This is a genomic window from Collinsella sp. CLA-ER-H9, from assembly GCF_040092295.1.
In the GTDB taxonomy this organism is placed as follows: Bacteria; Actinomycetota; Coriobacteriia; order Coriobacteriales; family Coriobacteriaceae; genus Collinsella.
On record NZ_JBBNLV010000013.1, the window covers coordinates 1 to 51,463 of the forward strand.

40 protein-coding genes and 2 pseudogenes are annotated in these 51,463 nt (G+C 55.5%); 36 read left to right on the forward strand and 6 right to left on the reverse strand.

Going from position 1 to position 51,463, the window contains the following annotated elements:
* The first annotated feature begins 277 nt into the window (after positions 1-277).
* The 14 genes from AAAX73_RS07595 to AAAX73_RS07660 all read left to right on the forward strand — a co-directional run bounded on the left by AAAX73_RS07595 (position 278) and on the right by AAAX73_RS07660 (position 15,452).
* Complete coding sequence (locus AAAX73_RS07595; protein WP_118288964.1) at positions 278-868, forward strand: hypothetical protein; 591 nt, start codon at positions 278-280, stop codon at positions 866-868.
* Positions 869-940: 72 nt separating this feature from the next.
* Entirely contained in the window at positions 941-1,702 is a 762-nt protein-coding gene (locus tag AAAX73_RS07600) for a sugar transferase (protein WP_233502591.1), read from the forward strand.
* Between the two features lie 87 nt (positions 1,703-1,789).
* Positions 1,790-3,454 carry a phospho-sugar mutase gene (locus AAAX73_RS07605; protein WP_349125567.1) on the forward strand — a complete coding sequence of 555 codons (1,665 nt, stop codon included), beginning with the start codon at positions 1,790-1,792 and terminating at the stop codon, positions 3,452-3,454.
* On the forward strand, positions 3,454-4,803 hold the full coding sequence (locus AAAX73_RS07610; protein WP_117655082.1) for a sugar phosphate nucleotidyltransferase: 1,350 nt from the start codon (positions 3,454-3,456) through the stop codon (positions 4,801-4,803). The genes AAAX73_RS07605 and AAAX73_RS07610 overlap by 1 nt, the downstream gene beginning before the upstream one ends.
* Positions 4,804-4,827: 24 nt before the next feature.
* On the forward strand, positions 4,828-5,868 hold the full coding sequence (gmd, locus tag AAAX73_RS07615) for a GDP-mannose 4,6-dehydratase (protein ID WP_117655081.1): 1,041 nt from the start codon (positions 4,828-4,830) through the stop codon (positions 5,866-5,868).
* Positions 5,868-6,797, forward strand: a complete 930-nt coding sequence (locus AAAX73_RS07620; protein WP_117655080.1) for a GDP-mannose 4,6-dehydratase — start codon at positions 5,868-5,870, stop codon at positions 6,795-6,797. Before gmd ends, AAAX73_RS07620 begins: the two co-directional genes overlap by 1 nt.
* A gap of 22 nt (positions 6,798-6,819) precedes the next feature.
* Positions 6,820-8,139, forward strand: a complete 1,320-nt coding sequence (locus AAAX73_RS07625) for a glycosyltransferase family 4 protein (RefSeq protein WP_158571418.1) — start codon at positions 6,820-6,822, stop codon at positions 8,137-8,139.
* The gene (locus AAAX73_RS07630) at positions 8,129-9,220 is read left to right on the forward strand and encodes a glycosyltransferase family 1 protein (RefSeq protein WP_158551524.1); all 1,092 of its coding nucleotides are present in this window, start codon (positions 8,129-8,131) and stop codon (positions 9,218-9,220) included. The genes AAAX73_RS07625 and AAAX73_RS07630 overlap by 11 nt, the downstream gene beginning before the upstream one ends.
* A gap of 7 nt (positions 9,221-9,227) precedes the next feature.
* Positions 9,228-10,304, forward strand: a complete 1,077-nt coding sequence (locus AAAX73_RS07635; RefSeq protein ID WP_117655077.1) for an EpsG family protein — start codon at positions 9,228-9,230, stop codon at positions 10,302-10,304.
* Positions 10,301-11,497 (forward strand): glycosyltransferase, encoded by a 1,197-nt coding sequence (locus tag AAAX73_RS07640; RefSeq protein ID WP_117655076.1) that lies wholly within the window; start codon positions 10,301-10,303, stop codon positions 11,495-11,497. Before AAAX73_RS07635 ends, AAAX73_RS07640 begins: the two co-directional genes overlap by 4 nt.
* The gene (locus AAAX73_RS07645; protein WP_118288959.1) at positions 11,497-12,762 is read left to right on the forward strand and encodes an oligosaccharide flippase family protein; all 1,266 of its coding nucleotides are present in this window, start codon (positions 11,497-11,499) and stop codon (positions 12,760-12,762) included. Before AAAX73_RS07640 ends, AAAX73_RS07645 begins: the two co-directional genes overlap by 1 nt.
* A 248-nt stretch (positions 12,763-13,010) precedes the next feature.
* Positions 13,011-13,262: an acyltransferase gene (locus AAAX73_RS07650; RefSeq protein WP_349125552.1), complete on the forward strand. Its 252-nt coding sequence runs from the start codon at positions 13,011-13,013 to the stop codon at positions 13,260-13,262.
* Positions 13,263-13,275: 13 nt separating this feature from the next.
* Positions 13,276-14,391: a polysaccharide pyruvyl transferase family protein gene (locus AAAX73_RS07655; protein WP_158551520.1), complete on the forward strand. Its 1,116-nt coding sequence runs from the start codon at positions 13,276-13,278 to the stop codon at positions 14,389-14,391.
* Positions 14,388-15,452, forward strand: a complete 1,065-nt coding sequence (locus AAAX73_RS07660; RefSeq protein ID WP_117655072.1) for a Coenzyme F420 hydrogenase/dehydrogenase, beta subunit C-terminal domain — start codon at positions 14,388-14,390, stop codon at positions 15,450-15,452. The genes AAAX73_RS07655 and AAAX73_RS07660 overlap by 4 nt, the downstream gene beginning before the upstream one ends.
* A gap of 413 nt (positions 15,453-15,865) precedes the next feature.
* Here the strand turns inward: AAAX73_RS07660 and AAAX73_RS07665 are convergent, their stop codons facing one another.
* From AAAX73_RS07665 to AAAX73_RS07675, 3 genes and pseudogenes are all read right to left on the reverse strand, one after another.
* Positions 15,866-17,107, reverse strand: coding sequence for a transglutaminase domain-containing protein (locus AAAX73_RS07665; protein WP_349125553.1), 1,242 nt, complete (start codon positions 17,105-17,107; stop codon positions 15,866-15,868).
* Between the two features lie 292 nt (positions 17,108-17,399).
* Positions 17,400-17,603 (reverse strand): annotated as a pseudogene (locus AAAX73_RS07670) (transposase); the annotation flags it as partial.
* A pseudogene (locus AAAX73_RS07675) lies at positions 17,601-17,849 on the reverse strand (transposase); the annotation flags it as partial. The pseudogenes AAAX73_RS07675 and AAAX73_RS07670, both read right to left, overlap by 3 nt.
* A 236-nt stretch (positions 17,850-18,085) precedes the next feature.
* Here AAAX73_RS07675 and AAAX73_RS07680 point away from each other — a divergent pair.
* Positions 18,086-20,806, forward strand: coding sequence for an AAA family ATPase (locus AAAX73_RS07680; RefSeq protein WP_349125554.1), 2,721 nt, complete (start codon positions 18,086-18,088; stop codon positions 20,804-20,806).
* Positions 20,807-21,064: 258 nt separating this feature from the next.
* Here AAAX73_RS07680 and AAAX73_RS07685 read toward each other — a convergent pair whose 3' ends face one another.
* Positions 21,065-21,322, reverse strand: coding sequence for an ATP-binding cassette domain-containing protein (locus tag AAAX73_RS07685; protein WP_117786954.1), 258 nt, complete (start codon positions 21,320-21,322; stop codon positions 21,065-21,067).
* A 280-nt stretch (positions 21,323-21,602) separates the two neighbouring features.
* On the opposite strand from AAAX73_RS07685, the gene AAAX73_RS07690 reads away from it, so the two are divergent.
* From AAAX73_RS07690 to AAAX73_RS07740, 11 genes are all read left to right on the forward strand, one after another.
* Entirely contained in the window at positions 21,603-23,234 is a 1,632-nt protein-coding gene (locus AAAX73_RS07690) for a hypothetical protein (RefSeq protein WP_117786955.1), read from the forward strand.
* A gap of 150 nt (positions 23,235-23,384) precedes the next feature.
* Positions 23,385-26,048 carry a hypothetical protein gene (locus AAAX73_RS07695; RefSeq protein ID WP_349125555.1) on the forward strand — a complete coding sequence of 888 codons (2,664 nt, stop codon included), beginning with the start codon at positions 23,385-23,387 and terminating at the stop codon, positions 26,046-26,048.
* Positions 26,049-26,384: 336 nt separating this feature from the next.
* On the forward strand, positions 26,385-27,317 hold the full coding sequence (locus tag AAAX73_RS07700) for an Abi family protein (protein WP_117786885.1): 933 nt from the start codon (positions 26,385-26,387) through the stop codon (positions 27,315-27,317).
* A 357-nt stretch (positions 27,318-27,674) separates the two neighbouring features.
* A complete protein-coding gene (locus AAAX73_RS07705) occupies positions 27,675-28,238 on the forward strand; it encodes a hypothetical protein (protein WP_147349612.1) in 564 nt (187 codons plus the stop codon).
* Between the two features lie 116 nt (positions 28,239-28,354).
* The gene (locus tag AAAX73_RS07710; RefSeq protein WP_117786887.1) at positions 28,355-28,762 is read left to right on the forward strand and encodes a hypothetical protein; all 408 of its coding nucleotides are present in this window, start codon (positions 28,355-28,357) and stop codon (positions 28,760-28,762) included.
* 39 nt (positions 28,763-28,801) lie between these two features.
* Positions 28,802-29,194, forward strand: a complete 393-nt coding sequence (locus AAAX73_RS07715; protein WP_117786888.1) for a helix-turn-helix transcriptional regulator — start codon at positions 28,802-28,804, stop codon at positions 29,192-29,194.
* Complete coding sequence (locus tag AAAX73_RS07720) at positions 29,191-29,640, forward strand: hypothetical protein (protein WP_055251170.1); 450 nt, start codon at positions 29,191-29,193, stop codon at positions 29,638-29,640. Before AAAX73_RS07715 ends, AAAX73_RS07720 begins: the two co-directional genes overlap by 4 nt.
* Positions 29,641-29,870: 230 nt before the next feature.
* Positions 29,871-30,842, forward strand: coding sequence for a LacI family DNA-binding transcriptional regulator (locus AAAX73_RS07725; protein ID WP_233503806.1), 972 nt, complete (start codon positions 29,871-29,873; stop codon positions 30,840-30,842).
* 185 nt (positions 30,843-31,027) lie between these two features.
* A complete protein-coding gene (locus AAAX73_RS07730; RefSeq protein ID WP_349125556.1) occupies positions 31,028-32,428 on the forward strand; it encodes a PTS transporter subunit EIIC in 1,401 nt (466 codons plus the stop codon).
* Positions 32,429-32,550: 122 nt separating this feature from the next.
* Positions 32,551-34,089, forward strand: a complete 1,539-nt coding sequence (locus tag AAAX73_RS07735) for a glycoside hydrolase family 32 protein (protein WP_349125557.1) — start codon at positions 32,551-32,553, stop codon at positions 34,087-34,089.
* Positions 34,090-34,184: 95 nt separating this feature from the next.
* Positions 34,185-35,177, forward strand: coding sequence for a PLP-dependent transferase (locus AAAX73_RS07740; RefSeq protein ID WP_349125558.1), 993 nt, complete (start codon positions 34,185-34,187; stop codon positions 35,175-35,177).
* A gap of 133 nt (positions 35,178-35,310) precedes the next feature.
* On the opposite strand, the gene AAAX73_RS07745 is transcribed toward AAAX73_RS07740, so the two are convergent.
* The gene (locus AAAX73_RS07745; RefSeq protein ID WP_349125559.1) at positions 35,311-35,655 is read right to left on the reverse strand and encodes a LysR family transcriptional regulator; all 345 of its coding nucleotides are present in this window, start codon (positions 35,653-35,655) and stop codon (positions 35,311-35,313) included.
* A gap of 193 nt (positions 35,656-35,848) precedes the next feature.
* On the opposite strand from AAAX73_RS07745, the gene AAAX73_RS07750 reads away from it, so the two are divergent.
* Positions 35,849-37,360: an IMP dehydrogenase gene (locus tag AAAX73_RS07750; protein WP_055251158.1), complete on the forward strand. Its 1,512-nt coding sequence runs from the start codon at positions 35,849-35,851 to the stop codon at positions 37,358-37,360.
* 263 nt (positions 37,361-37,623) lie between these two features.
* On the forward strand, positions 37,624-40,200 hold the full coding sequence (leuS, locus tag AAAX73_RS07755) for a leucine--tRNA ligase (RefSeq protein ID WP_349125560.1): 2,577 nt from the start codon (positions 37,624-37,626) through the stop codon (positions 40,198-40,200).
* Between the two features lie 104 nt (positions 40,201-40,304).
* Here leuS and AAAX73_RS07760 read toward each other — a convergent pair whose 3' ends face one another.
* Positions 40,305-40,877, reverse strand: coding sequence for a hypothetical protein (locus AAAX73_RS07760; RefSeq protein WP_349125561.1), 573 nt, complete (start codon positions 40,875-40,877; stop codon positions 40,305-40,307).
* A gap of 369 nt (positions 40,878-41,246) precedes the next feature.
* Here AAAX73_RS07760 and rimP point away from each other — a divergent pair, with 369 nt between their 5' ends.
* The 8 genes from rimP to dnaG all read left to right on the forward strand — a co-directional run bounded on the left by rimP (position 41,247) and on the right by dnaG (position 51,310).
* Positions 41,247-41,741, forward strand: a complete 495-nt coding sequence (gene rimP, locus AAAX73_RS07765; RefSeq protein WP_055251153.1) for a ribosome maturation factor RimP — start codon at positions 41,247-41,249, stop codon at positions 41,739-41,741.
* 1 nt (position 41,742) lies between these two features.
* On the forward strand, positions 41,743-42,987 hold the full coding sequence (gene nusA / locus AAAX73_RS07770) for a transcription termination factor NusA (RefSeq protein ID WP_055251151.1): 1,245 nt from the start codon (positions 41,743-41,745) through the stop codon (positions 42,985-42,987).
* Between the two features lie 91 nt (positions 42,988-43,078).
* Positions 43,079-45,793: a translation initiation factor IF-2 gene (gene infB / locus AAAX73_RS07775; protein WP_349125562.1), complete on the forward strand. Its 2,715-nt coding sequence runs from the start codon at positions 43,079-43,081 to the stop codon at positions 45,791-45,793.
* A gap of 11 nt (positions 45,794-45,804) precedes the next feature.
* Positions 45,805-46,215 carry a 30S ribosome-binding factor RbfA gene (gene rbfA, locus AAAX73_RS07780; RefSeq protein ID WP_006234038.1) on the forward strand — a complete coding sequence of 137 codons (411 nt, stop codon included), beginning with the start codon at positions 45,805-45,807 and terminating at the stop codon, positions 46,213-46,215.
* A complete protein-coding gene (locus AAAX73_RS07785; RefSeq protein WP_349125563.1) occupies positions 46,208-47,251 on the forward strand; it encodes a DHH family phosphoesterase in 1,044 nt (347 codons plus the stop codon). Before rbfA ends, AAAX73_RS07785 begins: the two co-directional genes overlap by 8 nt.
* Before the next feature lie 15 nt (positions 47,252-47,266).
* Positions 47,267-48,199 (forward strand): tRNA pseudouridine(55) synthase TruB, encoded by a 933-nt coding sequence (gene truB, locus AAAX73_RS07790; protein ID WP_349125564.1) that lies wholly within the window; start codon positions 47,267-47,269, stop codon positions 48,197-48,199.
* Complete coding sequence (gene ribF, locus AAAX73_RS07795) at positions 48,196-49,203, forward strand: riboflavin biosynthesis protein RibF (RefSeq protein ID WP_349125565.1); 1,008 nt, start codon at positions 48,196-48,198, stop codon at positions 49,201-49,203. Before truB ends, ribF begins: the two co-directional genes overlap by 4 nt.
* The gene (gene dnaG, locus AAAX73_RS07800) at positions 49,196-51,310 is read left to right on the forward strand and encodes a DNA primase (protein ID WP_349125566.1); all 2,115 of its coding nucleotides are present in this window, start codon (positions 49,196-49,198) and stop codon (positions 51,308-51,310) included. Before ribF ends, dnaG begins: the two co-directional genes overlap by 8 nt.
* Positions 51,311-51,463: the final 153 nt, after the last annotated feature.

Here is a 51,463-nt window from a genome sequence, read left to right on the forward strand (position 1 = left end):
CGGACATGCCGTCCTCCGATCTCCCGGGGCCGGCCGATCCGGCCCTCAGGGTATCGGGTTCCCACATTCATCCGTACATGTACGGATGAATGTGGGAGGTGTTCGGATAAAGTCGATAATCAAGGGGGAAAACGTGAGCAGTTTGCTCGTATAATGAGCAACGTCGAAAGATACAAAAACCTGTACTTTTGCGACTGCGCCTAGCTGCGAGCGAGAAGCCTGTTCTAAACGCCCTTGCATTTGCGTGCATCGCAAATCCAAAAGAGGGGGCGAGAACATGGAACAGACGGCACGGCGCCAAGAGAGGCTGCCGGGCGCATTTAACGGCGCCACCACCAACAGCCAGCACGGCCGCGTCCGCTGGTATCTGGTCCACACCCCCAACGGCAAAGAGCGCGAGACCTGCGAAAAGGTGCGCCGTATTATCCCACACGAGCTGATGCAGAACGCTTTTGTGATGCAAAAGGAGTTCTGGTTTAAGCGGGACGGCGCATGGTCGCTCCAAACCAAACCCATGTACAAGGAATACTTCTTCGTCGCCACGCACGATGCCGCTGCGCTCGATAGGGCTTTGGCCCAGTTGAGTTTTGGCTGCCGCATTGCTGGCAGCAGGGAGCGGGCCTATGCGCCCATGCCGGACGATGCACAGGACTGGTACCGCAGCGTGCTCGACGACGACGACGTGGTGCGCAACAGCGTGGCGCGCATAGAAGACGGTGTGCTGCACATAGAACAGGGGCCCTTGGTGGGGCAAGAGGCCCGTGTGCACAAGATCGACCGTCGTAAACGCTGGTGCTTGGTGGACGTAGGCGAAGGCGATTCCAGCTTTAGGGAAGTGCTTCCGCTCGACGTTCCCATCAAAACGTAAGGGAGACGTTGCACCGGCAAATTACTTGGTTTTTGGATTCATAGATGGGGGGGGGTTCCTGGGGACAGGAACGTGAGTTTTATTGTGGCTGCTAAAGAAGTAACAGAGAATAATGCGCCTGCGGGGGCCGCGCTGATTGCGCAGGCCATGGACCGGCGCGAGGGCGCTGGTCGCTACAAGGCCATGCAATCCATCATGGACTGGGACCGCTCGCGCCTGGCCTACCGGGCCGTCAAGCGCACGTTCGACATCGCGTTCAGCGGCTGCGTGTTGGCCGTCATCGCCGTACCCAGCCTTGTGCTCGCCGCGGCCATCCGCCTGGAGAGCGAGGGCAATCCCTTTTACAGCCAGATTCGCGTTGGCCAGACCTACCCCGACGGCAGCCTGTCAACCTTCCGCATGTGGAAGTTCCGCTCCATGTACAAGGACGCCGACGAGCGCCTCGCCGAGCTCAAGGAGCAAAACGAGATCGCCGGCGCCATGTTCAAAATGAAGAATGACCCGCGCGTCACCAAGATCGGAAAGTTCATCCGCAAGCACTCCATCGACGAGTTCCCGCAGTTCCTGAACGTTTTCCTGGGCCAGATGTCCGTCGTGGGCCCCAGACCGCCGCTGCCGAATGAGGTGGCGGAGTACACCGAGTACGACCTGCAGCGCCTGGCCGTGAAGCCGGGTATCACCGGCTGGTGGCAGGTGACCGATCGCAATGACACTGATTTTGACGGGATGGTTCGCCGCGACCTTGAGTACATCGCCAAGCGCGGCGTCATTACCGATCTCAAGATCGTTCTTCTCACTGTTGTTGAGGTGTTTACCGGTGGCGGAGCGAGCTAGTCATTCTGCTGCCAATTGAATGTTCGGCTATTTTGAAAGTAGATTGTTTTGTTGAATACGGAAATCTTCGAAAAGTATCAGCGATGGATGGAATGCTGCAATCATTGTGAAGACTTGCAGGGTCTATCCGAAAACGACATTAAGGACTCTTTCTTTCGCGAGTTGTCTTTCGGCACCGGCGGCCTACGCGGCAAGCTCGGACTCGGTCCCAACCGGCTTAATGTCTATACCGTCGGTAAGGCCACGCAAGGTCTTGCCGATTACTTGAATAACTCTTTTGATAGGCCGTCTGTTGCGCTTTGCCGGGATACGCGTCACGGTTCCGAGGAGTTTGTGCGTCGGGTGGCTGAGGTGCTCGCAGGCAACGGCATTAAATCCTATCTGTTTGAGCGCGTCGAGCCCACGCCCGCATTGAGTTTCGCCGTCCGCGAGTTGAATTGCTCGGCCGGCGTCAACATCACCGCTTCGCACAACCCCGCGGCATACAACGGCTATAAGGTCTACGGCGCCGACGGCTGCCAGATTACCGTCGAGGCGGCGGAGGCCATCCAGGCGGCCATCGACCCCGTCGACTGCTTCGATGGCGTAAAAGCGATGGCGTTCGATAGAGCTCTGGATGAGGGGCTGGTGCAGTGGGTTCCCGAGAGAGTTCTTGACCGTTACATAGAGGAGACGCTCGAGGTCTCCACGGGCGAGGACTGCTCGGCGCTCCGCATCGTCTACACCCCGCTCCACGGCGTTGGCCTGGAGTGCGTGTCCCGAGTGCTCGAGGGAATCGGCGTGGCCGATGTTGTGACCGTCGACGAGCAGTGCGTGCACGACGGCGACTTCACGACCTGCTCGTATCCCAACCCCGAGGTGCGCGAGGCGCTGAAACTCGGGCTTGAGTACTGCGACAGGGTGAAGCCCGACCTGCTCCTGGCGACCGACCCGGATACCGACCGCGTCGGCATCGCCGTTCCGCATGCCGGGGAATACAGGCTGCTCACCGGCAACGAGGTGGGCTTGCTCCTGCTCGACTTCCTCGCCTCCAAGGCGGACGGGTCCGATGCGGACATGGGTCGCGAGGTCGCCTGCACCACCATCGTCTCCGCGCCCATGGCAGACGACGTCGCGCGTGCCCGCGGCCTCGAGCTGCGCCGCACGCTCACCGGCTTCAAGTTCATCGGCGAGCAGGTCGGCGTGCTGGAGTCCGAGGGGCGCGAGAACGACTTCCTCATGGGCTTCGAGGAGTCCTACGGTTATCTCGCGGGCACCTCCGTGCGCGATAAGGACGCCGTGGTCGCCTCCATGCTCATCTGCGAGCTCGCTGCCCACTGGAAGAAGAGGGGGATGGACCTCTACGAGGCCATGGAGCGCCTCTATGAGGAATACGGCTACTGGTCGAGCGCTCTGCTCGGTCAGGCATACGAGGGACCCGAGGGCGCGTCCGACATGTCCGCGATGATGTCCGGTCTTCGAGATCACGCTCCGGCGCAGATCGGCGCCACCGCCGTCGCGGAGCGCATCGACTACGCCCAGGGCGCGCCGATGCCCGTCGTCAACCCGTCCGACGAGCCCCAGCGCCTTCCCGAGGCGGACGTCCTCGAGTTCAGGCTCGCCGACGGCTCGCGCGTCCTGTTCCGTCCCAGCGGCACCGAGCCCAAGGCCAAGGCCTACGTGTTCGCGAAGGGCGCCGACCGCTCCGAGTCCGAGGCCAAGCTCGCCGCGCTGGTCGCGGACGCCAAGTCAATCTTGGGAGGAACCCGATAATGATCCACCTCGTCCTGCTCTCCGGCGGCTCGGGCACGCGCCTGTGGCCGCTCTCCAACAGCACCCGCTCCAAGCAGTTCCTCAAGGTTCTGCGCGATGCGGACGGCAACCACGTCTCCATGGTCCAGCGCGTCTTCGGACAGATCGGCGCCGTCGACGCCGACATCGATATAACCATCGCCACCTGCGCGAGCCAGGAGGAGTCCATCCGCCGCCAGGTGGAGGGCGGCTACGCGCTGGTGCTCGAGCCTGAGCGCCGCGACACCGCCCCGGCCATCATGCTCGCGTGTGCGCATCTCGCGCTCGAGCAGGGTGCCGGCGAGGGCGACACCGTCATCGTCATGCCCATCGACAGCTACGCGGACCAGGCGTACTACGACAGCGTCGTCAAGCTCGACGAGGCCGTCCAGTCGGATTTCGCCGAGCTCGTCCTCATGGGCGTGGAGCCCACCTACCCCAGCGGCAAGTACGGCTACATCGTGCCTGCGACGGGTGAGGGCTGGCCCCGCCGAGTCGAGCGCTTCACCGAGAAGCCCGACGAGGGGACCGCACGGGAACTCATCTCCCAAGGGGCCCTCTGGAACTGCGGCGTGTTCGCGTTCAGGCTCGGCTGGCTCACCGGCCTCACCGCCAGGTACCTGTCCTGCGGCATCTTCGATGAGTTCCGCTCCCGCTATGCGGAGCTGCCCAAGAACTCCTTCGACTACGAGGTCGTGGAGAGGGCGTCGTCCATCGGCGCGGTCTCCTACGCGGGCGAGTGGAAGGACCTGGGCACCTGGAACACGCTAACCGACGAGATGGCGGAGTACACCTCCGGCCGCGTCGTGGTCGATTCTAAGACGTGCAAGAACGTTCACGTTATCAATGAGACCGGTTTTCCGATGGTCGTCGCAGGCATCTCCGATTCGGTTGTCGTAGCGACGCCCGACGGCATTCTCGTCTCCGGCAAGGAGGCGTCGGCCAACATCAAGTCTGAGGTCAACGCCGTCGCGGAGAGCCGCCCCATGTACGAGCAGCGCTCCTGGGGCGAGTACCGCGTCATTGACAGCAGTGTCTTCCCCGACGGGGCCAAGGCACTGACCAAGGAGCTGATCATCCGTGAGGGTGGCCAGCTCGACTACCAGCGCCATATGAACCGCGGAGAGGTCTGGACAGTCATCTCCGGCACTGGCGAGGTTGTGTTGGACGGTCTGGTGCAGCAGGTGCGCGCGGGCTCCGTCGTTCAGATTCCCGCGACCACGCCGCATTCTGCGCGGGCACTTTGTGGGGACCTGCATGTAATCGAGGTCCAGCACGGCGAGACGCTTGTTAAAGAGGACATTGAGCGTTTAGGCGCTTTTTGGAATTAGTTCACAGTTGAAAGGGATTTTGAGATGAAGAAGGCACTTATCACTGGCATTACTGGTCAAGATGGCAGCTATCTTGCCGAGTTGCTTTTGGACAAGGGCTATGAGGTGCACGGAATTGTCCGTCGCTCCTCGGTTCACACCACGAACAGGATTGATCATCTGCTATCAGAAGGCTCCATCATCCTTCATGATGGTGACTTAACGGACTCTAGCTCCATTATTCGAATTGTGGGCGAAGTTCGTCCTGACGAGATTTATAACCTCGCCGCCCAGTCCCATGTTGGTGTTTCATTTGACGCGGCCGAGTACACCGGTGACTGCGACGCATTGGGCGTGCTGCGCATCCTTGAAGCTGTCCATATGCTGGGCATGGATCAGTCCTGCAGGATTTACCAAGCTTCGACGAGCGAGCTGTATGGTAAGGTCGAAGAGGTTCCCCAGAACGAGAACACCCCTTTCCATCCGTACAGCCCGTATGCGGTCGCCAAGCAGTACGGCTTTTGGATGATGAAGGAGTACCGCGAGGCCTACGGCATGTTTGCGGTCAACGGAATCCTCTTCAATCACGAGTCCGAGCGCCGTGGCGAGAACTTCGTAACACGCAAAATTACTCTAGCGGCCGCCCGTATCGCCAAGGGACTCCAGGACCATCTTGAGCTCGGCAACCTAGACTCCCTCCGCGATTGGGGATATGCGAAGGACTACGTGGAGTGCATGTGGCTCATCATGCAGCAGGATGAGCCCGATGACTACGTTATTGCCACGGGTGTGCAGCACTCCGTGCGCGAGTTCACGGAGTGGTCCTTTAAGCACGCCGGCATCGACCTCCGCTGGGAGGGCGAGGGCTTGGAGGAGAAGGGCTATGACAAGGCGAGCGGCAAGATGCTCGTCTGTGTCAATCCCGACTTCTATCGCCCGACCGATGTCGTCAACCTGTGGGGCGATCCTATTAAGGCAAAGACGGTCCTGGGTTGGGACCCCCAAAAGACCAGCTGCGAGGAGCTTTGTCGCATCATGGTAGAGCACGATCTTGAGATCGCCGAGCGAGAAGCGAAGCTGGCCTAATGGGGAGGCGCGTTCTCATCTTCGGCGTTAACGGGTTTGTGGGCACTTTTCTTGTTCACGAACTTGTTTCTGCGGGCTATAAGGTCATAGGCTCTGATTTGCATGAAAAATGTATAATTTCGGAAGTTTCTGCATATTATCCCTGTGACCTTTCGGATGCGAGAGGCGTTTTGTCCCTCGTATCCGAGTCTAACGCCGACTACATCGTAAACCTCGCTGCTATAAGTTCTGTGGGGCAGAGCTGGAGAGCCCCTGCGCTTACAATGCGTATAAACGTTGAAGGTGCTCTGAATATCATGGAGGCGGCGCGCGCTCAGGAAACTAGTGTGCGTGTGCTGCTTGTCGGATCATCGGAGGAGTACGCGCCCAAAGACGGACCACTTTGTGAGAGCGATTCTACGATTGCCAATAATCCTTACGGAATATCCAAAGCTACCCAGGAATGTTTTGCTGCACTCTATGCAAAAGAATTTGGTCTCGGGGTTTGTCTCACGCGTTCATTTAACCATACTGGCCCTGGGCAAAACCCGGCGTTTGTTCTCCCAAGCTGGTGTAGACAGGCTGCCGAAATCGAGAAATCAGCTAAACCCGGCAGGGTGACTGTGGGAAATATTAGCGTGGCGCGAGATTTTAGTGATGTCCGTGATGTTGTGCGCGCATATCGTCTGATTATGGAAAGCGGACGTGCTGGTGAGGTATATAACGTCGGAAGTGGGCGTGCGCTACCTCTGTGCGACTTGTTGGAAACCATCAAAAGCTTTTGTCGTCAACCTATTGAGGTTGAAATCGATACCGCTCTTATTCGACCGAATGACACAGCGAGCATTTGCTGTGATTATTCAAAAATCAATGAGGAGTTGGGCTGGAAACCAAAAAGGAAGATCGAGGATACGCTGCGAGAAATGTACGACGGTTTCGTTGTTGCCTAATGAGATAATTGGAAATAGGAAGATGACAAAAAGGAAAAAAGTCCTTTTCTTTACGGATCGATTTTTTTGGCCTGCCAACGATGGGCATAAGGTTGTTTTGACAAATTATTGTAAGGGGCTCGTTTCAGAGTACGATTGCGATGTCCATGTCCTCTCATTCTTGGAAGCAGGCCAAGACGAGCAGTCGGTTTTGTCGCGCCCCGATTTTATTTCAAGTGTTGCGCTTGCCAATAAACCTGACAAGAAAACGATTGTGAAAAATCTTACAACGGCTCTTGCAAAGGGTGTTTGCGGGGGGCCTATTCAGTGTGCCCTATTCAAGTCCAAAGCAGTAGCTAAACAACTTAGGGACCTTACGGTTAAGCTGAAGCCCTCTCACGTTTTCATTGATTTACCTCGACTTTCTCCATATATTGATGCCATTTCGGACCTACCTTGTAAAAAAGTGCTGTACATGGAGGATTCGTTTTCCGTACGTTACCAACGGCAACTTAATAGTCTGAACACACTTAATAAAACTGGCGGTGTTGCTGGCAAGTACACTGCCAACTTTAAGGGCGGGGTGGCGAAACTTGCGTCTAATTCCACGCTTCAGAAGTTTGTTCTTGGAACTGAATCTGCTCGCATGCGCAGGCTGGAACATGATGCTCCCAAACAATTTGATTACGTTGTTCTCGTCTCTCCAGTTGAGGCGGAGCGACTGACTGCTGAAACAGGTAATAGCAATATCATTGCAGTTCCTTTGGGCGTAGATTGCCCGTTCTACACGTCCGGCCCAGAGCCTTCTCCCCGACCTGGTGTTGTTTCGTTCCTTGGTGATATGCGCGCGGCTGCGAATGCGGATTCCCTTCGTTATATCGCAGATGAGGTGCTTCCGCTTATAGGGCCTGATGTGATGCTTGAGGTTGTCGGAACTGCCAGCGAAGACCTTATTGACGAGTTTAAGAGTAACAATCAGATCAGGTTTTTAGGTAGGGTTGAAGATACTCGTGCTGCCCTTCGATCTACAAGTGTCTTCTTGGCACCCATTGCATACGGAACCGGAATCAAGACAAAGATTCTTGAAGCAATGGCAATTGGCGTGCCCATAGTAACGAACGCTATCGGTAATGAAGGTATTGGCCTTATTGATTGCGTTGATGCTTTTGTTGTCGATGGCGCTACGGGACAAGCCTCTGCGGTACGAAGGCTTCTTGATGATAAGGACCTTGCTATACGTTTGGCCTCATCTGCTCGTCGGAAGGCGATTGAAATATTCGACTGGCAAAAGTCTCTTGAAAACTTCAGCTACTTGGGGTTTGAGAGTTCTGAAGATGCGAAGGGGGATGCAAATGTCGCTTAAGCTATTGATTGATGATGGAATGCAGATTTCCCTTGGGACTGGAATCGGGAAATACAGCCAGTATCTCTATGAGGCGCTTTCGAGGCGTGATGATATCGACGTCGATCTAATTTCGTGGAAGCCGGCGAGTTCCAGTCGTAAGTCAAATAGATTTGACTACCTTAAATACGTTAATTCCGGCGAGTTTTATCAGCTTGCCGGAAAGTATGATGCTGTCTTATTTACAAATTATGCCATACCGTATAGAAGGCTTCCCTGCAAGGTCGTTTGCTGCATTCCAGATATGGTCTCGTTCCTTCATCCCGATACTCTTCCCACGGCGTATCGTTATTACAATCGAGCGATGATACGCAATAGCGTGAAGAAATCCGATCTTGTTCTTACGATTTCCGAATCGGTAAAGAAGGAGATAGCTGATTTCTTTCCGGGCTACTCATCAAAGATTGCCTACACTTGGCTTGGTCTCTATGAAGGCATCCATAAAGATTTTTGTCCTGACCCCTATGAAAATGCAACTCTATCTTTGCTTACACCTCAGAAGTTCTTTCTGTTCGTAAGTACGATTGAAAAGCGGAAGAACGTCGGGCTTGTTCTCGATGCGTTCCTTAAGCTCAAAGAACATGAGCTTGCGAAAGACTACAAAATGGTTTTTGCTGGACGTCTCGGTTACGGCGGTGAAGAATTCATCGCCAAAGCGCGTGAGTCAAAATATGGCAACGATATCCTCTTCACCGGATACGTAAGTGATTCAGATTTGAATAGGCTTTATAACGAAGCTGCGGCTTTTGTTTTCCCGACTGTCTATGAGGGATTTGGATTTGCCCAGATTGAGTGCATGAGTGTTGGGCTTCCTATTATCTTGAGTGATATCCCGATCAATCGCGAGATCTCCAGAGATTATGGGCTGTTCTTTGATTTAAAAGATGAGGATTCGTTAATCGGGCGCATGATCGATGTCGTCAATGGCGACGTTGATCGAAATAAGCTCTCTGAGATTGCAGAAAGATATTTGCCTGACTTTAACTGGGATGCGATTGCCGAACAGTATATGAATCTTATTAACATTGATTCAGTTAGGTAGGTACTTTATGCCTGTTTACTGCGGGGCATTTGCTCTATCTATTTTTTTGTCTATGCTTTTTTGTCGTAATAGAAGATCTAGCAGCAACAATCTTCTTTTATGGCTACCCGTACTCCCTATATTACTTGTATCTGTGTTTCGCTATGGCATTGGTACGGACTACCTCTGGGTCTATGACTATGGTTATCAGTCAGTGCTTCATGGACGCTCATGGAATTATTCTAGATTCGAACCTGGCTATCTTGCAATCAATTTTCTCGTGGGCTTCTTTCACGGAAGCTCTTTCTGGGTTTTTGCAATCATGGCTTTGATTTTTCATTATTTTATGTATAAGTTTATACTTGAATGGACTAATAACGTTGCATTTTCGTTATTATTGCTTTTTTTAAGTCAGGTATGGCTCTTTTCGTTGAGTGGCATTCGACAAGCAGCTGCTCTTGCGATTGTTGCTTTTGCGATTCGTTTTGCTGCAAGTAGAGAACCAGCACGTTACTTTGTATTAATTTCACTTGCGGCCAGCTTGCACTTCACTGCGCTTGTTTATTTTCCACTATATTTCTTATTTAGAAGAAAGTATTCGCAAGTAACCGTTCTCTTTCTTTCCGTAATTTTATTTGCGCTTGGGTTTGTGGCGCCCTCTTTTCTTAAGACTGTTGCGAACGTATTCGGTCGCGGTGATTATTTCGCTAGCAGTTACTTTAAGAATCGTATTTATTACGTTGAATTTTTTGTTACGCTTCTCGTTGCATCGATAACTCTCTTTCTTCAGTGTAAGAGTCCTGATTTTGATTCAAGATATCGTGTTTTGATAAACGCCGCAATTTTTGCTCTTTTTTCAGCATCTTGTTCAGCTGCAATTCCCAATGCAGAGCGTTTTGATTTGTATTTCACCGTTGCTTATATCGTTTTAATTCCAATCCTGTGTATGTATTGCAAAACACAGTTGCTATCGCTGGGTCTTGCAGTCTTTTTGTCACTTATTCTTGGATCGCGCCTGGTTTATGACACTTATTTTAGCGGTGATAGTAATGGAGTCGCTGAGTATAGGTGTATTTTGATTGAAGATGGTGGTCGTCACTTATGAGGCTTCTTATCGCTAATGAGCTATATGAATGCGGTGGTGCCGAAAATGTCTTTAGGGATGAAGTCCAGCTTTGTTTGAATGCTGGTTTTGATGTAAGAACAATTACATTTGACCCTAATTTCATTAAGTCTGAATTCCCAGATCATCATAACTATCCCATTGACGGGGGGAGCGCTTGGAAACTGCGTATTCGCCTGTTTGGCGACAGCGCGCTTAGGAGTGATCTTCTACAACTCATTGAGGATTTTCAGCCTGAGGTTATCCATGTGCATAACGCGGTTAACAGTATGCTTTCTATTTGCAGTGCTATTAGTGCATATCGTGCTAGGCATCCATCAGTTACTAGCCTGCAGACTTTGCATGACTATGGTGTGGTCTGTCCAAGGTCGTGGTGCATTCACGATGATGGATCAGTATGCTCGGGTTATTGCGCTGAGAATTGTTTCGGCGATAAATGCTGTCTTAACTTTCAAGATAAGCTAAAGCGATTGTTAATGAATAGGATAAACTCTGCTCGACGCCATGCATTCGATAGGCTGGTGTCGCCCAGTGAGTTCTTGGTTACGACCTGTGCTGCGAACAACATCGCTGCGGACTGCGTTCGCAATCCCTTTAAAGCGCCACAGGTGTCGTGTCTGTCGTTTAGTGAACGCGATGATGTCATTGTTTATGTTGGCGCCGTTGCAGAACGAAAAGGCTGTACGAATCTTATCAAAGCATGGAAATCCTCTGACTTAGCTCGGGCAGGATGGCGCCTTCGGATTATTGGATCTGTTGAGAGGGATTACGAGGAGACATTTACCTCTCTACTGGAGGATGCGAACGGAATCAACGTTCTTGGCAAACTATCTCGCGAGGAAACTTTGGAGGAAATTGTCAAGGCAAAGTATCTTATTGCTCCTTCCCTCTGGATCGAGAACTATCCGACCACTGTTCTTGAGGCTCTTGCCTGCGGTACTGTTTGCTTGGGTTCTAATCGAGGAGGCATACCAGAGCTGATTGGAAAGGACGGGATCTTATTCAACCCCTTGTCCGTGCCAGCCATCACGAAAGTGCTAAACGAGTGTCTCATTATTAATCGGGTGATATGGGAATCCTGGTCCAAGAGCGGAGTTAAGCGCGTCAGACGAGAAAACGATCCTCAGGTTTACCTGGGCTCTTTATTTGGGACTGAATTCAAAGATGGAGAATAATGGTTAACGAGCATCGAAAAACCTTCTTGAAAAATTCCGCAGCGCAGTATGCCTTGCAACTTGCAAAGTACATCCTTCCTTTTGTAACTTTGCCCTATTTGACCAGAGTTCTCGGTGTTGAGGGATATGCTGTACGTGCCTATGTTTTGGCTGTGATGTCTTTTGCCCAGTTGCTTCTTGAGTTTGGCTTTAACCTTCATGGCGCTAAACTTGTTGCCGGATTTAAAGATGATGTGGAACGCGTTGAAAAGACAATTGGTAGCATTCTGGCTTCAAAGCTAGTGCTTCAGATCATCGGTTTCCCAATCATCTTCGGTATGTGTGTCGCAATTCCACTTATGGGCGAAAACATTCCGTTTACTTTTCTGTGCTATCTGAGCATCTGTTTTTCTGTTCTCATGCCGGATTTTATTTTTATGGCATATGAAAAACTTGGTATTTTGACTTCACGCTATGTCATTTCAAAGCTTCTTGCGACTGTACTCACGTTTGCTCTCGTTAAGGGCCCAAATGACCTTTGGCTTGTCGGTTTGCTTGATGTCATTTCCGCATTTGTTGCGCTTGTCCTATCTTTTGCCTCACTTTCACGAGATTTCGGACTGGTCATCGGAATGCCAAGCCTGCAGTCTATTTGGGCTTCCATTAAAGGATCTGCTCTTTATTTCTTGTCAAATGTTTCAGGGACCATTATGTCTTCTGCGACGACAATCGCTGTGGGGCTTTGGATTTCCGATTCTGCGGTAGTTTCTTATTGGAGCCTTGGTATGACTGTTGCAAATGCCGTAAACGCGCTCTATACGCCTCTGACCAACGCTCTTTACCCACATATGATTAATGAATATGACCAAAAGCTCGCGAGAAGGATGTTGATGCTGGCGACCCCAGTCGCACTGCTTATCGCTGCAGTGGTCTTCTTCCTTTCTGACCAGATCATGCTTCTTCTGGGAGGCATTGATTATGTGGCGGGTTCATACGTTATTGCTTGTCTTGCCCCTCTATTCTTCTTTGGTTTTCCTGTCATTCTTCTTGGTTGGCCTCTGCTTGGTGCAGCAGGCTATGTTGAAGAGATGACTCGAACTTCATTGACTGCAACCGTATTGCTTCTTCTTGGCCTCGGGGCTCTTTATATAATTGGAGCCTTCGGCATTGTCGCGGTTGCAACGCTTCGTTGTTTCTGTGAGTTTGTTTTACTTGCATTTAGGGCCATTTATGTCTGTAAATACAATCTGCTTGGAAGCGATCCCATTAAAAGGGGGTCTAAATGAATATATTAATTAGACTTAGAAATCTAAAGAATTCACTCCAGACAAAGATTCGAATTGCTATTTGGAGTCTTGAGTATCCTGGGCGAGTTGAGTTCGGGGACTGTGTTTCCTCACGTGACGTTATGAGGCTGAGGCTGGGCCCCGAAGGTTCGTTGGTTGTTGGTGACGGCACCTTTTTTAATAACGGTTGTTCTCTCAACTGTATGAAAAGGATAGAGATTGGCAGAAACTGTTTATTTGGCGAAAACGTGACTGTCTACGATCATAATCACCGTTTTTCTGGTTTTTCTCGGCTGGCAGAACAGGGATACAAAAGTGCTTCTATCAAAATTGGGGATAACTGCTGGCTGGGCACCAACGTTGTTGTGCTCAAGGGAGTGACGATTGGAGATGGCTGCGTTGTGGGGGCAAATGTTGTCGTTGCAAGAGATATTCCCCCTGACAGTATCGTGACGCAGAGTCGTGACCTGAACATCGCTCCGATAATCCGTACAAATTGAAGGGACGCGTATTGTGCCTAAAATTGATGTTATTACATTACATGCTGTAAAAAACTACGGTTCAGTACTTCAGACATTTGCTACTCAGGAAAAGCTGAGGCAGCTTGGGTGTGAGGTCGAAGTCATCGATTATTGGCGAGCCGACAATCTTGATGAGAATCTATTGTCGCTACATGCTAACAATCATTCTTTCCCACTAAATATTATTGCGCGACCCATACTGTATCCGACGGTCAAAAGATGGGAAACAGTGTTCAACGGCTTTCTTGACCGTCGTATCAGTCTGACACACAAGAGATATCTTTCTAATGATGAGCTGCTTGAGGATCTTCCTGTTGCGGATGCTTATTGCACCGGTAGCGATCAAACTTGGAATTCTACGCTCAATGGGGGTATTCTGCCAGCCTACTATCTCGACTTCGTTCCGAACGATAAGCCTAAGTTTTCTTATGCGGCAAGCATCGGGAATACGAGCGTTGATGATAGTGAAGCGAGTTATTTAGCTGACAAGCTCAGTCGCTATGACATGATTTCTGTTCGCGAGCAGAGCGCCGTTGACTTGCTCGCGAGCCTTGGGATTAAAGCGCAGCGCGTTCTCGATCCAACACTTGCAATGGGGAAAGAATTCTGGTCCGATTTCGCCGATGAAAAACTTGTCGGTGAAGAAGGCTACGTACTTCTTTATCGCTTGCATCCTGACCGTGTGATCGACGGCTTTGCTTCTGAATTTGCGAGGAGCCGTGGACTTAAGTTGAGGCGCGTTTGCCTTCGCTATGATCAGGTACGCGAGGGCGGTTCCCCTGTTTTTATTCCAGAAGTCGAGGAGCTTGTCGGTCTTATTAAGGGTGCCAGCATGGTCATTACTGACTCTTTTCATGTGACTGCATTCTCTACGATGTTGGAACGTAACTTTGCGGTTTATTGCAGAGGCAATTTTAATACTCGAATTGACAATCTTTTGGGTATATGCGGCCTTCGAGATAGGTGGCTTTCTGTGGAATCGAGAGACCGTCTGCTTTTAGAAGACGTTGTTTATGATGGCGTAGCGGAAAAGCTGGCTGCCGCGAGATGTGATACTGACAAGTTTCTTAAGAAGGCCGTTTCATTGACGGGGGTTGGTGGCCGATGAATACCCGTTCCGAATCCTCCTCGTTCGCTTCATTGCTTAATGCGCCATTACGAGTTATCGCGCTTCGTAATACTGATGACGCGAGTATTGCCTCTTCCGCCTCTGGCGGCGCTTTTGTCGTTCTTGCGCATGCAATGCTCAACAGGGGGGGAGTTGTGTTTGGTGCGGCTCTTCTTAAATCTGGTAGGGTTGAGCACGTCTGTGCAAAGAACGTTTCAGAATTGCGCGCTTTGCAAGGTTCGAAATACGTTCGCAGCGATGTAGCGGATACCTATGGAGAATGCTATGACTACCTGAGCAGAGGCGTGGATGTCCTGTATTCCGGCACGCCCTGTCAGATTGCGGCGCTGAGGTCCTATTTGAAAAAAAGAAATGTAACCAATCTGCCGGGCTCCCTTGTCTGTGTCGACTTGATTTGTCACGGCACCCCTGGACAAGAGATTTTCAAAGCGTACATCAGCTGGCTTTCAGCAATTGAGCGGACGGATGACGGCATCCACGGCTATGAGTTTAGAAATAAGCTAATGGGATGGGGGCTCTACTACTACTACTACTACTACCGATCTGGTAAACGGCATGAGAAGCTTGGGCAGGCAAGCGATGACCCCTACTACTCTGCGTTTGCAAAGGGCATTATATATCGTAAATGTTGCTATAGTTGCCCCTTTGCTCGAATAGAGCGTGCCGGAGACTTTACAGTCGGTGACTTTTGGGGAATTGAGGATTGCCATCCGGATTTCTACGATGAGCGCGGAGTCTCAGCAGTGCTTATTAATTCGATAGAGGCGAATGAGTTTTTCAATGATTATTGCATTGATAAATGTGAATGGATTGATTCAACTGTTGAGAATGTGATTGCGCGGAATGGCAATCTGGCTGGACCGACCAAGCGATCTGAAGAGCAAGAACAACTTGCCAAAGAAGTAGAGAAAGCAGTTGCCGAAGGAGATTACGATAAGGCATTTGGGGTGCTTCTTAAGCCGCGGTTGAGTGTTACGGCGAGGATTCGTCGTCTTCTTCCGTGGAAGGCTGTACGCTTTCTATACACGCTAAGGCGATAATATGTATACGGTCACTTTGGGATGGCTGGATATCCTGTGAGTATTTCTTCGTTTGCGCGCTGCTGAATAGCACGAAACGATACCGTTAATTTGACGCTTAGGCACTGAGACCGCCATGGACTCGGTGCCTTTTGCTGATGGCAGGATTGTGGTGTTGCCGTATGATTGCCTCGTCCGTATCGACCTTGCCTGCAATCCCGTCTATGGCCGAATCCGTTTAATCTTCGCCACCAAGCCTCGGGTACTAGTCCTTTATGGTGTGCGCGTTGAAGACGGTCTAGGCTGTGTCGTGTCTGCGCCCATTGTCTCAGCTGGCTTCGGCCTGAACATTGTGTCTGGCCTTCCTATCAACTAACTATCTGTCTCTGTGGCCTCCTATGCGGTTGTTAGTGACTTCAGCACAAGGCTGTCCTTCACCTCCGTGAAATCGCAGCAGTACGATGCGTGACGATGATGACGGTACGGCCGAGATTTCGCATGCGATCCAGCATTTCTCGCTCGGTCTTGGGGTCGAGGGCCGCTGTACATTTATCGAGCAGAAGCACGGGGGAGCCGGAGTAGACCGCACGCGCAACGGTAAGGCGTTGCTCCGGGTCTCTGTACCAGTTGTCGCTGGTGTCGTCCCAGGTTAGGTCCATCTGGCACCATTTGCCGTCGATTTTTACAGCGTTCCAGGTGTGGCCGTTGCCGGTGATGCGGCCGTTGGCGATGCCCGCGGCGTCAAGGAGCTTGGAGTAGATGCGCTGATAGCTCTCGCAGATGCCCTGGTGGCGCGTGAGGCCGCTTTCTGCTGAGCACCAGTTGAGGCTGTGGTCGTACTCCAGCTGGTCGAGCGTCCAGTCGTGGAGCCACAGAGCCATGTCGTATTCCGAGCCGGAGGTTTCCTGGCGGCACTGGGCTACGGCATTGTTGACGATCTGCGTGACGCTTGGGCGGGCAGCGTCGTTTACGGTCACCTCCGCCGTGGTGCGCAGGTAGTAGATCCCCTTGTCGTTTTGGGGGTCGTTTCTGTCGTTGTCCATAAAGTAGAAGTGGATGCGGTACGTGCCCGACGCCGTGAAGTCAAAGGTAAAGTCGTGGCCCGCGGTGCCCAGGCTGTAGTAGCTGGCCCATGCAGGGCGCGACGGGTCGCAGACGCTTTCCTGGCTGCCGCCGTCCCAGTAGGTGGGCACGTCCATGCGCGCCTTGGCCTGGGACGAGCCGTTGGTCTGGGTTACGTGGAAGGTCGTCGCGGTGCCCGCGGGGGCGTCGTTCCACGAGACGGTGAAGGTGACGCCGTTTTGGCTTGCGGTGGCGGAGTGGGCGTAGGTGGTTTGTGACGTGGTGGAGATGGCCTCAGGCGTGGGGTTGGCTTGGGCTCGGAGGGATGGGGCGGGGGTGCCGGTTGCGGCGGCGGTGCCGTCGGCGCTTTCCGTGTTGACGGCGCTGGTGCCGGTGGATGTTGCGGTGCTGTCCTCTGCGGTATCTGCTGTCGTATTTGTGTTGGTGCCGTCTTCGGCCTTGCCTGTGTCGCTGCTCGTGGCGTCAGCTTGCGCTTGCTGCTCGGCGGCTGCCTGAGGCTGGATGGCTTCCGCGACGGCTGCCATGAGCATCGTCGAGCTGACCATGGACGTGCACGCGATCGCGCAGAGCAGGTAGTAAAGGGGTCGTTTCATAGCGGAGCCTCTCGGTGAGCAGCCAATAGGGTTCGAAGGCAGCTCCAGGCCAGCACTCCGCACATATTTTACTGGGTTTATTTTACGGGAACCCCAGTCAACATCAGGGAACTTTCTGGGGAATGTTGGGGAGGGGTACCGTCAAGATTCTTTTGCAAATTGATTTTGCTGTCCTCGGCCCCGTCCTCTTCTAGCCCTCCGCCTTTCCCTTCAGTTCGTCCATCTCCTCCAGCTTCGACATATTCAGGCACCTCCTCTTGCCCCACTCGCGCTCCGCCACGTACTTCAGCCTCGCCGTCACCAGCATGAGGGCCGAGCTGCCGTCCGGGAAGGTCCCGACGGCCCTCGTCCTCCTCCTGATCTCGCGGTTGATTCGCTCGATCCCGTCGTTCGTCCTGATCTGGCGCCAGCGCTCAGGCGGGAATCCCGTGCTGGCCAGCGTCTCGGCGAACCCGCCGCGCACCGCCCTCGCGGCCGCCCCGCGGAGCTTCGGCACGCTGAGCTCGATTTCTCCGACGCCCGTGACGAGCCTCCTCGTGTAGTGGCCGCTGCGGTGGGTCTCCCGGCCCGCCGCCCTCTCGTAGCGCCAGGCCCCGAAGAGCTCGGACGCCTCCTCGTCGAGCAGCGCGTTGGGCGTCTCCTCGACGGTCTTCCTCACCAGATCCTCCATGTCGTTGCGCAGCGACTCCTCGTCGACTGATACGATGTTCGCAGACGTGGTCCGTGCCCCTTCGTCGGTGATTTGTTGTTTGGTCGCTAGAAATCATATGACGGGGCGTGGGCCGTGTTCCGCTATACGGTTGTCAATTTGCGAAAGAAATTATGCGTTACCCAGCTTCGTCGTTTGGCTCGGAAGTGTTGTTTTGGTGCGGCTATCATTATTGATGGACATCGGATTGATATCTTAATCGATGTAAAGATTTCTTGGCCGTTAAGCCATATTGCGGGGTCGAAAATTACGATGGAGGACCGAGGCTTATGAGAAACCCTCTTAAAGAGCTTTGCAATGCAAACAGCGCTGTGGAGCATTCGATTGATCGACTTGAATTTGAGGGCAGGTCCGCTGTTTCAAGAGACGTTGTGGGTTACCTACGTCATCTTGTTGAGCATATTGCAATGTATGCAACTTACGGCAATAAGCCCATCGAAGGCGATTATTTTAAATTATGTTCAGCTGTTATTAAAGATATGAACAGAAGCAGCGAGACCCGGTTTATTGCTAAGTTCCATCATTATTTACAGAAGGTCGTTTCGCACTATGTTCCAAGCGAAGATTCTGCAGAGCGCCTTTTGTTGAAGTATTACGAGAATTTGCTGTGCTTAAAACGTTACGCATTCGATAAGCTTGGTCTTACAATTCTTGCCAACTTGAGTAAGATTCCCCTAGACACCGATCCCGGTTTGACTAAATACCATGAAGAGATAGCTCATAAAATCAATGATTTCATGAACGCCAATGCTGTTGAAATTGAGAAGGACCGTTTTTACGTTAGAGCTGCTAAGCCTTTCTTTGTTGGGGATTCTGTCTATTATGAGACGACACTTGTCCCCGCATTCGATTCTTGTAGCAAATTTGATCGTATACTTGTTTATTCATCTTTCAGAATGCCCACTAATTATTCAGTGGTGGTTTCGACTAAGCGCACGAGTATCGACGGTCTTGGCTTTACTCTTCCTGTTACGATTGTTGATGCATATGCGGTTTCAGTACGCCCCTGTGAGTTGAATAATCTTATAAAGATACTTAGAGGCCCTGATGCAGTGTGGCTTACTGGCCAATACACTAGCTATAGATCACTTATGAACCTAATGACCCATACCGGGATGACGCTTTGCGACATTGCTCTACTCCCTGATGACGAGTTTATTTCTGTGATGGGGGAGATAGCATCTTCGGGAAATGCCTGTCCGGTACACACCTTGCTTAGCTCTGCGCATGAGTTTTTGAGTGCTGGCTCAAATGGATCTAATGTTCTAAAGTATCTTTTGTCTAAACCTCGTAACAGGGTTATAGAGGAACAATTGACTGTAAGTCCGAATAGCCGTCTCGGTAACCTTTATTTGAAAAACGGCTGTGCCCCCTTTGATCGGCAGCCGTATTGCACGAGTCTTATTGGGCATGTAGTCGCTGTCGAGGATTTGTATCAATGTATTGATCCAGATCCGTATGAAGATAACTTTCTTGCTCGTAGGGTGACCGCGGAGACAATCGATTCTAATGCTCTGTATCTTAGGGATACCGAAATTACAACCTTCTCGGATGTTGATGAACTGATTGCTTCATTTAATAGCGCTTTGTATTTTAGACATCATTCAAGGGATCTCGTGCATGAGAACGGGCATCTATTTGTTAAGGGAGTCGAAGACGAACTCACTTGTATTATACGCGGGCTTTTAAAACTGTCTGGTGCCGGGGTCAAAGGCTATACTGCTTTATGTGAATCATGGCTTAAAGATCCAAGCTGCAAGTTGGATGATTCAGAAAAAATAGATGCTCTAAAGTCCATGTTTGCCGAAACGAGCGTCGCGTTCATCTACGGTTCGGCTGGTACCGGAAAAACAACCATGGTCAACATCGTTTGCGCTTTTCTGCAAAATGAAAGCAAACTTGCTATCGCTAATACAAATCCTGCCGTAGATAGTCTTAGAAGAAAAATAAATGATAAGAATTGCGAATTTATGACCGTCGCGAAGTATTTGAATCGTGTGCCAGATTGCGACATCTTAATCGTTGACGAATGCAGCACTGTCTGCAATAGCGATATGAGATCTATTATTGATTCTAATCGGTTTAAACTGCTATTGCTTGTTGGCGATGTGAGACAGATTGAGTCCATTAAGTTTGGAAACTGGTTTTCATTGGCTCGAGACTTCTTGCCTGATAAGTGCATCCATGAATTTGATAAACCATGGCGCACGAAGAATGATGATTTGCTAAAACTATGGCATGCTGTCAGGAATGTGAGTCCTGATATCGCTGAAATTCTTATTTCTTGCGATTTTACGTCGAATCTTGATGACTCTGTAATTAGCAGAATGAATGATGATGAGATTGTCTTATGTCTCAACTATGATGGCCTCTATGGCATTAATAATATGAACAAAATCTTGCAGTCGGGAAATAAGAACGAGGCCGTTGTCTGGAATTATCATACGTATAAAGTCGGCGACCCAATTTTGTTCAATGAGTCTGAGCGGTTTTATCCGTTGTTATATAACAATCTAAAAGGGCGTCTTGTGGGAATGGAAGCAATTTCCAAAGACGAGATGCAATTTACGGTTGCTGTTCCCATTATCGCCTCCGAGCTTTCCGTTCTTCATTACGACGGGTTGGAGTATTTAGATTTTCGTGATGGAGAGACGTATCTGCGCTTTTCAGTTAAGAAAGCCAAGGATCGAGACGGTGAGGATGTTGGCGAGGACTGTATCGTGCCGTTTCAGGTGGCGTATGCGGTGTCTGTCCATAAAGCGCAAGGACTAGAGTACTCATCCGTAAAGCTGATTATTACGAAGGACGTTGAGGAGCGCATTACTCACAGTGTGTTTTATACGGCAATAACGAGGGCGCGAGAAAGACTTCATATTTATTGGTCGCCTGAATCTCAGAATAAGATTCTCTCAAGCTTCGAAATCTCTAAGGAGCATAAAGATGCTTACCTCCTTAGTAATCGGAGGGGCCTTAAGATTCAGCGGAAATAACGGCTGGCCGTCTGTTTGCCATTGCCTGGAGCTAAGATGAAATTTGATACGTACTTGCGCGTTTGAGTGCTATTGATAATTGCGAAACGGTACCGACATATTGCGCTTAGGCGCCTGGGCCAGCAGGGGCTCCGTTGCCGTTATTTGCTAACAGCCGACCTTACGCCGTGATTGGATGCCGGGCTCTGCCATGCCAACACATGCCGCACTGCGCGTGATTCCGTTCGATGAAATCGACAGTTCTGATGCTGCTGATTCCTATTGCGTATCTTCGAGACTAATTATCCGGTCGCAAACCTCCAGCGCTGCAGGCCGATGCGTGACGATGATCACAGTGCGGCCAAGATTGCGCATTCGGTCCAGCATTTCTCTTTCGGTTTTAGGGTCGAGTGCTGAGGTACATTCATCGAGCAGGAGTGCTGGGGAACTGGAATAAACCGCGCGCGCTACGGCGAGACGCTGCATCTGGCTCTCGGACAGTCCGGAGTCCTTTTCCGAGCATGGTTTCTGTGCCATTTAGCAGCTCGTCAACAAAGGTCTCCGTACCAGTTGTCGCTTGTGTCGTCCCAGGTTAGGTCCATCTGGCACCATTTGCCGTCGATCTTTATGGCGTTCCGGGCATGGCTGTTGCTCTTGGGCATTTTGTCTTTAAAACTCCGATTGTCATTTTGGTGGCTTTTCTTCGTCCCTGCAGTGGCGGACAATTTCCTTAAATGCTTTTACGGCATGCGAGTATTTCTCACGGTTTATCCTCACATTAATTAATGGTGATGGCGCTAAGTGGTAAGAGGTGTATATGGACGAAGCGGTTTCAAGGGTTTTAGTCAAGTTGGGGCTCGATGCTAAGCCGTTCAGGCAGGAGAAGGTAATCGAGCTGATTAAGAACCCTCTTTCCGGAGCATGGACGACTGTCTATTCGCATCATGCTGATGCTAACGGAAGGCCTTCAGTTTTCGCCTGTTTTGCCGACCTTACACGAAAGCAGGAGATCCTTGCAGGCGATGATTGGCTGAAGAACGCCTCCAGCTTCTCACCAGGCTTCTGTATATATGGAGATGACGCCACTTATCATAACGGTCGCGACGAAGGCTATGACTTTATTGTTGCCGAGCAGTATTTCTATCCGCTTGACCAAGCGCAAATTCTGGTCAACCAAGAATTTATCATGCTGTTCGAACTCTTCCGCGACGGAGACGGTTGCTATTACGGCATCGATAAGTGTGCCGAGAGAGAAAAAGTTGTCGACATTGCTGGAGACGAGGTGCGCGTCAGGACCAAGTATTTATTTCGCTTCATTGCGGCTAAGCAATGCCTTTTCGTCTACTTTGTGGACGCGCGACTGGCGTCTGCGCCCAGCTTTCCCCTGGGGAGCACTGAGTGTATTGCGGAGCGTGATGAAGTTGGGGAGAACTACCATATCAGGCATTGGTACACGAGCGATACTGATGAAAACTATCTGCTGTCAATGATCTACGCTCGAAGTTTTATCGAACCCGGCCACGTCGAGACTTGCGGCGTATGGCCGTACGATGAGAAAAAAGAACATTACCCCGAGTTCATTATCGACGAACGGCCTGACGGCTCGTTCGTTCGATACACATCCGACCCGGATAAGCTTGGCACCCAATTTGATAAGGAGCCTCACGCAACACATTATTTAACCCCCGTCTTCTTCAAGCCCGCCGTGCTTGATAAGTACAGGAACGACCCTAGCTTCGATGTAAGCGAGCGTCACATTTCATGCGGGAGCCAGTGGAGGTGCGAGATTGACAATGTCGACCCAGACAGAGTCATGGTGTATCTCGGCGATCTGGGGCGCGACCTACCCGAGAGCGAGCGCACCCATTTCCTCTCTTTTGAGATGTCGCCCGTTGACCAGCATATTTCTGATGAGGTGTTCAAGACAGATTTGCTCAATATGTGGGTTAAGGATCCGTCAGGCCCTGTTTCCATGCTTATGCGGGCGCGCATGGAGCTTGATAAGGCATGGAGGAAACGGTTTGGCTTGGCGCTGTTCAGGCCTTTCCACCGTGCAGACGAAGGCATTCTTGAACAAATCCACATTCCATCTGGTAATGGCGAGCCTGAATTTGAGGCCGTGATTATGGCCCTCACGAGAGCTTTTGTCGACTACATCGATGAGAGTTCTCTAAAGGGTTCTGATTCAAAAGGGAGTCTCAATAAGTTGGAGGCCTATCTCGGCACAAATAACATCATGGCTGACATCAAGCCCCTCCGTGACCTTCAGAAGCTCCGATCGGCGGGGGCGGCACACGGCAAGGGTTCAAAATACGATAAGCTTCACGGTGATGTGGTCACCGAAGACCATAGGGAAGATGCGAAAAGAATTATTGCTCGCCTTACAACTATGCTGAACGAGTTGGCTGAAACTTTAAAATCCGTCGACTGTCACGAAGAAAAAATTTAGGGTGTTGGGCTGTCATACGATGAGGAAATGCGGCTGTCGTTGTTGGCGGATCCAGGTGCTTACGCATCAAGACCTTTCGATTGTTTTGCTGCCAACGCTATAGGTCCGCGCCGCTTGATATTTTATGGGTCTATTCGATTGGGAGGTTCTATGGGTGCTAACAAGATGGACGCTGAGGTTATTGATCGTGACCGTATTGAGGTGTTTGTTAGCTCTTCGATGCGCGATGAAGGCGATTTTAGCTGGCAGCAGCTGAGGAACGAGCTTAATTGCGCTTTGCTGAAATCGGATATCTTTAAGCCCTTTGCCATCGAGTTTCATGCGAGCATTGAGCCATCATCCTCTTATTATCTTAATCACTTGGCGCAAAGCGATATAGTAATTGGAATTATACGATCAGAGTTGAGGCCAGGAACTAGCAGAGAGCTTTATCATGCTATCAGGCTCAGAAAGCCACTCTTGCTTGTTAAGCTTGAGTCTGGGACGTCGCCGGAAATCGATTCTCTGCTTCGTTATGCCAGAGAAATGGATGCGTGTACGTATGTAGGGCGGCCGAATGATTCAGGTCTTGTTCCTTATCTGATGGACCAACTTAACAACGTGATGGTCGATTTGTTTCACAATCGACGATTTGAAATTGAAGATGGTGGATCGGCGGTTTTTACTGATATTGCTCCTGTCTCTATTCCTGAAGATGTTCTCGATGCTTTTGGTTCCTCGGTTGCCTTGATTTCAAAAAAATTTAACTACCATGCTGATTGGCTTGAGAGAAAGTCTGACAATCCTTATCTCTTCTTTCTTGGCGAGAAAGCGGTCAATTGGCTTCTATATGGCACCCCTTTTTCGGTCGGTGCATTCAAGGCCGTCATTCTGGAAACTATGAAGGACAGCGGTATTCCCAGAGACACCCTTTCACTAAGGCTTGACGCTCTTGACGCTTCTATTGAAGGCCGCTATTCCAGGTGCTATGAATTACTCCAGCTTGCTTGTGATTCAATAGAATCGAAAGATTGTTGGGCTTATGGTAATTGTTTAATTGACAAGAGGACTGTCGCTGGCATGCTTTCCGAATATGGATTTGGCACTCAGTTGACAATTCAGAAAAAAATCGATGCGCTTTCCGCTCCATCTTACATTCCCCTTGCACTCAAGTTTGAAGAGGAGGTGGGAACCGCTGTCCTAAACGCTTCGAGAGAGGCGATGTCAATTAATCCTTACACGACGATTCGACATGATGCCAGCCTTGCTTCCGTCCTGTCGAATATATCATGTTTGTTATTTAGTTCATTATTGTGCGGAAGCATTTCGAGCGCCCTCTATGCTCGCGGCCTGCTTGCCAATTCGCTTATCGACTACTCCTCTATCTACAATTGGCCAAAACTTGAGCTTGAGGGAATTAAGCTTCTTGTTCTTCAGGGGGATGCTAAGGGCTTTGAGAAAAGGTTTGCTTACAAGAGCGATCGTTTAAGGTCCTACCTTCCGTCGTGTGCCGAGGAACTGTGGCGTCTGACTTCTTTGACGGTACAGGCATATCGTCCGAGTACGAGAGCCGTCGTCATTAAGGAATGCGCGCCTTATTTTTCGGATGATACTATTCGCGATGCTTGGAGTGCGTTAAGCGTTGTAAATGATTTTCGACAATCTGCATCAAAGTGGATCAAAGCGATAGATATGATCAAGATGAGGGTTGATGAGAAGTCACTTGTTAATTTACTTTGCCAGATTGTCGACCAACATTTATATACCGACGCTTCTGATGTTTCGGACGTTGTTGGCGGAATGGATTTAGACAAAATTGATAATGAACTCGTTAATCAATTGGGTCGTAGCCTTAAATCGAATTCTGACGAACTGCTCAAATATAATTTCTCCGCTGGCGTATTCGGAGGTGTTGGGAAACGTTGCGGCTATTCTATTCTGAGTGAGGAGCAAGTGGAGCGCCTTTCCGCTGTTGAGCAGGGTTGTTATTCTGACAACAAATCTCCTTCATGCAATACGGAGACGGCTTGTATCAATGAATTGCGTACGCAATTCGATTCGAATAATCGTTCTGATTTTCGCTCTGGATTTTCCGTTCGTCCTTCTTCTCTGCTATGTCGGTCGCTCGATGATGATTCTTCAGAGTCATTTAGCGCATCCCTGTCTCGCGTTCTGGAACACTGTCTTAAAGAGCTTCCGACATATCAGGGATTACCTTGCTCTGTAGGAGAGGCTATGACCGTATTAAACAAGTTTGCATGCTGTTGTGTGCGTGATGGAAAAGCTCTGCCAGACGGTTGGACGGATTTGATTTCTGAACTTCCAGATGAGTGGCCAAAAGCCCCGGAATTTAGAGATCCTGCTTCAATGGATTCGTGTGCATGGTCTGTAAGATGTTTGGCCCTAAAAGTGGTTGCTGGCCTTGCAAAGGACATAGAGTTCCTAACGCTTGGCATAAAATTTGAAACACTTACTGCCTCCGGTCAGCGTGCGTATTTGGAAGTGCTTGAGCAGTTGATTGTTTGTAATTCTATCTGCGATCGGTACTGTGACGTCGTTTCTGCAATCTGTTCGAGCATTTTGCTTAGTGAGGACTCTGCTGTGCGTGCAATATTGCTTGCAAGCATTGCTGCAGGCTATCGTAGATGGGAAGCGGGCTCTTTTAGCGATTTGGCGTTTCAATCGTTACACGATGTTTCCCCTAATGTTGCATTTAAGCTTGTACGCTTATGCAAGGAGGGGAAATTTGATGATGCTACTCTCGAGCAGAAGTTACTTGGTGAGCTCTCGAGTGATTCCAACTGGTTTATTCGCTGGCATGTTGCGAATGACTAGACGGAGGCTGCCTTCCTGAGCAGCTGCCTGTTCGAGCATTGCTTAATATCGCGATGCGACACCGCCGATGACGCGTTTGAGTACCGGAGCTAACGTGGACTTCGGTGCTCTTTTGCTGTGGCGCCTGATTGATAGCGCCGATTTCGGTGCCCATTTTTTGCTATCGGCCGACCTCGCAGCGCTGGCGTATGTCGGTCTCGCTCAGATTGGTGATATCGGATTGACGGGCCCCGAGTTCTCCCTTAAAGTAGTCGTTGTGATGAGGCCTTGCGACGGTACGTCCGGCTTGGTCCGTGGGAACCGCCGAAAGGCGGTTTTCGCGTTTAAGGGGTCCAAATGGATAAACCATTTAAATCTATTGATGAGCAGATTGCTATTCTTGAAGGCCGTGGACTCGAATGCGATAACAATACTCGTTTAGTTTTGGAGCGCGAGGGATACTATCCGGTTATTAACGGCTACAAGGATTTATTTCTCGACCAGCGTGGAGATTCTTGTCACGAGCTATTCGTGAAAGGTACGAAGTTTTCTGATATATATCGTTTATTCGAATTTGACCGTTCATTGCGTTTGCTCATGTTTGAGCACTTTAACAAGGCGGAAGCAGTTCTTAAGACCGTCTGCTCTTATCGGTTTGCCATGGCTCATAAAGATAACCCAGAAGCATACCTTGATAGAGATTCCTATCGTGCTGATGCCGGCTATCGAAAAAAGATCGACACGCTTATCGGTGATTTCGAGAAGGTGCTATGTAGGTCTAAAAAATGGAATAGTGATTATAAAAGGGACTACATTCGTCATTATGAAAATAATCATGACAATACGCCGGTATGGATTCTTATGAATTATTTGATGCTTGGTCAGGCATTCAAGTTCTACGAGTTTCAGCCAGAAAGCATGAGAAATTCCATTGCCAAGTCGTTTTCCGATCTCTATTCCGAGACGCATGAAGTCGATAAGCGCATCAGCCCCCGAAGGCTAAGGCTCGCATACGATCACATCAAAGATTTTCGAAACATCTGCGCGCATGACGAGCGTCTGTTCTGCGCGAGGGTGTCTCCGTCTCGCGATGTTAATCTAGTAGGGGTTTTAAGCGATCTTGAGCTAGTGCTGACTGAGGATGACTATAAGATGTTACGACGAAATATACTGCTTGATGCACTTAAGTTGAGCGACGAGCTCAGCAACGATGCCAGCGCAAAGGTGCTTTTCGCTATGGGTGTTAACGATTTATCGAGTGTGTTTCCTAAGGAAATATTGGGGTCGTAATCGACGCGTGCGATGAATTTACTCTACAAGTTGGATGCGCATGAGATTGCGCAGAGCGGGCGGGACGTTGCCCATTGGTGGCGTCCCGCCCACGCTTCGTTGGCTATACGTGATGCGGCAGCTCCAGCATGAGGCCGTCTCGCGCTTCTTCGAGACTCGCCTGGCCTGCCTATGCGTTTTGCTGGGCGGGCCTTCTTATGCTGTGGGTGCGGATGGCCTTACCATCGCGGGGCAGACCTACGACGAGCCGGGTGTCTCGGGCCCCGGCTGGGCGGCGCACGCGTTGTTGCTGCTAGCGGCGGATCGGGCGAGGACTGCCGCTTCTTTGGCGTGTACGCCTCCGATGGCCGGTTTGTCGTGGATGCCCATTGGGTGGATGCGACCGGCGCCAGCGCGGGCGTTGCCTGCAAGAGCGGCTCGCTTACGTCTGCACTGTTTGTGTCGCCGACGGGCGGGGCCTTTGGTAGCTCCAGCGTGATTGACGTCAGTGGGGTCGTTGCTCAGCATGTGGTAATTGAACCCACAGGCGCCCAGCCGCCGGCGGGGAAGACCCAGCCCGGTATCGATGAGCCCACCGGTGGCAATCCCGCGGGGGATACAAAGCCCGGTAGCGAAGAAAAGCCCGGTGATGAGACCAAGCCCAGTGAAAACCCGCCCCCCACGCCTGATTCGTCGCCCAAGTCGGACGCCAAGCCCGCGCCCGCGTCTATCAAGACGCCTGCGACCAAGACCACCAAAAAGACCAAGCCCGCAACAACGCAAGCCGCCGCGCTCCCTAAGACCGGCCACGGTGATTGGGCGGTTGCGTGCCTTGCCCTCGTCTTCCTAGGTATTTTGTTGGTCACCATAAAAGTTCGGGCACTTCGCGGGGGCCTTATTTGCCAATGTAGTTTCTGCCGCTTCTTTCCCACATTTTTCTGAGCTAATAATGCAGATTGCTTGAACTCGGCTTGGGGCTTGCCCTGTATTTGAATTTGACTAAACTTAACCTATAAGTTAACCACATTTGGTTTTATCTGAGGCGGAGGGGGTGGCCTTTGGTTAGTGACTATGAACTTGTCGAATATGCTGATCCCGAGGGACGACCTTTTTGGGAACTAACCACCTCTCCTGAGAACTCTCAATTTCAGAAGATGATGTCTGATCCTAAAACGAAGTTTACCGCCCGTAAAATGATCAATCAGATTTCAAAAATCTATGATTACGGGCTAAAGGATGTCACTGGAACGTCAAAGCTTCGATGTATCGAGCCTAAGATTGGACTATACGAACTCAAGGGTTTTGATGGGGTTAATCGAGAAATGGTCTACGCGATTTGCCAAGGCGTGGACAAGATTGTTTTGCTTTTTTGGTTTAAGGGCCATCAAGGCTCGGGAAATATTTCCAAAGAAATTAAACGCGCAAAACAGTTGGCCCCGATAGCAAAGCAGCTTTTGGAGTCATAGCGTCGGCTTTTTTGCCCGCTTACGAAACGGAGACTTGTAATGGTTAAGGTCGATTTATCAGACTTTTACGCGCAAACGGAAACGAGCGAAACCCGTGCCTATGAGCACGCACTAGATATTGAGTTTATTGTTCATCGCGAGATGCAGCGCTCGGGCTTGAGTAAAAGTGAGCTGGCAAAGCGTATGGGCGTGAGTCTTCAGTCGCTTTCGAAATTGTTGAATTCTCAGCCCAACATGACGCTGAAAACAATCGCAAAGTTTGAGCTTGCGTTGGGTATCAAAATCATTCCTCAGGTCATTTCCAGTTATTCGAATGAGGCGCCGTTTTCTTCGTCTAATAATTCTGTCCGAGAACAATGGTCTTCATTTAACAGCGACTGCTCGGCGAAACGATTGAACTTTGAGATGATTCCGGGAGGTTTGGCTGCATGAGCAAGGATTTCATTGCGCCTATTCAGGTTGTTCATTTGTTTGTTGTCGACTCAACTTTTCATATCGAGAATGAGCCCTCCCAGAATATGGATTTAAAAGTTGACGTTAGCTATCAGGACGTCCATCTATTGAGGAACAAGGCGGGCGAGCGTGCAGACTTAAAGCTGTATGTGTGTGGCAGTCTGATTGATAGGGACGATGCAAAGGAAAAAATGCGCGCTGATGTGACGGTTGCTATTTCGGTGTCAACAAAAATGCCGTTCGACATTTCAGACGATGAAGCGCGCCGTTATCTTCTCTCTAATGCGATTTCCATGGCGTATGGTCACGCTAAGAGCTATCTGATGGTCGTTACTGGACTTTCGCCCATGGGGGCTTTGACGCTGCCGGCAATTCTTCCTTCGGAATTGGCAGCGGACAGCGATGCATCTTTCCAAAGTGAGTAAGTTGTTCTCGAGTTGGATTTTGCCTGCCGCTGTGTGCAAATGTAACGGGGTGCCGAATCGGTAGTCTGACTGATTCGGCATTTATATTTCGAAGTTTCTAGTTGAAGCCCTGCGATGCCCGTGCTGCGACAGCTAAATTGACCGTGACGTCCCGTCTTGCGACACGCATGTAGCTCCGCACGGGTATCATGGTGAAAGCGATTTCAACGACAGGGGTGCTCGTGGTAAAGATGAAAGATGTGGCCGAGCTGGCGGGCGTTTCGAGCGCCGCCGTCTCGCGCTACCTCAATGGTGGGTATATCTCGGCGGACAAGGCCGAGCGCATTAAGCAGGCGATTGAGCTGACCGGATACGTGCGATCCAGCCAGGCTCGCGCGCTGCGAACCGGTTCCACCAAGCTCATCGGCGTCATCGTGCCTAAGATTAATTCCGAGTCGGTGAGCCGCATTACGGCGGGCATCGGGCAGGTGCTTGGCCGCCGCGGCTACCAGATGCTTCTTGCCAATACCGATAACGTCCCCGATCGCGAGCTCGAATACCTCGGTTTATTCCAAAACCATCCGGTCGATGGCATTGTGCTGGTGGCAACTATGATTACCGGCGAGCATCGCCGGGCGATTGAGTCGTGCCGTGTGCCCATTGTGTTGATCGGCCAACATGTCGAGGGCGCGGCGTGCGTCTATCACGACGATTACGAGGCCGCTTTCGAGCTGGGTCAGGCACTCGCGAAGCGTGCTGAGGGCAAGATCGCCTACATCGGAGTTACCGAGGAAGACCGTGCCGCCGGTTATGACCGTTGTCGTGGTTTTGAGGCCGGCTTGCGCGCCGCGGGCGTGGCACTTGATCCGAGCCTGATTTGCCAGGGGTCCTTTACGCTCGACTCGGGCTATCGCGCTGCACGCGAACTGCTCTCCGTCGATCCCGATGTTTCGTTTATCGCTTGCGCGACCGATACTATGGCGGCCGGCGCCCTGCGCGCTCTTGACGAGGTTCGCGGCATGGGCGAGGGTGTGCGTCGCGTGAGCGGTTTTGGCGACAACGCATTTTTGCGCGCGCTGACGGGCGGTATTCCCACCGTGCACTATGGCTATCTGACCAGTGGCGTCGAGGCGACCAATATGTTGCTCAACACGCTCGATGGCGTGGAGGGGGAGAGCGGTCTCAAGACGCTCAAGCTCGGCCATCAGCTTATGAATGTCTAGTCCTTGATCGTGCCTGCCTACCTTTGAGTCCCCCCGTTTTTGTCCCAAAACTACCATTCGCCGGCTTTTTCCTACCGTTCACCCTACTATGAAAACGATTACAGACATATGAAACTGAAAACGATTACAGTGTAAGTGTCAAAGATGGCCGGGTGCAAATTCGCCCGTTGGAGGAAAGGGAAGTCATGGACTACCGCAAATCAGCCCAAGAGGTGCTCGACAACATCGGTGGCGCCGACAACGTTGTTTCGGCTGCGCACTGCGCCACGCGTCTGCGCCTGGTGATTGCCGATAATTCCAAGGTTAACAAGGAGGCCATCGAGAACGTCGACGGCGCCAAGGGCGTCTTTGAGGCCCAGGGCCAGCTCCAGATTATTTTTGGCACCGGCACCGTCAACAAGGTCTACGAAGATTTCATCGCGCTTAGCGGCGTCGAGGCTGCCACCAAGGCCGAGGTCAAGGAGGCCGCGGCTCAGCAGCAGAACATCTTTATGCGCGCCATTAAGGTGCTCGGCGATGTCTTTGTCCCCATCATCCCCGCCATCGTGGCTTCGGGCCTGCTGCTGGGCATTATGAGCGCCCTCAACTTTATGGCCTCCAACGGCTTTATCGCGCTCGACACCAATAACTTTATCTACAAGATCGCCGACCTGGTCTCGGGCACGTCCTTTGGCATTCTGCAGATCCTGATCGGCTACTCCGCGGCTAAGGCCTTTGGCGCCAACCCGTACCTGGGTGCCGTCGTCGGCGGTGCGTTTATCAACTCCTCGCTGCAGAGCGCCTACACGGTTGCCTCCGAGGGCGTTCAGACCATGGTCACCGTCATCCCCGGCGTGTACAGCTTTGAGTGGGTCGGCTATCAGGGCCACGTGATCCCCATCGTTATCGCCTGCGCCATTCTGGCCTTCTTGGAGAAGCGTCTCCACAAGGTTGTCCCCGAGATGTTTGACCTCTTTGTGACCCCGCTCGTCTCGGTGTTCGTGACCGTGCTCGTGACGCTCGTTGCCGTCGGCCCCATCTTCGTGTGGGCCGAGAACGCCATCCTCGGTCTGATCCAGGCCCTGCTGACCCTGCCCTTCGGCATCGGTTCCTTTATCGTCGGCCTGTTCTATGCCCCCACGGTCGTTACCGGTATCCACCAGATGTACACCGCCATCGACCTGGGCCAGCTCGCCCAGTACGGTGTGACCTACTGGCTGCCCATCGCCAGTGCTGCCAACATCGCCCAGGGTGGCGCTGCGCTCGCCGTTGCCTTTAAGACCCGCGATGCCAAGATCAAGGGCTTGGCGCTTCCTTCGGCTCTGTCCGCCTTTATGGGCATTACCGAGCCTGCCATCTTCGGCGTGAACCTGCGTTTCTTTAAGCCCTTCATCGCCGGCTGCATCGGCGGCGGTTGCGGTGCCCTGGTCTGCGCACTCACCTCGCTTGCTGCTTCCGGCACGGGCGTTACCGGTATCTTCGGTATCCTGCTGTGCCTGGCCCAACCCGTGCAGTACGCGATCATGTTTGCGGTCGCCGCGCTGGTTTCCTTTGGCGTCTCGTTTGTCCTGTACAAGGACGAGCCCAAGGCTTCCGAGCAGGCCTAAGAGCTTTTGATTGAGGGAATGCCCGCGGGCTGTATGCTCGCGGGCTGTATGCTCGCGGGTGTTTCCCGCATCTGGCGCCGATCTTTGGCGCCATGTAACTTTCGATCCGTTAGGACTTTGATATGTCTAATGCCCTTGGTCGCGATCTTGCAAAGCTGGTCGCCGCTGTTGACGCCGTCTCTGAGTGCGGTCATGGCGCGTATGGTCAGCGCTTTCATATTATGCCGCCGGCGGGTTGGCTCAACGACCCCAATGGTCTTTGCCAGGCAGATGGCGTATTTCACGCGTACTTTCAGTATGCCCCGTTTGATGTGAACGGCGGCGTCAAGATGTGGGGCCATGCGACGAGCCGTGACCTTATGACGTGGGACTACGTTGGCGCCCCGCTGCTGCCCGACGAGCCGTTCGATTGTCACGGCGTGTATTCGGGCTCCGCGCTTGCCGAAGACGGCCGCATTCGCGTGCTGTACACAGGCAACGTGAAGCTTTCCGATGCGGACGGTACGTACGACTACGTCAATACCGGCCGTCGTGCCGATACCGTTTATGTCGAGAGCGTTGATGGCCTTGCCGGTCGGGAGTTCAGCCAAAAGCGTGTGGTGCTGGCGTCCGAGGATTATCCCGAGGATTTGACCTGCCACGTGCGCGATCCCAAGGTGTGGCGCGATGACGATGGGCGTTACCATATGGTGCTGGGCGCGCGTCGTCGCGTGGATGGTCCGCATGTCGATAGTCGATTTTGCGCCATGCACGGCGAGGGTGCCGGGCGCGATGTGGGTGAGATCCTGGTGTACGGTTCGGCGGATATGCTGAACTGGGAGCTCGAGAGCCGTGTGTCTACGCCCAAGCGTTTCGGCTTTATGTGGGAGTGCCCGGGGTATCTTGAGCTTAAGGCCGATGACGGTGTGCCGGTGAAGTTCCTGTCCTTCTCTCCTCAGGGGCTCGAGGGCGGTCGTTGGGACCGCGGCAACGTATACGCTGCTGGCTACATGCCTGTAACGGGCGACATTACCGGTGGCAATGACGCTTATGAGCTGGGCGAGTTCCGCCTGTGGGACGCCGGTTTTGACTTCTATGCTCCGCAGGAGTTTACGTCCGAGGACGGTCGCCACATTCTGATCGGCTGGATGGGCATGCCCGATGAGCCGACCTATGGCAACGCGCCCACCGTGGCGTGCGGCTGGCAGCACTGCATGACGGTGCCGCGCGAGCTTACAGCCTGTGCCGGCGGCGTGGTGCTGCAGCAGCCGGCGCGCGAGATCGAGCGCCATTATGCCTCGGTGCGTGTGGGGGAGGGCTCGTTGGAGGTTGCCGGCGATACCTGCTTTGACGTTGTTGTCGACGGTGTCGACGGCGTATTTACCGCGATCGTTGATGGCGAGCTGAAGCTGGCGTTTGTGCCCGCCGAGGGCGAGCTGCCCGCGCACTTTGAGATGCGATTTACCGATGAAGGTCGCGCTTCTGCCGGCTGCGGTCGCACCGTGCGTTGGGAGCCCGTCGACGAGGTTCGTAACGTGCGCATTGTCGGCGATGTCTCGTCGGTCGAGGTGTTTGTGAACGATGGCGCGCTCGTGTTTTCGACACGCGTCTATCCTGAGGCCTATGGCGTGTCCGTTGACGCTCCGGGTGCGAGCGTGACCTATCACATGCTCAAGATCTAGGCGATTCGTCGTATATCGGCGCTATACTGCAGCCGTTACCCACGATGCGGGGAACACCCGCATCGTGGGTTTTTGTTTTGAAGGGACGGTGCCTTGTGGATGTACAGCAGCTAGAAGAGGCCTGGGCTTTGAGGTCCAGTGCGCGCGAGGCGCGTCTTGTTGCGGCCCCGCATGTGCCGGCGGCTCTGTCGCTGTTGGGTATTGTGCGTCCCGGTGACCGTCTGGTGGCCTTTGCGGACGACTTTGCCGATGCGTTTGCGCACGGCTTTGATGCCTGCGACGTGGCTATGGTGGGTGAGCCGTCGGTTGCAGCGTTTGTCGCCGCGTCCGAGAACTTTGATGCTTCGTTTGATGCCGAGGGGTCGCACCTGTGGTGGTTTGTCAACTCCATCGGCGGGTTTGGTCTGCGCGTCCCCGATCTTCGTGCGTTAGGCCGCGCGGCGCGTGAGGCTCATGCGCTGCTGGTTGTGGACAACACCGTGTCGTCGGCTTTTGGCTGCGATCCGCTGCGGCTGGGTGCCGTGCTGTCGCTCGAGGCGTTCGACCGCGTGTGTGCTGGTAAGGCACCGTGCAAGCTCGTTGCCGCTTCGGTGGCGCGCTCGCAGCTCAAGCGCCATCGTGTGGATGCTGCTGCCAAGTGCGCGCATACCCTGCTTGACGGGTGCGGCTCGTCGGCGCTCGACCTTTCTACCGAGGAGGCCGACGTGCTGGAGCGCGGGCTTTCCTCGTTTAACACCCGCATGCAAGCGCATTTCGACCGCGCCCGTGCGCTGGCCGAGTACTTGGCTGCGAACGAGATGGTGCGTAACGTGCGCTATCCCGGGCTGAGCTCGCATCCCGACCATGCGGCTGCAACGGGAATCCTCGAGCATGGTTTTGGTCCGGCAGTTGAATTTGACCTTATCGAGCGTAGCGCGGGAGAGCTGTTCGACGCTTTGCCGGGGGAGTTTCGCACATCGCCTGCCGGCGGCGCAACGACGCGCCTTTCGGCCCCACGTGGCAAGCAGGGGAGCACCATCCGCCTCTTCGCCGGCACCGACAACCCACTGGTTGTAGCGTCAACCCTAGACAACGCCCTTCGCAACTAGCTAAATCATCCTCGACTCCATAAGTTGCGGTGAAATAGGGATTGATTTACGGCTTTATCGGCATAAACAGTCCCTATTTCACCGCAACTTATGAGAAGGGGTTGTGCAGCTAAAAAGCCCCGTCCCAAATTGGCTACTCTTTGATGCTGGCGATGAGATCGTTGGCCCTTGTTGCAATTACTTGGTTGATCTCGCCCTGCAACGTCTCGTAGACCGCGATGGCTCGCTCGCCGGCGGGGGTGAGGGTGGATCCGCGGGCGCCGTCGCGCTCGATGAGCTTGCAGCCTAGCTGGCCTTCGGCTTCGTTCACAATGCGCCAGGCCTTGGAATATGCCATGCCCATGCTCTTGGCGGCACGGTTGAGCGAGTGCTCGCGGGCAATTCCCTGCAGCAGCAAGACGCAGCCGTGACCAAACACGCCCGGCAGATCCTTGTCGCACGCTTGAATGACCAACTTTGCCGTCGTCTTGTACTCCATGTGCTCCACGTCTCCCCGCTAAAGTGTTTGCTGGGCAAACGCAAAGCCTGCGTCAAACCCTCGTGTGCTCTTCTTAAATCATGCATTGTAGCAGTCAAAGTGCGTTAAGATACTTCCCCAGTATTGGGCGCCCAAGGTTGGGCTGGGTCCTACGAGGCCTGCAGCCGACCGGTCGCATGGAAAAAGGAGAAACATGGCTACGTTCTTTCCCGGTGAGTCCCACACGTTTTCGGAGTATCTGCTTGTCCCTGGTTACTCGTCCTCGCAGTGCATCCCCAACAACGTCTCTCTTAAGACGCCGCTAACCCGCTTCAAGCGCGGTGAGAAGCCGGCAATCACCCTGAACATCCCCATGGTTTCCGCCATCATGCAGTCCGTCTCGGGCGTCGACATGGGTGTCGCGCTCGCTACCGAGGGTGGCCTGTCCTTCATTTACGGTTCCCAGAGCGCCGAGTCCGAGGCCGCTATGGTCAAGGCCGTCAAGGATCACAAGGCTGGCTTCGTTCAGTCCGATTCCACGCTGACCCCCGACATGACCATGGAGCAGGTCATCGAGCTCAAGGAGAAGACCGGTCATTCCACCATGCCGGTCACCGACGACGGCACTCCCAAGGGTAAGCTCCTGGGCATCGTCACCAGCCGTGACTATCGTCCCAGCCGCGATGACCACCAGACGAAGGTCTCCGAGTTCATGACTCCGCGTGAGCAGCTCATCGTGGGCGACAAGAACATCAGCCTCAAGGTTGCCAACGACGTCATCTGGGACAACAAGCTCAACGCCCTGCCCATCGTCGACGACAACGATCATCTCATGGGCATCGTCTTCCGCAAGGACTACGACAGCCACAAGACCAACCCCAACGAGCTGCTCGACGGCGACAAGCGCTACATGGTCGGCGCCGGTATCAACACCCGCGACTATGCCGAGCGCGTGCCGCTGCTCATCGAGGCCGGCGCCGATGTCCTGTGCATCGACTCTTCTGAGGGCTTCAGCGAGTGGCAGAAGCGCACCATCGAGTGGATCCGCGCCAACTATGGCGAGGACGTCAAGGTCGGTGCCGGTAACGTCGTCGACGCCGAGGGCTTCCGCTTTTTGGCGGACTGCGGTGCCGACTTCATCAAGGTCGGTATCGGCGGTGGCTCCATCTGCATTACCCGCGAGACCAAGGGCATCGGCCGTGGCCAGGCCACCGCGCTGATCGACGTCTGCCGCGCCCGTGACGAGTACTACGAGGAGACCGGCGTCTACGTGCCCGTGTGCTCCGACGGTGGCATCGTCTATGACTACCACATGACGCTCGCCCTTGCCATGGGTGCCGACTTTATGATGCTGGGCCGTTACTTCGCTCGCTTTGACGAGAGCCCGACCGAGCGCGTCAACGTCAACGGTCAGTACATGAAGGAGTACTGGGGCGAGGGTTCTGCGCGTGCCCGCAACTGGCAGCGCTACGACCTGGGCGGCGCCGCGAAGCTCAGCTTCGTCGAGGGTGTCGACTCCTACGTTCCCTACGCCGGTTCTCTCAAGGACGGCGTGGGTGGCACGCTCTACAAGGTCAAGTCCACGATGTGCAACTGCGGTGCCCTCTCGATCCCCGAGCTCCAGGAAAAGGCACGCCTGACCCTGGTGAGCTCGACCTCGATCGTCGAAGGCGGAGCCCACGACGTTGTCGTGAAAGACTCCCAGCAGAGCGTTTCCTATCGATAAGGTAAGAGCTGCATATCAAAGGTTGAGCATCAACCACGTTATTTAGATAAAGCGAGATGCCTGCAAGTCGCAGGCATCTCGCTTGTCGTATTTGCTATCATCATGCGAGTTAACGATGTGGCGGGGCGTTCTTACCTTTGCTCGCTGCAAGTTCCGCACGAGCCGAAGAGCACTTAATGTGCTCTTCGTGCGAGCAGGACTGTCCGCAGCAGCGAGTAAAGGTAAGAACGCCCCGCCCCAAACCAGCTAACAAAGGAGCTGATATGTGCGATTGCACAGATCATAAGGATGAGATCCCTGCCTACGACGCGCAGGCCATTGAGTCCAAGTGGATGAAGGCCTGGGAGGACTCCAACCTCTTTGCCGTCGACACCGACGACAGCAAGCCCAAGAAGTATGTGCTCGAGATGTTCCCGTATCCGTCGGGCGACCTGCACATGGGCCACGCGCGCAACTATACCATCGGCGATGCCATGGCCCGTCAGGCCCGCATGCGCGGCTACGACGTTCTGCATCCCATCGGCTTTGACGCCTTTGGCCTGCCTGCCGAGAACGCCGCCATCAAGCACAATACGCAGGCTGCCGCCTGGACGTATAAGAATATGGGCCAGGCGCTCGCCACGATGAAGCGCATGGGCTTCTCCTACGATCTGGATCGCATGGTCAAGACCTGCAGCCCCGACTACTACCGCTGGGGTCAGTGGATCTTTGAGAAGCTGTGGGAAAAGGGCCTGGTCTATCGCAAGAAGAACCCGGTCAACTGGTGCCCCACCTGCAAGACCGTTCTGGCCAACGAGCAGGTCACCGAGGGCAAGTGCTGGCGTTGTGGCACCGAGCCCGAGAAGCGCGACCTTGAGCAGTGGTACTTCAAGATCACCGAGTACTCCCAGGAGCTGCTCGATGATCTGGAGAAGCTTCCCGGTTGGCCCGAGCGCGTCAAGCAGATGCAGGCCAACTGGATCGGTCGCTCCGAGGGTGCCGAGGTCGACTTTACCCTGTGCGACCAGGATGGCGAGCCCATCGAGGGCGATGAGGGCAAGATCACCGTCTTCACCACGCGTGCCGATACCCTCTTTGGCGTCTCCTTCTTTGTCCTGGCTCCCGAGTACGCTCGTCTGCACGAGCTCGTCGAGGGCACGGAGTACGAGGAGGCCGTCACCAAGATCGTCGAGGATTCCAAGCATATCTCCGCCGTCGAGCGTGCCCAGGGCACCCTCGAGAAGCACGGTGCCTTTACCGGCCGCTACGTGGTGAACCCCGTGAACGGCGAGAAGGTCCCCGTGTGGGTTGCCGATTATGTCGTTGCCGACTACGGCACTGGCGCCGTCATGGCCGTTCCCTGCGGCGACCAGCGCGACTTTGAGTTTGCCCGCAAGTACGACCTGCCGATCGTGCCGATCATCCTGGACGATGACGACCGCGCTGCCGTCGAGGCCAGCGGCGAGACCATCGATACCTTCCATGCCGAGACCGTCGACTGGGACTGCGCCCACGCCGCCGAGGGCACGCTCGTCCAGTCCGGCAAATACACCGGCATGCGCGGCGGTAAGCACTCCGAGGGCGAGGCTGCCATCGTGGCCGACCTCGAGGCTATGGGCTGCGGCCGTCGCAAGGTCGAGTTCCGCCTGCGCGACTGGCTCATCAGCCGTCAGCGCTATTGGGGCAACCCCATCCCGGCCATCCACTGCGAGCACTGCGGCATTGTGCCCGTGCCCGAGGATCAGCTGCCGGTGACGCTGCCCGAGAACCTTGACCTGGGCGCCGGCGAGACCCTCGCCGAGTGCAAGGACTTTTACGAGACCACCTGCCCGGTCTGCGGCCGCCCGGCCAAGCGCGAGACCGATACCATGGACACCTTCACCTGCTCCAGCTGGTATTACCTGCGCTATACCGACCCGCACAACACCGAGCTGCCCTTCTCCCGCGAGGCGGCCGACCGTTGGATGCCCGTCGATAACTACATCGGTGGCATCGAACACGCCATTCTGCACCTGCTTTACAGCCGCTTCTTTACCAAGGCGCTGCGCGACCTGGGCCTGCTGAGCGTTGACGAACCCTTCACCAACTTGCTGTGCCAGGGCATGGTCAAGGACGAGAACGGCGACACCATGTCCAAGTCCAAGGGCAACGTCGTGCCCCCGAGCTCGGTCATCGAGCCCTACGGCGCCGACACCATGCGTCTGGCGATCCTGTTTATCGCCCCGCCCGAGAAGGACTTCGACTGGGATCCCAAGGCCGTCGAGGGCGCCAACCGCTTCATCAAGCGCGCCTGGCGTATCGTGTGGCAGCTCGTCCAGTCGGGTGACGCCAACGTGGCCTTCGACAAGTCCGTGCTCGACGAGACCGCGATGAAGCTCTACCGCGAGCGTCACCGCACCATCGCCAAGTGCACCGAGGACTTCGATCGCGGCCAGTTCAACACCGCGATCTCGGCCGTCATGGAGCTCGTCAACGCAGCGAGCGCCTACCTCAACGCCACCGAGGGTGCTGACCGCGACAAGGCCCTGTGCTACGGCGTGGCCAAGGACATTGTGAGCGTCCTGGCGCCCATCTGCCCGTTCTGGGCCGACGAGCTGTGGCACGAGGCGCTCGGCTGCGAGGGCAACGCCTACACCGCCGCCTGGCCCGATTTTGACCTGGCCGAGTCCATCGAGGATACGGTGCAGATCGTCGTCCAGGTGCTCGGCAAGGTCCGCGGCCGCATCGACGTGCCCCGCGATGCTTCCAATGGGGAAATGCAGACTGTCGCCGAGGCCGCTGTCGCCAAGTGGCTCGAGGGCAAGACGGTCGTCAAGGCCATCTGCGTGCCTGGCAAGCTGGTCAATCTGGTGGTCAAGTAAGCACTGCGAGCATAACTGACGCATAAAAGACGAGGGACGACCCCATCGGATCGCCCCTCGTTTTGCGTTGTATGCCCCGCTTGGCTTGTGCCGAGCGTCACCCGCTACGGAATGTGCACCAGGTCCCTAAAGTAGACGTTGCCCGTCTGCTCTTCGAACATCCAGATGTTGAGGTAGATGTCGTTGAGGTCGTTGTTCACGTCAAAGTCCGGATCGTCGAAGGTGCCTACAAAGGTGAGCATCGCGGTCGTTTCTTCGCCTGCGGCGACGCGCTGGCGCATGCGTACGTCGCGGACGACACCGTTGACGTAGGCATAAGCATCGACATCGCCAAACATCATGTCGACATCGGTGCTGTTTGTCACCGCAAAGACCAACACGGCGTCGCCGTAGCCATCCGTGTCCTTGCCCACGCAGGTAACATGGACGTTCTCGTCTGCCTCAAGGTCGATGGGGAACTGTTCTTGAGGGTCGGGACCTAAGCCCTGGGGGTCGACTATATCTTCGTCTATTTTGTCGAAACGCTCCGAAGGCGTCGTTTTCTCGATGGCTTTGGTGCTGCCGAGATCCGGCCTGCATGGTCCGGTTTTACCATCGACGTTGCTGCAGCCCGCCAGAGCGAACGAGCAGGCGGCGACGACGAGCGCGGTCGCGCAGAGGGTGCCTGGGCGTTTCATGGTGTCTCCTTGCCGTAGAGATACTGGAAGGTTGTGCGGTCAATGCGTGCGGTAGGCTTTCTCGCTACAGAAAGCCTCTCAGCTCTAGTCTGGCCGATGTGCGCCCAGGGATGGAATGCCCATAGGGCCCGATTCGGTCGGCGTGCTGGGACGCATGGCCCGTTTTGGGGCTTTTGGGGAGTGCCGCACAGGAGTCCTCGCCTAATTGTCCTATTCTTGTGGAGAAGCTGTGGGCGCGCTGACCTGCGAATTTCTTTGGCGCTTGCACGTTTTCGCAGGTATTGGTATAGTTTACTTGCAAATGAAGTTGTAATTGTAAGAAGTGGGGTTTCGGCCCCGCTTCTTTTTTGTATGGATGGAGGTGCCGCAATGGTCAAGACCAAGACCGAGCAGGCGATCATCGACGCGCTCGAGGCCGTCGCTCCCCAGCACGATGTCGATATTGTCGACGTTGAGCTCGTGGGCGCCACCAAGGCCCCCTGCGTGCGTGTGCGTATCGAGGGTGCCGAGGGTCAGAGCCTGTCGCTCAACGACGTCACGGCCAATACCAAGTGGGTCGGCGACGTGATCGAGGAGCTCGACCCCATTTCTTCGAGCTACACGCTCGAGGTGTCGAGCCCGGGTATGGCGCGCCCGCTGCGCCGTCCGCGCGACTTTGCCCGCTTTGTGGGCGAGGACTGCGAGCTCACCTCCACCGCCACCGAGGGCCGTCGCAAGTACTCCGGCAAGATTGTCGCCGCGACCGAGACGAACGTGACCCTCGAGCTCGAGGACGGCGAGTCCGTCACCCTCGATTTCTCTGATGTTAAAAAGTGCAAGTTGAAGCCCACCTACGACTTCAAGCCCGCGAAGGAAGGAAACTAACATGGCAGCATCCGACATGATGTCCGCCCTGATGGAGCTTTGCCAGGAGAGGCACATCGACCAGCTCTACCTGATCGACCGCCTGGAGCAGTCGCTCGCCAAGAGCTATGCCGAGATCTTGCATCTTGAGTGGGGCGCCAAGGTGACCATCGACCGCACCACCGGCAAGATCTACGTTTACCGTCTGGAGCCGATCGACGATTCCATGGACGAGGAGGGCAACTTCACCGAGTTCGAGGAGATCGACGTCACCCCCAAGAACACGAGCCGCATCGCCGCTCAGCACGCCAAGGCCGAGATCAACGCCATCGTGCGTAACTCCGCCCGCGAGCAGATCTACGAGGAGTTCTCCGGTCGTATCGGTGACCTCATCAGCGGTACCGTGCTGCAGTCCACGCCCGACTTCACGATCGTCAAGATCCGCGATGGCGTCGAGGCCGAGCTGCCGCATTTTGACCAGCGCCGTTACGAGAACGAGCGCAACGAGCGTCCGATGGGCGAGCGCTATCTGCACAACCAGCACATCAAGGCCGTGATCATCGACGTCCGCGATCCCAACTCCAACCTGCAGCCGGTTCGCGGCGAGCACAGCCGTCCGCCGATCGTCATCTCCCGCACCCACCCCGAGCTCATGCGTCGTCTGTTTGAGCAGGAGGTGCCCGAGATCTATGAGGGCACCGTCCAGATTAAGTCGATTGCCCGCGAGCCCGGCCAGCGCTCCAAGGTCGCCGTCCACTCGCTCGACGACCGCCTGGATCCCGTGGGCGCCTGCGTCGGCCCCAAGGGCAGCCGCGTTCGCGCCGTCGTGGGCGAGCTCCGCGGCGAGCGCGTCGACGTCATCCTGTGGGATGCCGATCCGGCCGTCTACGTCGCCAACGCCCTGTCGCCCGCCAAGGTCACCCGCGTCCTCATCGACGAGGAGAAGGCCTACGCCGGCGTCATCGTGCCCGACGACCAGCTTTCGCTCGCAATCGGCAAGGAGGGCCAGAACGCCCGCCTCGCCGCTCGCCTGACCGGCTGGCACATCGACATCAAGTCCGAGACCCTTGCCGCCGACATCCTCAAGAACGTCCCCGTTCACGAGGAGCCCGCCGCCGACCTGATCGGTGACGAGGACGACGACGTCCGTCGCTGCGAGTACGTGTCCGAGGACGGCATTCAGTGCCGCAACCAGGCCCGCCCCGGCTCCCGTTTCTGCGGTGTCCACGACACCGACGCCTTCGATGATGCGGAGGACCTGATCTAGCGCGCGGTCGCGCCGGGCAGGTCCCGGCGCATCTCCCACGCTCGTTCAGTCTCTAGGCACCCAAGGTGCCAGAAAGGGTAGGTGAAGTCATATGGCAAAAGTCCGTGTGTCCACCCTGGCCAAAGAGTTCGGCATGACCTCCAAGGAACTGATGGGTCATCTCGCCGAAATGAAGATTCCCGCTAAGTCCGCTTCCTCCGCGCTGGAGGACGCCTACGTCGCCATGGTCCGCAAGCAGCTCGCCTCGGTGATCGAGGCCCGCGCCAAGGAAGTCGAGGCCGCCAAGCAGGCCGAGGAGGAGGCAGCCGCCGCCGAGGAGGCAGCGCGCGCTGCCGAGGCCGAGCGCGAGCGCATCGCCGCCGAGAAGGCACGCGAGGAGGAGCGCCGCCAGTTCGCAGCCGCCCAGGCTGCCGAGGAGGCCGCCCGCGCCGAGGCCGAGGCCAAGAAGAAGGCCGAGCAGGAGCGCCTTGCCCGCGAGAAGGAGGAGGCTGCCCGCGAGGCCCAGCGCCGCGCCGTCCCCGCTTCCGACTCCGGTTCGCGCTTCCGTTCGCTGCTCGACCAGATTGCCGCACAGGAGACCGTGCTCAAGGAGAAGAAGGACGCCGAGGCGAAGGCCAAGGCCGAGCGCGCCTCCGAGCGCGGCAACCGTCGTGGCGGCAACAACGACCGTCGCGGTGGTCGTCGTAACGATCGCAACGCCTCCGACAGCAACTCCGAGCGCAACGCCTCCGAGAGCCGTCCGCACAGCCATCGCACCAACGCTAGCAACAACGTCGCTGCCGGCATGGACTTCCCCAACCCCGATAAGCAGGGCAAGGGCAAGAAGCGCAAGGGCGGTCACGGCAACGATGAGGACCATTACAGCCGCATGGCTCGCGAGGCCGAAGAGTACAGCCGCGAGAAGGTGCTCGAGGAGGCCCGCGCCGCCGTCGAGGAGGCCTCTCGCGAGTCCACCGGTCGCCGCAAGAAGCGCAAGGAGAAGCGCGAGCGCGAGGCTGCTAAGGCTCAGGAGGAGCGCAAGATTGAGGAGGCGCTGGCCCAGGGCGTGAACCCCGAGGAGCTCGACGCCATCAAGGTCTCCCAGGGCGTTACCGTCCAGGAGCTCGCCGAGGCGCTCGACGTTCCGGCCAACGACATCATCAAGCGCCTGTTCCTGCTGGGCACGCCGCTTACGATGACGCAGTCCATGTCCGACGACCTCGTCGAGCTCGTTGCCGACGACCTGGGCCGTCAGATCAAGATCATCACCCCCGAGGAGGAGAACACCTTCTCGTTCTACGACGATCCCGCCGACCTTAAGCCCCGCGCCCCGGTCGTCACCGTCATGGGTCACGTCGACCACGGCAAGACGAGCCTGCTCGACGCCATCCGCCACACCGGTGTCGCTGCCGGCGAGGCGGGCGGCATCACTCAGGCCATCGGCGCTTCGCAGGTCATGATCAACGACCGCAAGATCACCTTCATCGATACCCCGGGCCACGCCACCTTTACGGCTATGCGTGCCCGCGGCGCCAAGGTGACCGACATCGTCATCCTAATCGTGGCTGCCGACGACGGCGTCATGCCTCAGACCATCGAGTCGATCAATCACGCCAAGGCCGCCGGCGTACCCATCGTCGTCGCCGTCAACAAGATCGATAAGCCGGGCGCCAACCCCGACCGCGTGCGCCAGGAGCTCACCGAGTACGGCATCATCCCCGAGGAGTGGGGCGGACAGAACATGTTCGTCAACATCTCGGCCAAGCAGAAGATCGGTATCGACGACCTGCTCGAGACCGTGCTGCTCCAGGCCGACGTGCTCGAGCTCAAGGCCAACCCCGACACCTTTGCCTCCGGTAACGTCCTCGAGGCTAAGCTCGACAAGGGCCGCGGTTCGGTTGCCACGGTTCTCGTGACACGCGGTACCCTGCACGTGGGCGATACGCTGGTCGCCGGCCTTACCTACGGCCGCGTCCGCGCCATGCTCGATCCTAAGGGCAATGCCGTCACCGAGGCCGGCCCCTCCGACGCCGTCGAGATCCTGGGCCTGCAGTCCGTGCCCAACGCCGGTGACGAGTTCCGCGTGTTCGAGGATGAGCGCGAGGCTCGCGCCCTGGCGGATGAGCGTTCGCTCAAGGCCCGTATCGAGGAGCAGAGCCGCGTGAAGCACGTCACGCTCGAGAACCTCTTCGAGACCATCGCCGATGCCGAGGTCAAGGAGCTCAACCTGATCATCAAGGCCGACGTCCAGGGTTCCATCGAGGCCCTTCAGGACTCGCTCGACAAGATGGATCAGTCCGAGGTCCGCATCAACACGATCCACTCCGCCGTCGGTGCCATCAACGAGACCGACGTCGTCCTGGCCGACGCCTCCAACGCCATCATCATCGGCTTTGGCGTGCGTCCCGACGGCAAGGCCCGCTCCGCAGCCGAGCGCGAGGGCGTCGAGATTCGTTGCTACGACGTTATCTATAAGTGCCTCGAGGAGCTCGACGCTGCCCGCATCGGCATGCTCAAGCCCACCGAGGTCGAGGTCTCCACGGGTACTGCGACCGTCCTGGACACCTTCAAGGTGCCCAAAGTCGGCATCGCCGCCGGTGTCCGCGTCGAGGAGGGCGAGATCGCCGCGACCGATTCCGTGCGCCTGGTGCGTGACGGCATTGTGGTCTTCAACGGCAAGATTGCCTCGATGCGCCACTACAAGGACGAGGCCAAGAGCCTCAAGAGCGGTTCCGAGGGCGGCATTGGCCTGGAGAACTTCCAGGACATCAAGCCCGGCGATCAGATCGAGGGTTACCGCATCGACCAGGTTGCCCGTACCGAGTAGGGGGTAGCGCTATGAAGCAAACGCAGGCAACCCGCCGTTTGGGCGAGCAGCTTCGCGAGAAGCTTGGTTATATCCTGCTCTTTGAGGTTTCCGATCCGCGTCTCGACCTGGTCACCCTGACTGCGGTCGAGGTCGCGGTGGACCGTTCGTTCGCACGCGTGTACGTGTCGTGCGATGCGAGCCGCTACGATGAGGTCATGGAGGCGCTTGCCAGCGCCAAGGGCCGTATTCGCAGCCTGTTGGCTCGCTCGCTCGATTGGCGCGTCACGCCCGAGCTCGATTTTCGCATCGATCGCTCGACCGATGAGGCCGAGCGCATCACGCGTGCGCTGGAAAACGTTCCGGCCACGCTTGCGATCGAAAAGGACGAGGACGGCTACCCCATAGCGGATGCCGCCCAGGAGGCAGCTTTAGATGACTAATTCCGCCGATCTCGCCTCGTGCGAGTCTGCAGATATTAAACGACGCATCCTCGAGCTCATCGAGGGTGCGTCCTCCATTGCGATCTCGGGTCACACCTCTCCCGACGGCGATGCCCTGGGCTCCGTGTTGGGCCTGGGCCTTTCGCTTATGAAGGTGTTCCCCGACAAGGACATCGCCCTGCTGCTGGCAGACGACGATCCCGTTCCGCGCATCTACCGTTTTATGGAGGGCGCCGATCTGCTGGTGCCGGCATCTGCCTACACCGGCAACCCGGACCTGTTCATTTCGGTAGACGTGCCGGTCGTCGAGCGCCTCAATAATTCCGCCGAGGTGTTGCGTCGTTCGGCTCACGTGGCGTGCTTTGACCATCACCCGGCACGCGAGGAGTTTGCCGAGGTCAGCCTTAGGTGTGTCAATGCCGCTGCTTGCGCCATGATCATCGACCGCTTTTTGGCCGATTGCGGTATTACCGCAAGCGACAGCATCGCCACCTGCCTGCTGTGCGGCCTGGTGACCGATACCGGTCGTTTTCAGTACCAAAACGCCGATGCAGCTGCGTTCCATGCCGCCTCGCGCCTGGTCGCGCACGGTGCCGATCCCGCGCGTGTTGCGCTCGAGGTCTACCAGAGCATGCGTGTAGAGTTCTTGCATCTTAAGTCCATCGTTATGGGCCGCATCAAAACAGTGGCGCACGGTCGCGTGGCATATAGTTATGCGTACCAGAGCGACCTCGAGGCCTGCGGCGTCACTTCGGATGAGTGCGACGGCCTGGTCGATGTGGTGCGTTCGGTTATGGGCGTCGAGGTCTGCCTGTTTCTGAAGGGCATTGAGGGCGATACCAAGGTACGCGGCAACCTGCGCTCCAAGGGTGACCTTGATGTGTCCGAGATCGCTGCCAACTTTGGCGGTGGCGGGCATCATGCCGCCGCCGGCTTTTCCAACAACGGAACGATTCGCGAGACGCTCGCCGTGGCACTTCCCATGCTGGCCGAGCTGGTGGGGGAGGATCCCGCTTCGGTGACCGTCGAGCTCTAACATTTTGGATGGTACATGGCTCGTCGTACGCCTTCTCAATTGAATATGCTGCTCGCCGTCGATAAGCCGGTGGGCTGCACGTCCCACGACGTGGTTTCGCAATGCCGACGCGCCCTCCATGAGCGGCGCGTCGGTCATGCCGGAACGCTCGACCCCATGGCATCGGGCGTCATGGTGGTGGGCGTGGGTCAGGCCACACGTCTGCTGGGCATGCTTACGCTTGATACCAAAAGCTACGTCGCCGACATTTCGTTTGGCGTCGAGACCAATACCGATGATGCGGAAGGCGAGGCCGTCCGCACGGTGCCCATTGCCGCCGATCTGCGCGATCCGGCCTATGCCCGCGAGCGCCTGTGCGCCATGTTGGGCCCGCAGATGCAGGTGCCGCCGGCGTTTTCGGCCATTTCGGTCAACGGCGTGCGCGCCTATAAGTCTGCGCGCGAGGGCAATGCCGTTGAGTTGCCCCCGCGTCCGGTCGAGGTGTACTCCGCCGATCTGATTGCCGTGAGCGGCGAGGGCGACGCTTGCGTTTGGACTGTGGCGTTTTCGGTGAGCAAGGGCACCTATATCCGTGCGCTCGCCCGCGACTTGGGTCGTGCCTGCGACAACGCGGCACATATTTCCGCGCTGCGCCGAACGGCTTCCGGCATTGTCTCCATCGGTGCTTGCCATGCGGTCGAGGAGCTTTCTGCCGAGTCCGCTGCCGGCTTTGCCCTGGATCCCATTGCGGCACTAGGCGCCACGCGCGTCGACTTGCCGGGTGATCTTGCCGACGATCTGCTGTGCGGACGTCGTATTTCTATTGAGCGCGCGCTTGTGGGCTTCGATGCGTCGAAGGCGCCGTTTGCGCTGGTGCTCGATGGCGGGCTCAAGGCGCTCGCCCGTATCGAGGGCGGTCGCTTTGTTATGGAGCACGTCTTTCCGCAGGCGATCGGCGGTGTTCGATGATGCTGGCCTCCCACGAGCTTGCGCGTATTTTTTTCGCGGGCGAGTCGGATGAGGCTCGCATCGTTGCCGCCGATGCATTTGATGATTGCGCTTGCCTGGGCGCCGCGTCGATTGCCATCGGCGTATTCGATGGCGTGCATCGGGGGCATCACGAACTGATAGACGAGGTCGTTCGCGATGCGCATGCTCACGGCTGCAAGGCGCTCGTGGTCACCTTCGATCCCGACCCGGACGTGGTGGTGAGCTCTTCACCCGCTCAAAAACTGATGACGACGGCCGACCGTCTGCATGCCCTGGCTCTCACCGGGGTCGATGCGGTCGTGGCCGTTCCCTTTACGCCCGCGGTGGCGGCACTTGACCACGTAGGCTTTCTTAAGTTGCTTTCGCGCGTCGTCGATATCCGCTCGATTCGTGTGGGTAGCGACTTTAGGCTGGGTCGCGGCGGCGCATCGGGCGTTGCCGAGATGCAGGCATGGGGTGCCGAGCGCGGCGTTGACGTCTATGGCCACGAGCTACTGTGCGTCGATGGACAGACAATCTGCGCCACCCGGATTCGCCAGGAGCTGTGCCAGGGTCATGTTGAGCTTGCCGCCGAGCTGCTCGGCCGCCCGTACATGCTGCGCGGTATTGTTGCCGGCGGTCGTCACCAGGGCTCCGACATGGGTTTTCCCACGGCAAACATCCAGGTGCCCGAGGGCATTCAGGTACCTGCCGATGGTGTCTACGAGGGTCTTGTTCTGGTTGACGATACCGTGTGGCCTGCCGCCGTCAACGTGGGCCTGCCGCCGACGTATGCCGACGATTCCGCCTCGGCGCATCTCGAGGCCAACTTGATCGGGTATGCGGGCGACCTGTACGGCGCCTCGGTGTCGCTGGCGTTTACGCGTTGGCTGCGCCCGTCGCGCGTGTTCGATTCGCTGGACGAGCTTATCGCGACCGTCGAGGGTAACATTGACGATATTCGCCACAACTTGGGTGAGCAGGGGGTGAGCATACGTGATTAGCGATGAGGAAAAAGACCAGGTACGCGCTGCGTCCGATCTGGTTGCCATCGTGCAGGAAACGGTTGAGCTCAAGCCCCGCGGCCATGAGTTTTGGGGCTGCTGCCCCTTCCATGGCGAAAAGACCCCGTCGTTTCACATTATTCCCGCCACGCAGGTGTGGCACTGCTTTGGCTGTGGCGAAGGCGGCGACGTCTTCACCTACATCATGAAGCGCGAGAACCTGAGCTTCCCCGAGTCGATTCGCTACCTGGCCGACCGTGCCGGCATTGAGCTGCACGATACCGGCGCCTATCGCGAGCGCGGCACCAAGCGTGCCCGCATCTACGACCTGTGCGCCGAGACCGCCCAGTTCTACCACACCATGCTCATGCGCGGTAAGGACAGCCGTCCGCGCGAGTATTTCGCCAGCCGCGGTATGGGCGGCGACGTCTGCCGCCGCTACTGCCTGGGTTTTGCGCCGGGTCGCAACGCGCTGGTGTCGCATCTGTCGCAGGCAGGCTTTACCCCGCAGGAAATGATCGATGCCAACGTGGCCGTGAGCCGTGGGCGCGGGCAGCTTGCCGACCGTTTTTACGACCGCGTGATGTTTCCCATTTTTGACGAACAGGGTCATAACATCGCCTTTGGCGGGCGCATTATGGGCGACGGACAGCCTAAGTACCTCAACACCGCCGAGACGAGCGTGTTCCATAAAAAGCGAAACCTCTATGGCTTTAACTGGGCCAAGGAGTTTATCGTCGCGCAGGATACCGCCATCGTGGTGGAGGGATATACCGACTGTATCGCCTGCTGGGAGGCGGGGATCAAAAACGTCGTCGCCACGCTGGGTACGGCGCTGACGGAACATCATGTAAAGACGCTCACCCGTTTTGCCAAGCGCATTGTATATATGTTCGATGGCGACGCCGCCGGTCAAAAGGCCGCGCGCCGTGCGATTCAGTTTATCGAGCAGGATTTGATGGACCTGCGCTGCGTGGTGCTTCCCGACGGCAACGACCCCATGGAGTTCATCACCGCGCATGGTGGCGAGGCTCTGCAAGCGCGCATCGATGCCGCCGAGCCCCTCATGGACTTTGTGTATCGCTCGCTGCAGGAGTCGAGCGACATTACCACGCCGGGCGGCCGTGCCAAGGCGCTCGAGGATGCGCTGACGCTCATCTATCCGCTGCGCGATAGCTACATGATCGATACGTACTTTATCCAGATTGCCGACCTGCTGGGGCTGGACTTGGAGACGGTGCGTTCGAGCTCGGGCCGTGTGTTTCGCGATGTTGCCAAGCGCGAGGACGCCGAGCGTCGTCGCGAGCAGAACTACGAGCGCCAGCGGGCGCAGGCCGAGCGTGCAGGCAGCGCGGGCGGTCGGGCGTCTGGTTCGCAAGGGACGTCTCGCGGTGCTTGGGCGTCGGGGGTGACGCCTCCGGTGTCCACACCGGTCGAGGAAGAACCGTACGACTATGTGCCGCTCGAGGCCTATGGGGCCGCGCCGGTCGAGGTCGTCGACGATGTGCCGCCGATCGATGTGCCGGTTGGCATGGATGGCGCGGCGCCGGTTGCCGATGCAACGGGCGCGTCTGCGGCTCCGACGATGCCGATCGTGCTGACCGACCTGGAGCGAAAGTCTTTGGCGGGGGAGCGCGAGCTGCTGACGATGCTCACGAGCTACCCCGACCTGTTCCGCACGTATGCCGACCGCATCTGCTCGATCGAGTGGGTGGATCCGCGCCACGAGTCCATCGCGTGGGCCGTGCTCGCGACGCCGCCGGGCACCGACCCCACGGCGTGCATGGATGCGGCGCGCGCGGTGTGTCCCGAGGCAGCGTCGCTTGTCAGCGCCGGGCGCATTTCGTCGACGAGCAAGCACCCCACCGAGACGAACATCGTGTTTATGCTTGATACCCTTGAGCTCTACACCATCAAGCGCCGCATGCGCGCCGCACAGGCCAAGCTTCGCCAGGACCGGTCGCTCGACGATGAGGCACGCCGTGTGCTGACGATGCAGGCGATGCAAGATTCTCAGCGCCAGCGCGAGCTCCAAAAGTCGATCGGCGGCGTGGCAGACCCGTTCCGTTTGATCGGTTTGGAGACAACGGGTGCCGATCAGGCCTAGATGTTGTGGTCAACCAGCGTATTTGCGGTTGATTTCCAATCTCAGCCGAACACATTGAGCAAATAGCCCATTCCCGCAGTTAGCCGAACGCCCCCGCGGCCCCTCCCGGGGTCCGGGGGCGGCATTTTCCCAGTTGAAGGAACGGTGGAGATG

Coding starts and splice junctions, on each gene's coding strand:
- AAAX73_RS07595 (WP_118288964.1), top strand. CDS start 278: ATGGAACAGACGGCACGGCGCCAAGAGAGGCTGCCGGGCGCATTTAAC.
- AAAX73_RS07605 (WP_349125567.1), top strand. CDS start 1,790: ATGGAATGCTGCAATCATTGTGAAGACTTGCAGGGTCTATCCGAAAAC.
- AAAX73_RS07610 (WP_117655082.1), top strand. CDS start 3,454: ATGATCCACCTCGTCCTGCTCTCCGGCGGCTCGGGCACGCGCCTGTGG.
- gmd (WP_117655081.1), top strand. CDS start 4,828: ATGAAGAAGGCACTTATCACTGGCATTACTGGTCAAGATGGCAGCTAT.
- AAAX73_RS07620 (WP_117655080.1), top strand. CDS start 5,868: ATGGGGAGGCGCGTTCTCATCTTCGGCGTTAACGGGTTTGTGGGCACT.
- AAAX73_RS07625 (WP_158571418.1), top strand. CDS start 6,820: ATGACAAAAAGGAAAAAAGTCCTTTTCTTTACGGATCGATTTTTTTGG.
- AAAX73_RS07630 (WP_158551524.1), top strand. CDS start 8,129: ATGTCGCTTAAGCTATTGATTGATGATGGAATGCAGATTTCCCTTGGG.
- AAAX73_RS07635 (WP_117655077.1), top strand. CDS start 9,228: ATGCCTGTTTACTGCGGGGCATTTGCTCTATCTATTTTTTTGTCTATG.
- AAAX73_RS07640 (WP_117655076.1), top strand. CDS start 10,301: ATGAGGCTTCTTATCGCTAATGAGCTATATGAATGCGGTGGTGCCGAA.
- AAAX73_RS07645 (WP_118288959.1), top strand. CDS start 11,497: ATGGTTAACGAGCATCGAAAAACCTTCTTGAAAAATTCCGCAGCGCAG.
- AAAX73_RS07660 (WP_117655072.1), top strand. CDS start 14,388: ATGAATACCCGTTCCGAATCCTCCTCGTTCGCTTCATTGCTTAATGCG.
- AAAX73_RS07665 (WP_349125553.1), bottom strand. CDS start 17,107: ATGAAACGACCCCTTTACTACCTGCTCTGCGCGATCGCGTGCACGTCC.
- AAAX73_RS07680 (WP_349125554.1), top strand. CDS start 18,086: ATGAGAAACCCTCTTAAAGAGCTTTGCAATGCAAACAGCGCTGTGGAG.
- AAAX73_RS07685 (WP_117786954.1), bottom strand. CDS start 21,322: ATGGCACAGAAACCATGCTCGGAAAAGGACTCCGGACTGTCCGAGAGC.
- AAAX73_RS07690 (WP_117786955.1), top strand. CDS start 21,603: ATGGACGAAGCGGTTTCAAGGGTTTTAGTCAAGTTGGGGCTCGATGCT.
- AAAX73_RS07695 (WP_349125555.1), top strand. CDS start 23,385: ATGGGTGCTAACAAGATGGACGCTGAGGTTATTGATCGTGACCGTATT.
- AAAX73_RS07700 (WP_117786885.1), top strand. CDS start 26,385: ATGGATAAACCATTTAAATCTATTGATGAGCAGATTGCTATTCTTGAA.
- AAAX73_RS07715 (WP_117786888.1), top strand. CDS start 28,802: ATGGTTAAGGTCGATTTATCAGACTTTTACGCGCAAACGGAAACGAGC.
- AAAX73_RS07720 (WP_055251170.1), top strand. CDS start 29,191: ATGAGCAAGGATTTCATTGCGCCTATTCAGGTTGTTCATTTGTTTGTT.
- AAAX73_RS07725 (WP_233503806.1), top strand. CDS start 29,871: ATGAAAGATGTGGCCGAGCTGGCGGGCGTTTCGAGCGCCGCCGTCTCG.
- AAAX73_RS07730 (WP_349125556.1), top strand. CDS start 31,028: ATGGACTACCGCAAATCAGCCCAAGAGGTGCTCGACAACATCGGTGGC.
- AAAX73_RS07735 (WP_349125557.1), top strand. CDS start 32,551: ATGTCTAATGCCCTTGGTCGCGATCTTGCAAAGCTGGTCGCCGCTGTT.
- AAAX73_RS07745 (WP_349125559.1), bottom strand. CDS start 35,655: ATGGAGTACAAGACGACGGCAAAGTTGGTCATTCAAGCGTGCGACAAG.
- AAAX73_RS07750 (WP_055251158.1), top strand. CDS start 35,849: ATGGCTACGTTCTTTCCCGGTGAGTCCCACACGTTTTCGGAGTATCTG.
- leuS (WP_349125560.1), top strand. CDS start 37,624: ATGTGCGATTGCACAGATCATAAGGATGAGATCCCTGCCTACGACGCG.
- AAAX73_RS07760 (WP_349125561.1), bottom strand. CDS start 40,877: ATGAAACGCCCAGGCACCCTCTGCGCGACCGCGCTCGTCGTCGCCGCC.
- rimP (WP_055251153.1), top strand. CDS start 41,247: ATGGTCAAGACCAAGACCGAGCAGGCGATCATCGACGCGCTCGAGGCC.
- nusA (WP_055251151.1), top strand. CDS start 41,743: ATGGCAGCATCCGACATGATGTCCGCCCTGATGGAGCTTTGCCAGGAG.
- infB (WP_349125562.1), top strand. CDS start 43,079: ATGGCAAAAGTCCGTGTGTCCACCCTGGCCAAAGAGTTCGGCATGACC.
- rbfA (WP_006234038.1), top strand. CDS start 45,805: ATGAAGCAAACGCAGGCAACCCGCCGTTTGGGCGAGCAGCTTCGCGAG.
- AAAX73_RS07785 (WP_349125563.1), top strand. CDS start 46,208: ATGACTAATTCCGCCGATCTCGCCTCGTGCGAGTCTGCAGATATTAAA.
- truB (WP_349125564.1), top strand. CDS start 47,267: ATGGCTCGTCGTACGCCTTCTCAATTGAATATGCTGCTCGCCGTCGAT.
- ribF (WP_349125565.1), top strand. CDS start 48,196: ATGATGCTGGCCTCCCACGAGCTTGCGCGTATTTTTTTCGCGGGCGAG.